Raw genomic sequence first — 46,003 nt, 5'->3', positions numbered from 1 at the left:
GGCTAGCCGGGACGACCCGCTGGCTGCTCGGCCGGCCCGAGGTCGAGGGGCTCGGGCCGAGCTACTTCGGGGCGAGCACCGGTGCGGCGGCCGCGCTGACGGCGGCCGCGGAGCTCGGTGCGGGCCTGCGGGCGGTCGTGTCCCGCGGAGGCCGCCCGGACCTCGCCGACGCCGTGCTCCCCGAGGTGCGCGCACCGACGCTGCTCGTCGTCGGCGGCGACGACGTGACCGTGCTCGAGCTGAACCGGCGGGCGTTCGAGCGGCTGTCCTGCCCGCGGCGGCTCGTCGTCGTGCGCGGCGCGACACACCTCTTCGAGGAGCCAGGCGCGCTCGAGCGCGTCGCCGAGCTCGCCGGCGACTGGATCACGCGCTGCCTCGGGGGGCGCCTGCCGCAGCCGCCGGGGGCGGCCGCAGAGGTGGTCGCGGTCGAGCCGGCCGCGAGGGGATGAGGGTCGTGCCCGGGCACGAGGGGAGCCGGTGCACCCGCGGACGGGGTCGAGCGCGATGAGCACACGGCGGCGTCGGCTCACACGGCAAACCGAGACGAGCCTGATGCTGTTCGCGGGCCGCTCGAACCCGGCGCTCGCGACCGCGATCGCGCGGCATCTCGGCATCGGCCTCGGCGACGTCACCCTCGAGACGTTCGGGAACGGCGAGCGGTACTGCCGCTACGACGAGTCCGTCCGCGGCACCGACGTCTTCCTCGTCCAGTCCGGCTCGCCCCCGGTCAACGACCACGTCCTCGAGCTGCTCGTGATGGTCAACGCCGCCCGGCTCGCCTCGGCGCACCGGGTGACGGCGGTGATGCCGCTGTTCCCGTACGCCCGACAGGACAAGAAGTCCGCACCGCGCGAGCCGATCAGCGGGCGCCTGCTCGCCGACGTGCTCCAGGCCGCCGGCGCCGACCGCGTGCTCACGATGGACCTGCACGCCGGGCAGATCGTCGGCTTCTTCGGGATCCCCGTCGACCACGTCACGGCGCTGCCGCTGTTCGCGCAGTACTTCGAGCGCCAGGGGCTCCGTGGCGAGGAGGTCGTGGTCGTGTCTCCCGACCTCGGCCGCGTCAAGGCCGCCCGGCGCTTCGCCCGCATGATCGACGCCGACTTCGCGATCGTGACGAAGGTCAGGCCGGAGCACGAGCGCGCCCTCGCCGCCGAGGTGATCGGCGACGTGCGCGGCAAGCGCGTCGTGATCGGCGACGACATGATCGTCTCGGGCGGGACACTCGTGGCGGCGGCGTCCGCGACGCTCGCCGCCGGCGCCCGGGACGTGCGGGCCTTCGCGACGCACGCGCTGCTGACGCCCGAGGCCGTCGGCGTCCTCGACCGGTCGGACCTCGCGGAGGTCGTCGTCACCGACACGGTCGCGCTCGACGGGCTCCCGGCGCCGGAGCGGCTCGCCGTCGTCGGGGTCGCCGGGCTGCTCGGCGACACGATCCGGGCGGTGTTCGAGAACGCCTCCGTGTCGGCGATCTTCGCCGGCGAGAACGAGCTCTTCTAGGGCCCCGGATCGACGACGCAAGAGGCGTGCCGACCGCCCCCGTCTCTCCCCGCTCACGTCCGGCAACGACTGCGGGCGGCCCGATGGGCAGGCTGCGGGGCGTTCCGCGACGAGAGCCCCTGGTCGCCGGGCACGGTGGCCTGCTCCCCTCCTCCGGTCAGGCCTCTTGGAGGTGCGGCTCGTCGAGCAGGCGGATCACCTCGGCGTCGTCGACCTGGGAGAAGACGTCGTACCAGAAGCCGACGGCCCCGAAGCCGTCGATCGCGTGCGGGCAGACGACCTCGTCGGCCTCCGCCTCGAGGAAGCGGACGCTCGAGGCGGCGCCGACCGGCACGGCCACGACGACGCGCGCCGCTCCCTGCTGCCGTGCCCACCGGACGGCCGCGACCATCGTCGCCCCGGTGGCGAGGCCGTCGTCGACGAGGACCGCGGCCCTGCCCTCCAGCCCGAGACGGTCGTGCCGCTCGTGGAGGCGCGCGTCGAGCGCCTCCGCCTTCGCGCGCGCCTCGTGCACGATGCGGCGCAGCGTCTCCTCGTCGAGCCCGTCGTGCGCGCGGATGTAGACGCCGTCCGCCCCCGGCGTGACGGCGCCGATGCCGTACTCGGGCTGCCACGGATGACCGACCTTGCGGACGGCGAGCGCGTCGAGCGGCAGCGACAGCCGCCGCGCGACCTCGGCGGCGACGGGCACGCCGCCCCGGGCAAGCCCCACGACCACAGCGTCGCCGAGGTCTCGCTCTGCGAGCGCCTCGCCCAGCCGTCTCCCGGCCGCCGCGCGATCGGCGAAGAGCGCGCCCATGAGGCGATGCTGACGGGCGGCCGGGCGGACGGCATCCGGCGGAACACGGATCGTGGCGAACCGAACTACTGAGCGGGCGTCGCGACCGGCCGGGAGACGTAGTTCTCCGGGCGCGAATCCGTGTTCACGACGATGACACCGCAGACGGGGACGGCGACGGTTGAGGGGCACCGGTGATGCGATGACCACGACCTCGACGTCGAGCCCGTTGCTCGTCGACCTCTACGAGTTGACGATGGCGGAGTGCTACCTCGCGGAGGGCCTGGCCGACCGCACGGCGACGTTCCAGCTCACCTGCCGTCGGCTCCCGCCCGGGTGGGGATACCTCGTCGCCGCCGGCCTCGAGGGAGCGCTCGACTTCCTGGAGGGGCTGCGGTTCGGGCCCGACGACATCGCGTACCTCGAGTCGACCGGACGGTTCACGGCCCCGTTGCTCGAGCACCTGGCGGCGCTCCGCTTCACGGGGGACGTCCGCGCCGTCCCGGAGGGGACGATCGTCTTCCCGGACGAGCCGCTCGTCGAGGTGACCGGGCCGGTGATCGAGGCCCAGCTCGCGGAGACCGCCGTCCTCAACCACCTCCACTTCCAGACGATCATCGCGAGCAAGACCGCACGGTGCGTCGAGGCCGCAGACGGCCGCACGCTGGTCGACTTCAGCCTCCGCCGGACGCACGGCCTCGAGGCAGGCCTCCTCGTCGCACGCGCGAGCTGGCTCGCCGGCTTCGCCGCGACGAGCAACGTGCTCGCCGGCCGGCGCTACGGGATCCCGATCGCGGGGACGATGGCGCACTCCTACGTCGAGTGCTTCGACACCGAGATCGACGCGTTCGAGGCCTACGTCCGGAGCTACCCGGACGGCGGCACGCTCCTCGTCGACACCTACGACACGCTCGAGGGGACGAGGCGTGCCGCGCTCGTCGCCCGGCGCCTCGAGGAGCGCGGCGGACGGCTCGCCGCGATCCGGCTCGACTCGGGCGACCTGCTCGAGCTCAGCCTGCGGTCTCGCGCGCTCCTCGACGAGGCCGGGCTCGGCGCGGTGCAGATCTTCGCGAGCGGCGGCCTGGACGAGCACGAGATCGTCCGCCTCGTGGAGCGCGGTGCCCCGATCGACGCGTTCGGCGTCGGGTCGCGCCTCGGGGTGGCCGCCGACGCACCGTACCTCGACATGGCGTACAAGCTGAGCGCGTTCGACGGCCGCCCGACGCTCAAGCTCTCGACGGGGAAGCTCACGCTCCCCGGCACGAAGCAGGTCTGGAGGCGCAGCCACGAGGGCGTCTCGGTGCGCGACGTCCTCGCGCTCGAGGACGAGCCGCCCGTGCCGGGAGCCGAGCCGCTCCTCCACACCGTCATGCGGGACGGCGCGACCGTGACGCGGGCGACGCTGGCCGACGGCCGGGAGCGGGCGATCCGCAGCCGGTCGGCGCTGCCGCCGGAGCTGCGGGCTCTCGACGCCGCGGGCATCGCGCCCTCGCTCAGCACGGGCGTCGCCGAGCTCCGGGACCAGGCGATCGCGACGGCGACGACGCTCAACGCCCCCGCCCGGGCGATCTGAGGCGATCTCGGGCCGCCCTCCCCGACCGGCTTCGGCCAACGGGCCCGAGCCGGTGCGATCCGCACATCACCCGACGTGATCGGCGGTCATCCACCGATGCCGGCCGGCTCACCCGGCGGGACGATGGGGTCGATGACCACGACGTCTGCTCCGCGGCGGCTCCCGGCACCGGCGGCAGCGGGGCTCCACCCGGGCCCCGCCGCACGGGCGGGCCCGGGGGTGCCGCCGGTGGGCCAGATCGCGATCGTGGGCGGCCGCCGCAACAAGACGAACGGCTACCTGCTCGAGCACTGGGGCCGCCTCGGGCTCCCCGTCGTGCTCGCGCCGACCGCCGCCGAGCTGGAGTCGCTCGGGCCGGACGACGTCGCGCTCGGGCGCATCGACGTGCTGCCCACCGTCGACGGGACCGAGCCCGGCCTCCTCGGGCTGCTGCTCCTCGAGCGCCGCGGCGTTCGCGTCCTGAACGGCGCCTTCGCGCTCCTCACCGCCCACGACAAGCTCCTCACCGCCCGACGGCTCGTCGCGGCCGGGATCCCGCACCCTCGCACGGGCGTCGTGCGCCACCCGGACGATCCCCTGCCGGTCCGGCCCCCGCTCGTCGTCAAGCCTCGCTTCGGCAGCTGGGGCGTCGACGTCGCGCGCTGCACCACCGAGCGGGCGGCCCGCACGTGCCTGCGGCGGTTCGCACGGCGCGGGTGGTTCGTACGCCACGGCGCGCTCGTCCAGGAGCTCCTGCCGCCGCAGCCGCGCGACCTCCGCGTGCTCGTGGCCGCGGGCCGCGTGATCGGCGCGATGCACCGCGTCGCCGCCCCCGGTGAATGGCGGACGAACGTCGCCCTCGGAGGCACGGCGGAGCTCGCCTCGCCGGACACCGAGACGACCGCGCTCGCCCTCTCCGCGGCCGCCGCCCTCGGGTGCGACCTCGTCGCCGTCGACCTGATGCCGGTCGCGGGCAGAGGGCACGTAGTGCTCGAGCTGAACGGCGCCGCCGACTTCGACGCCGAGTACACGCCTGCCGACCGCGACGTGTTCCGCGACGCGGCGGTCGCACTCCGCCTCTACGAGCCCGCGGCTGCGCACCAGCCGCCGCGGTGAGCCCGGACGGCGCAGGTCAGAGCGTCGCGCGGCGCCGCTCGTGACGGCTCAGGCCGGCGGCATCTGATCGACGGGCCAGGGCTTCCCGCCGAGTCCCCAGTTGCGTGGATCGTGCCCCTCGACGATCACCCAGGTGTGGTCCCGGAGTCCCTCGTGCGTCGCGGCGCAGAGGGCGTCGGTGAGGCCGGCGATCAGCTTCTCGCTCGTCTCCGGATCGACGCGGAAGTCGAAGAGCTCGACACGGATCAGCGGCACGGCTCGCTCCTTTCCTCGCAGGCGGTCGGGCCGACCGTATCGCGCGGCCTCAGCCCGTGCCGCGGCGAGCGCGGTAGCGCCTGACCTTCGCCCGGTTGCCGCAGACGCCCATCGCGCACCACTGGCGGGAGCCGTTGCGCGACCGGTCGACGAACGCCCAGCGGCAGTCGTCGGCCCGGCAGGCCTTGAGGCGGCCCCAGGAGCCGTCCGCCATCGCCGAGGAGGCATCGGCGAGAATCCGCCCGAGCGCGGCGTCGACCCCCTCGGCGGACGGGTGGAGCTCGGCCCCGCCGGGCCCGAACCCGAGGTGGACGCGGGAGCGCCGCGCCTGCCGGTCGAGTGCGGCGGCCGCCGACGGCGGGAGCTCGGCGCCGTTGTTGGCGAGCAGGTGGGCGCGGAGCGCCTCGCGCATCGTGGCGGCACGCCCGACGTCGGCAGAGGTCGCCGCGCCGACGGGGCCCACGTGCTTCGCGAACCAGTCTGCGAGTGACTCCGGGGTCGCGAGCTCGTCGCTCCCGTGCTCGACGTCGAGCGTGTTGACGAAGGCACGGATGCGCTCGAGGCTCGTCTCGGTCATGGTCGTAGTGTAACCGATGTTTTGGGTTGACAAGTTACAGTAACTGGTGTAACCTCTGAAGTGGTTACAAAGGAGGACGCGATGCAACTCCACCCACTGATCGCCACCGAGCTCGTCCGGGATCACACTCGCGAGCTCGCCGCGTCGTACGCCCGCGCGAACGACCCGCGGCGTCGCTCCGCCCGCCCCGCCGTGTGGCGCCGCAGCCACTTGGCGCCGCCAACGCTCCCGCGCGTCGCGACGCCGACCTCCGCCGGGGCCTGCTGACGTGCTCCCCGAGAGCGACCAGCTCGCCCCGGGCCTCCACCGCTGGGTGACGTTCTACCCGGCCTGGGGCCACGACGTCGCCTCGGTGCTGATCGAGCACGACGACCGGATCGTGCTCGTCGACCCGCTCGTCCCCGCCGACCGGAAGCCGGCGGCAGCCTTCCGGCGGTCGCTCGACGCCGCGGCCGCGGGCGCGACGGCGGTCGACGTCGTGGTCACGCTCCACTACCACCGCCGGAGCGCGCCGGACCTCGCCGCACGCTACGGCGGGCGGCTGTGGGCGCCCGCCGGGAGCGTCACACGGCTCCGCGTCTCCGTCGACGTCCCGTACGGCCCCGGGGACGCGCTCCCCGGCGCGCTCGTCGCCCACCCCTCGGGCCGGGACGACGAGCTCGTCCTCTGGCACCCGCCGACGGGTGCGCTGATCAGCGGCGACGTCCTCCTCGGCGGCGTCCGCAAGCCCTACCGGGTGTGCCCCCCGAGCTGGCTGCCGGACGGCGTGACGCGCGCCGGGGTCGCGCGGTCCCTCGCACCGCTGCTCGCGCTGCCGGTCGAGCTCCTCGTGCCGCTCCACGGCCCTCCCGTGACGGCCGACGCGCACGCCGTGCTCACCGCCGCCCTCACCGAGGCCCGGCGGCCCTGACCCGTGCCGGATGCCCGCCCGGGCCGGGCGGTGCGGCCGGCCTCGTGCGACGGGCGCCGGTCAGTCCTCGAAGAGCGTGGCGCGGGCGGCGTCACCGTGCTGCGGCAGCCGGTCCGCGAGGCGTGCGTACTCCGGGACCTCGTCCCGCGGGATCGTCGAGGCGTCCCGGTGGTCGAGCTCGACGAGGTTCCCGGCCGGATCACGGAGGTAGAGCTGGATGCCCCCGTCGGGCAGCTCGTACATCGCGTTGCCGAACGTCTCGTGGTCGAGCACGCCGAGCTCCGTCGCGCGGCGGTAGACCGCCATGAAGTCGTCGATCTCGAACGCGAAGTGGGCGTGCGAGGGGGCGTCGCCCGGACGCTCGAACAGGTGCACCTGCCGCTCGCCCGCGCGCAGCCACTGCACGGGGAAGCCGAAGTTCGGCGTCGGCACGGGCTCGAGCCCGAGCAGGTCCACGTAGAAGCGGACCGACTCCTCGAGATCGTGCGCGATCACGCTCACGTGGTTCAGCGTCACCGCACGGCCGGTCACGTGACGATCCTCCGTCAGCGGGCGTCGGCCTGCAACTCGCCTCGGGCATCGGCGCCGGCGCGGTCGCGCCAGAGCCGTGACGGCCACCACGTCCGCTCGCCGAGATCGAAGGTGAGCGCCGGGACGAGGATCGACCGGACGACGAGCGTGTCGATGAGCACGCCCACGGCGACCGTGATGCCGAGCTGTGTGAGGGCGACGAGGGGCAGCACGGCGAGCACCGAGAACGTCCCCGCGAGCACCACTCCCGCGGAGGTGATCACGCCGCCCGTGACGGCGAGGCCCTTGAGCATGGCGTCGCGCGTCGGCTGCGTCTGCGCCTCTTCGCGGACGCGCGCCATCAGGAAGATGCTGTAGTCGACGCCGAGGGCGACGAGGAAGATGAACGCGTACAGGGCGTAGCTCGGGTCCTCTCCCGGGAAGTCGGTGAACAGCTCGAAGCCGACGAGGCTCACCCCCATCGCCGCGAAGAACGAGAGCACGACGGCGAGCATGAGGACGACGGGCGCCACCACCGCACGCAGCAGGACGACGAGGATCACCGACACGACGAGGAGGACGAGCGGCACGATGATGCGCGTGTCGCGCTCGTTCGCGGCGCGGACGTCGGTCTCCTCGGCGGTCGGCCCGCCGACGAGCACCCGGTCGCCCGCGGCCGCGCGCAGGTCGTCGCGGAGCCCCGGGATCGCGTCGAAGCCCTCCTTCGAGAACGGGTCGGCAATGAGCGTGACCGCGAACCGCGTCCCGGGCTCGCCGGTCTCCGGCTCCCCGACCGCCGCGACCGCCGGCGACTCGCCGGCCGCCAGGAGCGCGGCGTCGACGTCGCCGCCCGGGAGGACGAGCACGGTCGTCGGGGCGCTCGCGCCCGCGGGGAACGACTGCTGGAGGATCTCCTGCCCCTGGACCGCCTCGACCGAGCCCCGGAAGCCGTTCGAGCTCGTGAGCTCGTCGTCCAGGGTGAGCGTGCCGACGGAGACGACGGCGAGCGCGATCGCCGTGCCCACCCAGACGCGGCGGCGGCGCGGCTCGATCCACTCGCCGAGACGGCGCCAGGCGCCGCGTGACGCCCGGTCCTCCGATCCGTACCGCGGCACGAAAGGCCAGAACGCGCGGCGGCCGCCGATCAGGAGCAGCGCCGGGAGCACCGTCAGCATCGCGGCCGCGGCGACGGCGATGCCCATCGCGCCGACGGGCCCGAGGCCGGCCGTCGTGTTCAGCTCGGCGACGGTCAGGCAGAGGAGCGCCGCGACGACGGTGCCCGCCGAGGCGAGGATCGCGGGTGCGGCCTGCCGGACGGCGATCCGCATCGCCTCGTGCTTGTCCTCGACGAGGCGCAGCTCCTCGCGGTAGCGGGCGGTGAGCAGCAGGGCGTAGTCGGTCCCGGCGCCGAACACGAGCACGAGGAGGATCCCTCCGACCTGGCCGTTGATCACGACCCCGGCCGAGGCGAGCAGGTACCCGAGCCCGCGCACGACGCTCTCGGCGAAGAGCACCGCGAGCAGGGGCAGGATCCAGAAGATCGGGCTGCGGTAGATGATCACGAGCAGCACGAAGACGAGGGCCGCGGCGGCGAGGAGGAGCGTCGAGTTGACGCCTTCGAACACCTTCGCCGCGTCGGCCGAGAAGCCGGCCGGCCCGGTGACCTCCCCCTCGAGGCCCGCAGGCAGGGCGCCGTCGATCACGCCGCGGATCTCCTCGACGCCGTCCACGAGAATGTCGATGTCGTCGTTCGCGTCGATCGGGACGTTCACGAGCAGGGCCTTGCCGTCCTCCGACGGGACCGCCGGAGCAGGATCGCCGACGCCGGCGGCACCGGCGGCGGCGATCTCGACGCGGATGCGCTCGACGGCGGCCCGGTCCTCGGCCGTCAGCCCGCCGTCGTTCCGGAAGACGACCGTCGCCACGGTCGGATCGCCGTCGGCGAAGCCCGCGTCGGCCTCGAGCACGCGCACCGACTCGGCGTCTCCCGGCAGGAAGCTCGCGGGGTCGTTCTCCTGCGCGCTCTCGAACTTGCTCGCGAACGGCCCGAGGACGCCGAGGAGGAGGATCCAGGCGATCAGCACGAGCCACTTCGAGCGGCGACCCGCGACGACACGTGCGAAGCGGCTCACGCGGGCGCCCCGTCCACGGTACGGCAAAACATGGACATTAGATTGACAATACCAGTGAGGGCCGCCCCGCGGCTCAGGTGAGGGCGCTCGCGATCTCCTCCGCGTACGCGCGCGTCCCGAGCGGCTCCCCGGTGACCCGGGCGACGAGCGCGTCCCACCGCACAGACTCGCCGGGGGCGAAGAGCCGGGCCGCCAGCAGCGCACCGGCCTCGGGCCGGTCGACGAGCCCGCCCACCTCGCGGCGGAGCGTCGCCGTGAGCTGCGTCGCGATCAGGTCGCCGTAGAGGTAGGTGTGGTAGTAGACGGGGGCGCAGGCGACGTGGACCTTCGCCGCCCAGTCCGGGGCCCGGCGTCCGTCCGGCGGCGTCACGCGCTGGTGGCGTCGGACGAGCTCCCACCAGACGCCGTCGAGGTCCTGGTCGGGGTCGGCGTACAGGTGGCGCTCGAACGTCGTCATCACGAGCACCCACCGTGCGAAGACGACCGCCGCGGCGGCACGGGTCGCCCGCAGGCCAGGAGCAAGGCCCTGCGCGTCGGCCGCGCTCAGGCCGGCGACCCGCTCGAGCCACTCCGGATCCGCGTACATCCGCCCTCCGAGGATCGCCATCCCCTCCGTCGCCGTGAGGTGCGCGTCGCGGAGCAGCCACGGCAGCGCCGCGTCGTGGCCCGACGAGAACACCGCGTGGCCGAGCTCGTGGAGCATCGTCGCCATCCAGGCCGCGTTGGGCACGACGTTGGACAGGACGCGCACGTCCCCCTCGCGGTCGACGTCGAGGCAGAACGCGTGCTGGCTCTTGCGCTCGCGCGGATAGAGGTCGCTGCGCTCGAGCACCGGCCGGGTCTCGAGCCCGAGGCCGTCGTACGTCCGCTGCGCGAGCGCGACGACGTCGCGGCCCTCGAAGACGTGGTCGAGGTCGACCCCACCGTCGGGCGGGACACGCTGGAAGAAGGGGTCGCCGTAGTGCCAGGGGCGGAGCTCGGACTCGGCGCAGCCGAAGCGCTCGGCGAGCGAGCGGTCGAGCGCCGCCTTCCAGCGCGCGAACGGCTCGGCGGTGATCCGGTCGACCTCGGCGAGCGTCGCGAGGAGGCGACCCTCGTCCATCTCCGACGCCTCGACGGAGAGCGCGAACCAGTCGCGTCGCCCGAGCAACCGCGCCACGTCGTTCCGGAGCCGCGCCAACTCCCGGACGTCGTCGGCCACCGCGGCGCCCACCGTCTTCGAGGCCTCCCAGGCCTCGCGTCGCTCGGCGGGATCGTCGCTCCGGAGCAGGATCCGCTTGATCTCGTTGTCGGACACGGCCACGCCCCCGACGACCCCACGGTGCTCGACGAAGCGCGTCTCGACCGATGCCTCGAGCTCGACGATGCGTCGGCGCAGCGAGGCGGGGACCTGGTGCGGCAGGAGCGCCCCGTGGAGGAGGTCGAACCGGCGCCGGGCCAGCGGGTCGCGCCCGTTCGCGCGGGCTGCTGCGACGGCGGCGAACGCCTCTGCGTCGGCGAGCGCGTCGGTGAGCGCCAGCGTGGTCTCGACGCGTCGCGCCTCCGTCGCCTCGGTCGCCTCGATGCTCGCCTCCCAGCCGGCGAGGTTGGCGGCCAGCGACCGCGGACGCAGTCGCTCCTCGAGCTCGGCCACGACGTCGCGCGTCACGCCCGGAGCCTAGACGAGGGACCGGGAGGGGAGCACGTGCCAGGGGTCACCGCGCATCCGGGGGCGCCGGGCATCATGAGAGCGTGACCGCGTTCGACGTCGCTCCCTCCTCGTTCCCGCAGGCGGAGGAGCGCGCGCGCCTCGAGCGGCGCGTCCGGGTCCTCGCCTGGACGGGGAACCTGTGGCACGTCGCGGAGTTCGCGATCGCGATCGCCGCGGGGATCGCCGCCGGCTCGATCGCGCTGATCGGGTTCGGCCTCGACTCGGGCGTCGAGGTGATCGCCGGCGTCGTCATCCTCTGGCGCTTCTCCGGCACCCGCCTCCACTCGGTGCGGTCGGAGCGCAGGGCGCAGGAGCTGATCGCCGTCAGCTTCTACCTGCTCGCCGCGTACGTGGCGGTCGAGGCGCTCCGCACGCTCGTCATGGGTGTGGAGCCGGAGGTGAGCTGGGTCGGGATCGGGCTCGCCGCCTTCACCGCGCCGACGATGCCGATCCTCGCGGCGGCGAAGGGCCGTGCCGGACGTCGGCTGCACTCCGCCGCGACCGTCCAGGAGAGCCGGCAGACGATGCTCTGCGCCTACCTCTCGGTCGCGCTGCTCGTCGGCCTCGGCGCGAACGCCCTCTTCGGCTGGTGGTGGGCCGACCCGCTCGCAGCGCTCGTGATCGCGGCGATCGCCGTGCGCGAGGGCAGGCTCAGCTGGCGCGGCGAGGGCTGCTGCGCCGGCGGCCACGGTCATCCCTAGCGTCGCCCCGGGCGGCCCGGTGCGGATCCCGGCGGCGACACCCGGTCGGGGTCGACCGGCCACGCGCACGTGCCCCTAGGCCGCGCTCGCTTCCCCGTAGCGGATCGTGCGCGTCCCCTCGTCGAACGCGCCGAACGACTGCCGCCAGGCGAGGTCCGGCCAGCGGTACTCGGCGCGGCCTTCGCGGACGTGGAAGGCCGCCGTGTACAGCGTCCCGATGCCGCGCTCGTAGCCGCGCGAGTAGAGCGGAGCCTCGAGGAAGGCCGACACGAACTGCTCGACGCTCGTCGACCCGTGTGCGAGCAGGTCGGCGAGGCGTCGCTCCCGCTCGATCGTGCGCGTGGCCCGGGCGTGCTCCGCCCACTCGACCCGATGCTGGTGGTTCGTCGCGACGACGGCGGGCGAGAGCACGGCACCGCGATCCGGTGACAGGTACGCGGTGCAGACGTCGCCGCTCCGGTCGACGATCGTCAGCGTGTGGGCCAGGTGGAACGGGAGCCGGCGAAGCACGTTCCGTGCCGCGTCGGTGGTCTCGCAGGTCTCGAGCAGGTAGCGGACGACGAGCGGGACGCCGAAACCGGTGCCGACCACCTTCCGGCCGCCGAACGCGAGGGAGACCGCCAGCCCGGCCTCGTTGATCCCGTCGAGGAGGCCCCAGACGCAGTCGCTCGTCCCGATCACGCTGTGGGCGCCCCAGCGCGAGTGCACGATCGCCCCCTCGAGCCGTTCGGGGGCGTAGTCGTAGTTCCGGGCGAGCACGGGGTCCCCGCGCCGCAGGACTGCCTGCGAGCAGCCCGAGAGGTACGAGGGCGGTGTCCACATCGCGAGGAACCGCGACTCGAGGTCGCCGCCCCCGACGAGCTCGCACACCGCCTCGTACACGGGGACGAGCTCGGGCATGTGCTCGCGCAGGGCGCCCGCCGCCTCGGCGTACGACGTCCTCGCCGCCTCGCCCTCGCTCAGGAACCAGTCGTGGTACCGGGGCCAGTGCCGGTCGAAGTGCTCCGCGAGGCGCGGCCCGGGCTCGATCTGCTCGAACGCCTCGAAGGTGATCTCCGCCCGCACCGCTGCATTCTTGCGGACGACGCGGCGCCCCCGGCGGCGACGGCGGGGCTCGAAGCCGGCGAGACGGGTGATCGGGACGCAGTCGCGGTGGACGGCGTGCGACAACGCGCCGAGAGGCAGGGACGGAGGGAGCGCCGTCATCGCCGGATGTCGGCGCGACCGAGGGCGCGGCCTCGCGGTGCGTGACGCCTGCACGACGTCCTGACCTCGCCCCGATCGACCGGTCAGAGCAGCTTGAACGAGAAGGGATCCGGCTCGCGCGCGGGCTCCGGCTCGTGCGGCGGCAGCGGCACCGTCTCGAACTGGCGCTTGATCCCCGCGATCCACGTCCGCGCGCGGTCCGTGAGCTCGTGCTCGTCGGTCTGCAGGCGGCCGCGGGTGACGAGGATGCCGAGGTCGGCTCCGGGGTACCGGTACCCGCCCTGCTGCGCGATGCGGAGGTAGAACGCCTCGTCCTCGTCGGCGACGGTGTGCCAGTCCGTGGCGCGCCGGACGAAGCGGATCCCGCCGTGGGACCGGGGGTCGAGCCGCCAGATGCCCGAGCGTGGCGCGGCCGTGATCACCTCGGTCTTGCGCGCCGTGTCCTTGAGGATGAACTGGCTCCACTCGTCGAGCGCGCCGGGTTGCGCCCAGCCCTCGTTCAGCGCGTCGACGTCGATCTCGTACTCGACGCCCATGAACTCGAGCAGGTGGAAGAGGAAGAGGGGCATGTCGCCGTAGGCGACCGCCGTCACGTTCGTCATCGAGCTGGCGCCGGTGACGCGAGGGTTGAGCTCGCCGAGCCACATCTCGCCCGAGTCCATGTCGGCGAGGAAGTCGAGCTCGAAGTAGCCGCGGTAGCCCTCCCGTCGCAGGCGCTCGCCCATCTGCGTCGTGTAGCGGCGGGCGAGCGCGCGGTGGCGCTCCGAGAGCGCGGTCGGGAAGACGTCGTTCCCGCACCAGCCGCCACCGTAGGGCGTCAGCTCGGGGAAGCCGGTGAGCTCGGTCATCAACGGGCCGACGAGCGTGCCGTGCCTGGTGATCACGCCCTCGATCGCCGCCTCACGACAGGTGATCCGACGCATCACCTTGAGCTCCTCGTCGACGAGCTGCTCGGCGTGCTCGGCCCAGTCGCTCTCGCTCGAGAGGAAGAACGTCGTCTGCCCCGAGTCGCCGTACGGCGTCTGCACGACGAGCTCCTCGCCGAGCCCGGCGCCGTCGGCGAGCCCGCGGAGCTCCGCGTAGCTCGACGCCCGGCCGAGCGTGTTCGGCACGCTCGGCACGCCCGCCTCGTCCCCGAGGCGCGTCGTCTCGATCTTCGAGTCGAGGCGGTGACGAAGCGCGGCGGACGGGAACGCCACCTCCAGCCCGGCGTCGGCGGCGAGCCGCTCGGTCTCCTCGTCGAACATCAGGAACAGCGCCTTGCCGCCGTGCGGCTTGACGCGGTCGACGACCTCCTTGTGGCCGAGCAGGTAGTTGCAGATCTCCTCGATCGAGGAGAACTCCGGCGGCGCGAGATGCTTGGGCACGAACACGCGGGGGTGGTGCCCGTCGAACGAGTCGTAGTAGTTGACGAACCCGAAGCCGCGCACCCAGCGGTCCATCCCGAGCAGGTTGAAGGCGGTCGCGGAGACGAACCAGACCGGCGTGTCGTTCGTCCGGAAGAACCGCCGGATCGCCGAGACACCGCGCAGGACGCCGTCGTCGCGTGGCCGCCCGGTTCGCGGGTCGACCTCGACGACCGTCCAGCCCTCGGGCGCCTCGGGGAGCTCGGCGGGCGGCTCCTGCGACGCCGCCGGGGCGGTGGGCGGGATCGGCTCGCCGGGCTCTCCTGCCGGCTCGGCCGGGGGCGCCGACGTCTCGGGGGGCGGGCTCGGCGGCCCGCCCGGCGCGACCCCGGGCGCCGCTTCGACCCGCGTGCGGCGACGGAGCCACGCGAGGACGGCGGCGAGCGCCGCGAGCACCGCGAGCAGGCGAACCTTCACGCGGCCACTCCGCACCAGTCGCACACGAGAGCCGCGAGCACCTGTGCGGTCTCGACGACCGAGGGGATGTGCACCCGCTCGTCGACCCCGTGGATCCGCTCCGCATGCGGGCCGAAGCACACGGCGGGCACCCCGGAGGCGACGAAGACGCGGGCATCGGTCGTCGCGGTCGTCGCCGTGCGCTCCGGGGGGACGCCGGTGACCCGCTCGTGCGCCGCGGCGAGCGCCTCCACGATCGGGGCGTCGGCCGGCACCGCCACGCCCTGGCCGGCGAAGCCGTCGTAGCGGACGCGCGGCGGGTGCGCGACGAGGTACGGGTGGTCGTGGGCGGCGCGATCGACGGCCGCCTCGACCCGCGCCTTCAGCTCCTCGACGCTCTGTCCGGGGTAGAGCGCCAGGCGGCACGACAGCGAGCACTCCGCGGCGACGGTCGACGGCCAGTCGCCGCCCGTGATCACGCCGAGGTTGAGGTTGATCGGATGCTCGAACAGGTCGTACGGGGGCGGCGGGTCGGCGTTCAGCTCCACCTCCAGCTCGCGCAGGCGGGCGACGACCGGGAACACCGCCTCGATCGCGTTGACGCCGACCCCGGCGTCGCCGACGTGCGCCGGGATCCCGGCGATGTCGATGTGGAACCAGAGCACGCCGACCTGGGACACGGTGACGGCGCGGGGGAACGGCTCGGGGATCACGACCGCATCGGCGCGATGCCCGGCGAGGAGGCACTGGAGCGCGCCGTTGCCGCCGCACTCCTCCTCGACGACCGACTGCACGAGGAGGTCGCCGAGCGGCGTGAGCCCGAGCCGGCGCAGTGCGCGAACGACGCCGACGATCGCGACGAGGCCCGCCTTCATGTCGCCCGCACCGCAGCCGAGGAGCCACTCGCCGTCGCGGCGCGCCGCGAACGGCGCACCGCTCCACAGGCTCTCCGCCGCCGGCGGCACGACGTCGACGTGCCCGTTCAGGAGCAGCGACCGGCCCGTGCCGGCGCCCTCCCACGTGGCGACGACGTTCGACTTGCCGCCGACGTCCCAGGTGAACGGCGCGGCGAGCGGGTGCGCGCGCAGGGCGTCGGCGTCCATCGGGATGCGACGCGGCTCGAGGCCCGCGTCGCGGAGCGCCTCCTCGACGATCGCCTGGCCGGGCTCCTCGTTGCCGAGCGTCGTCGGGGCCTCGACGAGCCGGACGAGCAGGTCGTCCATCACTTCGGCTTCGGCAGCGAGGGCGCGCGCCAGCTCGTCGTCGGCGACCCGGGTCGGAGCGGTGGCCGGCCGTGCCATGCGGCGAGCGTACCAGCGTCGCAGCGGAGGACGGCACCGCCGCGCGACCGCTGATTCTTCCCTGCATCGACACCACATTTCGTCCCGCGGACGGTCTCCGCAGAGCGACGATCCGGGTGCGTGCGATCGCGACTCCGACCGCTCCTCGCCGAGCTCCAGGCGCACACGACGTGGAGCGACGGGAGACCGCGCGCCGAGCCCGGCCGCCGGCGCTCCGGGCGCCCCACGCACGTCGCACGCGTCGAGGCACCGCCCGCCCTCGCGGCCGAGCGCGACCGGTAGTCTCCGCCCGTGGCCGCGACGGCGACGACGACGCTCCCGTACGACTGGTACGCGGACCCGTCCGTCCTGCGCCTCGAGCAGGAGCGGATCTTCGCGCGGTCGTGGCAGTACGTCGCGCGCGTCGGTCAGGTCGCGGAGCCCGGCGCGTTCGCCGCCGCGCGCGCCGGTCACGTCCCGATCGTCCTCGTCCGCGGTCGCGACGGCGTGCTCCGCGGGTTCGTCAACGTCTGCCGCCACCGGGGCTTCGTGCTGTGCGAGGGCGACGGTCGCCGTGAGACGCTGCAGTGCCCGTACCACGCGTGGACGTACGAGCTCGACGGGTCGCTCCGCTCGGCGCCGAGGAGCGACCACGAGCCGGGCTTCTCGCGCGAGGGTCTCGGGCTCGTCCCCGTGTCGGTCGACACGTGGGGGCCGTTCGTGTTCGCGAACCCGGATCCCGACGCGGCGCCGCTCGCGGAGACGCTCGGCGAGCTCCCCGAGCTCCTGCGCGACGGCGGCGTCGACGTCGACGGGCTGCAGTTCGGCCTCCGGGCCGAGATCGACCCGTACGACGCGAACTGGAAGGTCGTCGTCGAGAACTTCCTCGAGTGCTACCACTGCTCGATCGCCCACCCGACGCTGTCCAGGGCGATCGACGTCGGCCGCGACTCCTACCGGCTCGAGACCCACCCGACGTTCTCGAGCCAGATCGCGGAGCCGCGCGACGGCGGCGGCGGCGTGTACGACGCCTCCGGTGCGCTCGACCGCGGGCAGTTCCACTTCCTCTTCCCGGGCACCGTGGTCAACGTGATGCCCGGCCGGCCTAACCTCTCGATCGGCCCGATCGTCCCGGACGGGGCGGAGCGGACGCTCCGCTTCCTCGACTACTTCTTCGCGCCCGACGTCGAGCAGGCGTGGATCGACGACTACCTCGCGCTCGACGACCTCGTCGGGGCGGAGGACCGGGTGCTCGTGGAGCGGGTGCAGGCCGGCGTGCGGACGGGCGCGATCCCGCACGGGCAGCTGCTTCCCGAGTCGGAACGGCTGATCGCGCACTTCCAGGGGCTCGTGGTCTCCGCGCTCGGCGCCGAAGAGGAGTAGGGCGATGGCGACGCGGACGGAACCGAAGCGCTCGCGGCTGATCAACCGCGAGCTCTCGTGGCTGGACACGAGCGAGCACCTGCTCGAGCTGGCCGCGGACGAGACGATCCCCTTGCTCGAGCGCGTGAAGTTCTGCGCGATCTTCTCGTCGATCCTCGACGAGTTCTTCATGGTGCGGGTGGCCGGGCTGATCGAGCAGGAGCAGTCCGGGCTCGCGGTGCGGTCGGCCGACGGCCTCACCCCGACCCAGGCCCTGGCGGAGATCCGCGAGCGCGTCGCCGCCCTCACGCACCAGCAGTCGCGGCTCTGGAAGAAGGTCCTGCGCCCCGAGCTCGCGGCGGCAGGGATCGTCGTCGTCGGCATCGACGGCTGCTCCGAGGACGAGCTCAGACAGCTCGGGCGCTACTGGGAGCGCGACATCTACCCGGTGCTGACGCCGCTCGCCGTGGGCCCCGGGCAGCCGTTTCCGTACATCTCGGGTCTCTCGCTCTCGCTCGCCGTGATCGCGACGCATCCCGACCGTGGCGAGCGCTTCGCGCGGATCAAGGTCCCGGAGGGCCTCGACCGCTTCCTGCCCGTCGAAGGGAAGCTCGTGCCGCTCGAGGCCGTGATCGGCCACTTCCTGCCCGCGCTCTTCCCGGGGATGGAGATCGTCGAGCGCGCCGTCTTCCGCGTCACGCGGGACGCCGACTTCGCGGTCTCCGACGAGGCGGACGACCTGCTCGAGGCGATCGAGTCCGAGCTGCGCCGGCGCCGCTTCGGCGACGTCGTGCGTCTCGAGGTCTCGGCCTCGGCGTCGAGCCGGCTGATCGACCGTCTCGTCACCGGGCTCGGCATCGAGCGCACCCAGGTCGTCGAGGTCGAGGGCCCGCTCGACCTGTCCGAGACGATGCAGCTCGTGGGCATCGACCGCCCCGACCTGAAGGACGACCCCTGGGTCCCGGTGGCGCCGCCGCGCCTCGCGGACGTGCGGAACGCGGCGCGGCTGTTCGAGGAGATCCGCAAGGGCGACGTCCTCACCCAGCAGCCGTACGAGTCGTTCCGGGCGACGTTCGAGGCGTTCGCCCGGGCCGCCGCGGCCGATCCCGACGTGATCGCGGTGAAGACGACCGTGTACCGGACGAGCGACGACTCCGCGCTCGTGTCCGCCCTCGTCGACTGCGCCGAGCAGGGCAAGCAGTCGGTCTGCCTCGTGGAGCTCAAGGCCCGGTTCGACGAGGTGCGCAACATCGAGTGGTCACGCACGATGGAGCAGGCTGGCGTCCACGTCGTGCACGGCTTCCACGACCTGAAGATCCACGCCAAGATGACGCTCGTCGTGCGCCGCGAGCGCGACGGCCTGCGGCGCTACGTCCACATCGGCACCGGGAACTACAACGCCGCGACCGCCCGCGTCTACGAGGACGTCGGGATCTTCACCGCGGACGAGGAGATCGCGGCCGACGTCGCCGAGCTCTTCAACTACCTGACCGGCTTCGCCGAGCCGCAGCGGTTCCGCAAGCTCGTCGTCGCCCCGGTGTCGATGCGCGCGCGGGTGATCGAGGAGATCCGGCGCGTGACCGCGGCCGCCGAGGGGGGCGCACACGCGCGGATCCGCATCAAGCTCAACCAGCTCGTCGACCCGACGATCATCGACGAGCTGTACGCCGCCTCGCAGGCCGGTGCGACGATCGACATCGCCGCCCGGGCGATCTGCATGCTCCGGCCCGGTGTCGAGGGCATGTCGTCGCGGATCCGCGTGCGGTCGATCTTCGGCCGCTTCCTCGAGCACAGCCGCATCTACTCGTTCGAAGCGGGTGACGACGTGCGGATGCTGATCGGCAGCGCCGACCTCATGCCGCGCAACCTCGACCGCCGCATCGAGGTGCTCCTGCCGGTGGAGAGCAGCCGCACCCGACACGAGCTGAACGCGATCCTCGACAGCGTCTTCGCCGACAACACGTTCGCCTGGGAGCTCGCGCCGGACGGCACCTGGAACCGACTCACGCCCGGGAAGGGGCAGAAGACCCACGTGCACCAGGCGGTGATGCAGCGCCGGGCACGAACACGCGCGAAGCGCGCCCGCGACGCGCGGAACCGTCCCTGAGCCCGGACGACCGCGTCGTCACCACCGGATCGGGCCCGCGCGCCCTGCCGGCGCCGCCGGGGAGAGGTCAGGGCCGGACGAGCGGCTTGTAGCGGATCCGGTGCGGCTCGAGCGCCTCGGGACCGCGCGTCTCGGTGACCCAGGCCGCGTACTCCTCCCAGCTGCCCTCGAACCACGTCACCTGCGAGTCACCCTCGAACACGAGCATGTGCGTCGCCACCCGGTCGAGGAACCACCGGTCGTGCGAGATCACGACGGCGCAGCCGGCGAAGTCGAGGAGCGCCTCCTCGAGCGCGCGCAGCGTGTCGACGTCGAGGTCGTTGGTCGGCTCGTCGAGCAGCAGCAGGTTCCCGCCGGAGCGGAGGAGCTTGGCGAGGTGGACGCGGTTGCGCTCCCCCCCGGAGAGGGCCTTCACGGGCTTCTGCTGGTCGCCGCCCCGGAAGTTGAACCACGACACGTACTGCCTCGAGTTCACCTCGCGCCGGCCGAGGGTGATCGTGTCGTGCCCGCCGGAGATCTCCTTCCACACCGTGTTCTCGGGCGCGAGGTCGGCGCGGGCCTGGTCGACGTACGCGAGCTCGACGGTGTCGCCGATGCGGAGCGCGCCGCCGTCCGGCTCCTCCTCGCCCGCGATCATGCGAAACAGCGTCGTCTTCCCGGCGCCGTTCGGGCCGACGACGCCCACGATCCCCCCCGGCGGCAGCGAGAACGTGAGGTCGTCGATCAGCAGTCGGTCGCCGAACCCCTTGCGCAGGCTCTCCGCCTGCACGACGACGTCCCCGAGCCGGGGGCCGGCGGGGATGTGGATCTCGACCGTGTCGAGGCGGACGCTCTGCTCCTCGGCGAGGAGCCGCTCGTACGCGGCGAGCCGCGCCTTCGACTTCGCGTGCCGCGCCTTCGGGCTCATGCGCACCCACTCGAGCTCGCGCTGCAGCGTGCGCCGGCGGGCGGCCGACTGCTTCTCCTCGCCGGAGAGCCGCGCCTCCTTCTGCTCGAGCCACGACGAGTAGTTGCCCTGGAACGGGATGCCGCGCCCGCGGTCGAGCTCGAGGATCCAGCCGGCGACGTTGTCGAGGAAGTACCGGTCGTGCGTGATCGCGATCACCGTGCCGCGATAGTCGGCGAGGAAGCGCTCGAGCCAGGCGACCGACTCGGCGTCGAGGTGGTTCGTGGGCTCGTCCAGCAGCAGCAGGTCTGGTGAGGAGAGGAGCAGCCGGCAGAGCGCCACGCGACGCCGTTCGCCGCCCGAGAGCGTGGTCACGTCGCGGTCGCCGTCGGGCACGCGGAGCGCGTCCATCGCGCGGTCGAGCGTCTGGTCGAGGCTCCACACGTCGTGGCGGTCGATCTGCTCCTGCACGCTCGCCTGCTCGGCGAGCAGGGCATCGAAATCCGCCTCGGGCTCCGCGAAGGCGGCCGAGATCGCGTTGAAGCGGTCGAGCAGGTCGCGCAGCGGCCGCACACCGTCCTCGACGTTGCCGCGGACGTCCTTCGTGGGGTCGAGCTCGGGCTCCTGCGGCAGGAGCCCGACGGTCGCGCCGGGGGCGAGCTGCGCGATCCCCGACGACGGCTCCTCGAGGCCCGCCATGATCCGGAGCAGCGTCGACTTGCCGGCGCCGTTCGGGCCGAGCACCCCGATCTTCGCCCCGTGCAGGAACGAGAGCGAGATGCCCGCCAGCACCTGGCGCTCCGGGCCGTAGAACTTGTCGGCCCGGTGCATCGTGTAGATGACGTCTGCGCTCACGACCGATGAGGCTACCGACTGCCCGGCCCCCGGCCGGGCGCCGGGTCGGCATGTGTCAGGGGTCAGCCCCCTTCCGGACTCTCGCCGAGCGCCACCCGGACGTCGTGCACGAGTGCGTCGACGGTGAGATCCGCACCGGCGTTCAGCGTCGCCAGCCACTCGCCGTCGGGCCCGTAGATCCGGACCGGGGCCGAGTGGATGTCGTCGTCGCCCGACACGGCGACCGAGAGGACGCCGAAGTCGCGCCACACGCGCGTCAGCTCGTCCTCGTCACCGACGAGGTAGCTGATCCGCCCCTGTGCGCGATGGCGGCGAAGGAAGCCGGCGACCTCGGCCGGCGTGTCCTCCGCCGGGTCGACCGTGATGCCGACGACGGTGACCCGCTGCCGCTCGTCGGGTGCGAGCCGGTCGACCGCGCGGGCGGTGATCTCGCCGATCACGGGGCACGCGTCACGGCACTGCGCGTCGAGGAACGTGACCACCGCGACGCGGCCGCGCAGATCGCCGTCGCTCACCGGGCGGCCCTGCTCGTCGACGAGCGAGAACGACGGGAGCGCGATCCCGGGGGGTGCCTCGCTCCCGGTGTACGGGCCGCCGTCGAGCGGCGCGCCCCCGACGTCGCCCCCCGAGCCCCCGGTGAGCACGACGACGAGGACTGCGCCCGTGGCGAGGGCGAGGGCGCCGGCGGCGATCGCGAGCAGGAGCCGCATGGGGCGAGGGTAGATCCTGCGTGCTCACACGCGCCGCAGCACCTCGAGGTCACGCTCGTACGTGAGGAGGGCCGCCGCCTCGTCGAGGGTCACCCAGCGCGCGTCGTCGATCTCGCCCGGCGGGAGGGCGAGCTCGCCGTCGACGACCCGCATGCGCCACCAGCGCACGCGCTTCGGTCGGTCGCCCGGGCCCGTGTACCAGGTCGCCGGGAGCTCGTCCTCGAGGGCGCACGCGAGCCCCGTCTCCTCCGCGACCTCGCGGAGCGCGCACTGCTCGTCGCTCTCGTCGGGCTTGCGCTTGCCCTTCGGGAACGTCCAGTCCTCGTACCGCCTCCGATGCACGACGAGCACCTCGAGACCGTCCCTCCCGCCGCGCACGGGAACGCCGCCCGCGGCGAGCACCGGCTCGGTCACGCGACCGCGGCCCGGGCCCGCTGTTCGAAGCGCCGCCACACACTGCGCCAGGCGGCCCGGGCAGCCGCCCGCCGGGCGCGCTCGCGCTCGACGATCCGACCCGCCGCGACACCCCACTCCGGGTGCTCGACGGCGAGAGCGCGGACACGCGCCTCGGCGACCGTGCTGTCCTGGTGGTCGCCGAGGACGTCCTGGACGTCCTTGGCGGCCGACACCGCTCGCCGGCCGCGCTTGCCGAGCTCGTGCCCTGCGAGCTCCAGCGCGTAGCGGACGCGCTTCGCACGGATGCGGAGCGCGTGGAGCTCGTCGTCGGACGGCTCCTTCGGCAGCGTCGCCGCGGCACGCCGCGCGCGACGCAGCTCCTTGGCGGCGAGCGCGCGCAGCGTGGCATCGGCCTCGCCGGGGGGCACGCCGTCGACCGCGATCCCCTCCAGCCGGTCGAGCAGGGCGAAGTAGCGGTCGCTCGACAGCGCCTCGAGGACGGCGGCGCGTGCCGCGGCGCGCTCGCGCTCGAGGTCGTCGAGCAGGTGGAGCCCCGTTTCGGCGTCCTGGTCGAGTGCGGCTGCGTCTCCCTGCAGCCGCTCGACGAGCACGTCGAGGTCGCGTGCGGGCCCGAGTGCGGAGCCCAGCCAGGCGAGCTCGCCCCGGAGCTCCTCGACCCAGGCCCGGTCGACGATCGGGCGCGCCGCACGCAGGAAGGCGCGGAGCCTGCGCGTCGCGACCCGCAGCTGGTGGAGGTCCTCGATGTCCTCCCCGAGCCGGGTCCCCGGATCGTGGACGAGCATCCTGCGCGCCTGCTCGCGGATCGCGATCGCGAGCGCCTCGCGCGGCGTCGCGTCCGCGGGGACGACGTACGGCTCGACGGGCCCTGCGAGCTCGAGCGCGCGATAGAGCTTCGGCACCTGGCCGGCATCCGTGGCACCGGCGCGGCGCAGCTGCTTCTCGAGCCGGCGGAGCGTCTCCTCGTCTCCTTCGAGCAGCTCGACCTCGAGCTCGCGGAACCGGCGCGTCACGTGGACGCCGTCGAGCACGGCGACGCTGTCCTCGACGATCTCGGCTCCGTTCACACGCACCGTCTCGCGGCGCGTCCGCATCCGCGCGACCGGTACGGGAACCTGGCCGCGGAGGTGCGCAACGAGCAGGTCGAGCATCTCGACCGGTGGGTGGGCAGGCGGGCCGGGCAGCTCCAGCTCGATGCGGGAGGCGCCATGGGGGAGCTTCAGCTGCCAGAGCCCCGCACCCCCCTCGATCCGATGGCGGAGCGTGACGCCGCTCCGGGCGAGGCGCAGGTCGGGCGCGTCGTAGTAGGTCGAGACGAAGAGCCGCTCGGGCAGCGGCGCGCCAAGCTCGGGCAGGACGAACCCCTCGTCCGCACCCAGCTTGATCTCGCGCTCGACGGTCTTGCGCATCCATGCTCAGCGTACTCGTGCATCCGCTGCGGGAGGTGTGTCCGGTCGGGCGCCGACCGACTCGAGGCTCGGCCTCGTTGACGGCGCTCGCCCCGGTTGCGAGAGTGGCGACCCGGGAGAGGCGACCATGACCGAGACCTCCGATCCCACGCGTGCGCCGGTCGACGTGCTCTTCGTCTGCGTGCACAACGCCGGCCGTAGTCAGATGGCAGCCGGGCTCGTCGCCCTCCGCTCCGCGGGGCGCGCTCGCGCCCGGTCCGCCGGCTCCGCGCCCGCGGAGGTGGTGAACCCGCTCGCCGTGGCGGTGATGGCCGAGCTCGGCGTCGACCTGGCCGGAGCGACGCCGACGCTGCTGACCGACGATGCGGTGAGCGTCGCGGACGTCGTGGTGACGATGGGCTGCGGTGACGCCTGCCCGGTGATCCCGGGGAAGCGCTACGAGGACTGGCCGGTCGCCGACCCGGCCGAGGCCTCGTCGCTCGACGAGGTACGGACGATCCGCGACGAGATCGACACCCGCGTGCGACGGCTCCTCACCGAGCTCCGGGTCGCGGTCCAGTAGCTCCGTTTCGCGGAGCGTCCCCCATTCCGATCGGTCGTGCCGCCTGTGGCCGGTTCCTCCGGCGCGTGCTCGATCGATCGACTAGGGTGGCGCCGCCGTGAGGATTTCGCTCACACCGCGGACGAGCGAGTTCTTCGTGCTCTTCGCGCAGGCCGGCGAGAACGCCCTCGAGACCGCACGCCTCGTCGAACGGCGGTTTCGGGAGCACCCGAACTCCGGCGTCACGCAGGAGCAGGTGAAAGCGGCGGAGACGAAGGGCGACACGCTGACGCGGCAGACGATCCAGCTCCTCAACACCCAGTACGTCACCCCGTTCGACCGCGACGACATCTACCTGCTCGCAACCGAGATCGACGACGTCGTCGACTACCTCGAGGAGGCGTCGGACCTGCTCGGGCTCTACGGGGTCGAGATGCCGACGCGGCACGCCGTCGAGCAGTGCGCGATCATCGTCGAGGCAGTCGGGCACCTCGCCACGGCGTGCGAGAACCTGAAGGGCATGCGCGGCGTGTCACAGGCCCTCGTCGACATGAAGTCGCTGGAGGACCAGGGTGACCGGCTCCTGCGCGATGCCCTCGCCTCGCTGTTCCACGACTCCAAGATCGACCCGTTGATCGTGATCCGCTGGAAGGACATCTACGAGGCGCTCGAGCGGGCTCTCGACGCCTGCGAGACAGCGGCGAACGTGATCGCCAACATCGTCGTCAAGAACGCCTGACGATGGACGCGACTCTCGTCGCCGTCGTCGCCGTCGCGCTCTTCTTCGACTTCACGAACGGCTTCCACGACACGGCGAACGCCGTCGCCACGACGATCTCGACGAAGGCCCTGTCGCCGCGCGTCGCCGTGCTGATCGCCGCGGTCCTCAACTTCGCGGGAGCGTTCGTGTCGATCAAGGTCGCGGCGACGATCGCGAAGGGCATCGTCGACCCGTCCGCGATCACGCTCGAGATCGTGCTCGCCGGCCTCGTCGGCGCGATCACGTGGAACCTGATCACGTGGTTCCTCGGGTTGCCGTCGAGCTCGAGCCATGCCCTGATCGGCGGCGTCCTCGGCTCGGCCATCGCCGCTGCAGGCTGGGACGTCGTCCAGTGGCAGGGGATCAAGGACAAGGTCCTGATCCCGTCGCTCCTCGCACCGGTGTTCGGCTTCGTGACGGCGTTCCTGCTCATCCTCGCGATCGTCTGGACGGTGGCACGGCGCCGACCCGATCGCGTCAACCGCTTCTTCCGCCGCGGGCAGATCATCTCCGGCAGCTTCGTCGCGTTCACGCACGGGACGAACGACGCGCAGAAGACCATGGGCATCATCGCGCTCGCGCTGGTGGCGAGCGGGGAGCTCGACGCCGACTTCAGCCGTCCACCGACGTGGGTGATCGTGTCGGCGGCGCTCGCGATGGCGCTCGGGACCTATGCGGGCGGCTGGCGCATCATTCGCACGATGGGGACGCGGATCGCGAAGATCGACCCGCCGCAGGGGTTCGCGGCGCAGACCGGCTGCGCAGCCGTCCTGTGGACGACGGCGCACTACGGCTTCCCCGTCTCGACGACGCACACGATCTCCGGCGCGGTGATGGGGGCCGGATCGATCCGTGGGCTCTCGGCGGTGCGCTGGGGGGTGGCCGGAAACATCCTCGTGGCGTGGGTGATGACGATCCCCATGGCCGCGTCGGTCGGCGGGCTGATGGAGGTGCTCACGCGGCTGCCCGGCGGGACGGCGATCGTGTTCGGCCTGGCGGTCGCGATCGCCGCGACCGCGTTCGCCGCGCGTCGCTGGGAGACGAGGCGCCTCGCCCCGCCGCGGGCGGTCGAGCCCGCACCGGCGACGGCGTGAGCCGCGGCACAGGGTCGAGCCAGGACCCCGCAGAGGCCCTGACTCGACCGGCAACACACTCCCACGAGCGCCTCGCCGCCTCGACCCCGAGCTCGAGGTGATCCGTGCCTTCTCGGCCGAAGGCTCGGCCTCACATCGCGGGCGGGATCTCAGTGACTCGCGTCTGAGTACTCGTGGAACTCGCCGGTGACGAGGAACTCGGTCTTCTCGCCGATGTCGACGGCGTTGTCGCCGATCCGCTCGATGCAGCGGGAGACGACGATCATCCGCATCCCCCACTCCACGGCCTCGGGCGACAGCGTCATCCCGAGCACGGTGTCGACGACCTGACGGTTCGTCCGGTCGATGAGCTCGTCGAGGTCAGGGAGGCTGCGGGCTGCCTCGACGTCGCGCGCGGCGAACGAGTCGAGCGCGATCCGGACCATCTCGGCGGCGCGGTCGCCCATCTCGCGCAGGCCTTCGGCGAGGTCGCTCCGCGGAGTCAAGGAGGCGGAGAGCTTCGTCAGCTTGGCGATCGTCACCGACTGGTCGCCGATCCGCTCGAGGTGGATCGCGTCGTGGAGGATCGCGAGCACGAGCCGGAGGTCCGTCGCCACCGGCGTGTCGAGCGCGAGCGTCTGCTCGACGAGCTTCTCGATGCGGTGGTAGCGGGCGTCGATCTCGTCGTCGAAGGCGATCACCTCGTTGCAGAGCTCGACGTCCTGCTTCTGGAGGGCGTCGATGGCGCCACGGACGGCGCGCAGGGCGACCTCGCCGAGCTCCTGGATGCCGGCTTCGAGCACGTCGAGTCGGTGCTGGAACTCGACCCTCATCCGAACCGCCCCGTCACGTAGTCCTCGGTCCGCTTGTCGGCGGGCGAGGTGAAGATCTTCGTCGTCTGATCGTACTCGACGAGGACTCCGTGTCGGCCCTTCCCGTCCTCGTGGAGATCGACGCTGAAGAACGCCGTCATGTCCGCGACGCGTGCCGCCTGCTGCATGTTGTGCGTGACGACGACGATCGTGTACTCGCGCTTCAGGTCGTGCATCAGGTCCTCGATCCGCGCCGTCGCGATCGGGTCGAGCGCCGAGGCAGGCTCGTCCATCAGCAGAACGTCCGGCTCCGTCGCCAGGGCACGGGCGATGCAGAGACGCTGTTGCTGCCCACCGGAGAGACCGAGAGCGCTCTCCTTGAGGCGGTCCTTGACCTCGTCCCAGAGCGCCGCCTGCCGCAGGCAGCGCTCGATGCGCTCGTCCAGCCCCTTCTTCATGCCGAGCGCGCGGGGCCCGAAGGCGACGTTGTCGAAGATCGACTTGGGGAACGGGTTCGGCTTCTGGAACACCATCCCGATCCGGCGCCGCACCTCGACCGGGTCGACCGACCGCTCGTACAGGTCCTTGCCGTGGTAGAGGACGGCGCCCTCGACCTTCGCCCCGACGATCAGGTCGTTCATGCGGTTGAAGCAGCGGATGAACGTCGACTTGCCACAGCCGGACGGCCCGATGAAGGCGGTCACCGTGTTCTCGTAGACGTCGAGCCCGACGCCGGCGAGCGCGACGGCGCCGCTGTAGGAGACGGAGAGATCGCTGACCGCGAACACCTTCTCGCGACGCTCGATCTCCTCCCGGGTTACGCCGAGCGACACCTCGGCGAGGCGCGAGCTGTCGATCGACGGTGCGTGCTCGGTCGTGCGAGCGTGGGTCTCCGGGGGTGGGTGTCGTTCTTCGTCCATGTGCTCCTGATCGATCTGCGTCATCGACATCATCACCAGTTCTGTCGGAAGCGGTTGCGGAGGAGGATCGCGAGCGCGTTCATGCTGAGCACGATCACGAGCAGCACGATGATCGCGGCCGCGGCGAGCGTCTGGAACGCGGGGTCCGGGAGCTTGACCCACGTGTAGATCTGCACGGGAAGGGCCGTGAAGGCACCGAAGATCGTCGGGTCGAACGCGACGTACTGCAGCGCGCCGATCAGCAGCAGCGGCGCGGTCTCGCCGACGGCACGCGAGAGCGCGAGGATCGAGCCGGTCGCGATGCCGGGCACCGACGCGGGGAGCACCTGGCGCGAGACCACCCGCCACTTCGTCGCACCGAGCGCATAGCCGCCCTGCCTGATCGAGTCGGGGACGGCGCGGATCGCCTCGCGTGAGGCGATGATCACCGTCGGCAGCACGACGAGCGTGAGGATGATCGCGCCGGCGAGGAGGACGCGCCCGATGCCGAAGGGGCCTCGCACGACGAAGGCGAGGCCGAGGATCCCGTAGACGATCGCCGGCACCGCTGCGAGGTTCTGGATGTTGAGCTCGAGCAGGCGGTTGTACCAGCGCTCCTTGCGCGCGTACTCCTCGAGGTAGAGCGCGGTCGCGACGCCGATCGGCACGGTCATCGCGAGCAGCAGGACCGCGAGGTAGATCGTCGCGAGGATCGCAGGCCTGGCCCCCGCCTCCTCGGGAAGCGACGACGGCGGGTTGCTGAACAGCTTCCCGTTGAGCGCCGGCCAGCCGGTGACCAGCGTCTCGATCAGGAGCCACGCCAGCGTCCCGAAGGACACGGCGAGGCACAGCACCATGAAGGCCGAGAAGATGCGCGCCTGCCAGCGGCGGGACATCAGTCGTAGACCTCGCGGTACTTGCGGACGAGGCGGATCGAGATCACGTTCATGACCAGCGTCATCACGAACAGGGTGAGGCCGACCGCGAAGATCGTCTTGTACTCGATCGAGCCCGTCGGCACGTCACCGTTGCCGGTGGCGCCGATGAAGGCGGTGAGCGTCTCCACCGTCGCCCGCGGGTCGAGCGTCAGCTGCGGCAGCTGGCCGACGGCGATGAGCACGATCATCGTCTCCCCGACCGCCCGCGAGATCGCGAGCACGAACGAGGCGATGATCCCGGAGATCGCAGCCGGCACGACCACCTTGAGCGACACCTGCAGACGGTCGGCACCCAGGCCGTACGCGCCGTCACGGAGCGCCTGCGGGACGGAGGCCATCGCGTCCTCCGACAGCGACGCGACGGTCGGGATCAGCATCACGCCGACGACGAGGCCGCCGGAGAGCGGGTTGAAGATGTCGACCTCGATCCCGATGTCACGCAGGAGCGGCGTCACCGCGGTCAGCGCGAAGTACCCGTAGACGACCGTCGGGATGCCGGCGAGGATCTCCAGCACCGGCTTCAACGTGCCCCGCGTGCGCGGGCTCGCGTACTCGCTGAGGTAGATCGCCGTCCCGAGGCCGGCCGGGATCGCGACGATCAGCGCCCAGAAGGTCACCGAGAACGTCCCCACGATCAGCGGCACGACGCCGAAGCTGGCCGGCTCGAAGAGGGGTGCCCAGTTCGTTCCCGTGAAGAACTCCCACGGGCTGACCTCCGCGAAGAACTCGAGGGCGGGCAGGAGCAGCGAGACGACGATGCCGACCGTGGTCAGGAGCGAGACGAGCGCCGCGAGGCCGAGGACTCCCTTGATCAGGAACTCGCCGAACCTACGACCCGACTGGCTGAGATCGATCTCGGCCGGCTCTCGGGCCGACAGCGTGGCATCGCGCGTCGCCACGGTGCGCTGCTACCCGGTCGCCTCGTCGAGCTTCGCCAGGTTCTCGTCGATCTGCGCCTGGTTCAGCGGCACGAACTGGGCCCGCTCCGCGATTACGGTCTCGTTCTCGAGCATGTAGCGGAGGAAGTCCTCGACCTCCTGTCGCCCGAGCGACTCCGTGCTCGCGTAGACGAAGAGCGGCCGCGCGAGCGGCGTGTACTCGCCCCCCTGCGCCGTCTCGACGCTGGGCGCGACACAGCCGCTGCCACCGTCGATCTCGAGGGCGTTGAGCGTCCCCTGGTTCTCCTCGAAGTACGAGAACCCGAAGTAGCCGAGACCGCCCGGCGTCCCGGCGACGCCCTGCACGACCACGTTGTCGTCCTCGCTCGCGGAGAAGTCGGTGCGGCTCGCCCCCTCCGCGCCGTTGATCTCTTCCGTGAAGTAGTCGAACGTCCCCGAGTCGGTGCCGGGCCCGAACAGCTTGAGCGGCTCGTCCGGGAACCCGTCGCGCACCTGGCTCCAGTTGCTCACCTTCGAGCCCGGCTCCCAGATCGCCTTCAGCTCGCCGGTCGTCAGGCAGGTCGCCCAGTCGTTGCCCGTGTTGGTGACCACCGTCAGGGCGTCGTTCGCGACCTGGAGCTCGATGTACTCGACGCCGTTCTCGGCGCAGAGCTCGGCCTCCTCGTCCTTGATCGGACGGGACGCGTCGGAGAGATCGGTCTCGCCGCGGCAGAAGCGCTCGAACCCGCCGCCGGTCCCCGAGATGCCGACGGTGACGTTCACGCCCTCGGTATCCCGTTGGAAGGTCTCCGCCGCAGCCGTGACGTACGGCCCGACCGTGCTCGAGCCGTCGACGCTGACGGTGCTCGACCCACCGCCTCCACCGCCGCATCCGGCGGCGAGGAGCGCGAGCACCCCGAAGAGACCGACGATCGACACGTGAACTCTGGACATGTGCTCTCCCTCCGTGCGGCTCCGGGTCGGAGCGCGAACGACTCCTGCAGCAGTCTCGACGCGGGCGCCGCCAGTGTGGGATGCAGGGTGGTGAACATCTCGTGAAGAACTGGTTGTCGCCGGCAGGGGCGGGCTCGCGCTCAGGCCGGGAACGTGCACCGGATCTCGAGCCCCGCACCGAGCCCTCCACGCGCGTCGACGGAGCCCCCGGCCTGGGTGACGATGTGCTTGACGATCGCGAGCCCGAGACCGGTTCCCCGCGAGGCCCGCGAGCGGTCCGACCGGTAGAAGCGCTCGAACAGCCGCGGCAGCTCCGCCTCGGGCACGCCGATCCCGTCGTCCGTGCCCCGCAGGACGATGCCGCCGGGAGCGCGCTCGACCGCCAGCGTGAACGCCGCTCCTGGGCCTGCGTAGCGGATCGCGTTCTCGGCGAGGTTCTGTCCGATCACGCGCAGCAGGCGCGGCCTGATCTCGAGCTCGATCGCGGGGTCGCCGTCGATCGCGATCGCGACCCCCGCGCGGCTCGCCCTGTCGGCGAGCTCGGCGGCGACGGTCTCGAGCTCCGGCAGGACGGGAACGGCGCCGAGGGAGACGACCCGGGCCCCGGACTCGAGCTCGCTCAGGAACATCACCTCGTCGATCAGCTCGCGGATCTGCTCGACCTCAAGCCGCGCCTGCCCGGTGAGCGCCTGGACGTCTTCGCCCGGCAGCGCCGCCGTCTCCAAGAGGGACAGGAGCCGGGCGAGAGGCGTCCGCAACTCGTGCGAGACGGCCGCCGTGAACCCGGTACGGAGCTCCTCGTAGGCGGTCATGTCCCCGGCCTGGCTCAGGTAGACGAGGCGCTCGCGCCGCCCACCGACCTCGATCGGGACGATCAGCGGGACGACGCCGGCCTCGCCGGAGAGCAGGCCGGCAGGAATCCGCTCTCCCTCCTCGAGATCGTCGATCGACTGGCGAGCCCGGCGGCTCGCGAGCACCACGCGGTCGTCCGCGTCCAGGACGACGACGGCCTCCCTGCTCTCCTCGACGAGCAACCGCCCTCGCTGGGAGTCGGCCTCCACGGGCCCGTTGTACCATCGCGCGCCGCACGGCCCGGCGATGCGTCGTCGTGCGCGGCGATCCGGACGGTCACGACCTGTCCACCGGCCGAGACCGCCTGCCGGCTCCGACCCCGTGACGGATCGTCACAATCTCGGGCGATGGCGAGCGTGCTGATCATCGAGGACGACGAGGTGATCGCCCAGGGAATGGCCCGGCACCTGCAATCGGCGGGGTTCGACGCGGTCGGCGTCGCGAATGGCGAGACCGGCCTCGCCCGCCTGCGCTTCGAGCGTCCCGACGTCTGCGTGCTCGACCTGATGCTCCCCGGTGTCGACGGGTGGAAGGTGATCGAGCAGGCCCGCGGCGAGGGGATCGGGACGCCGATCGTCGTCGTCTCGGCGCGCGGGACCGAGCACGACCGCGTCCACGCGCTCGAGATCGGCGCCGACGACTATCTCGTGAAGCCGTTCTCGATGAAGGAGCTGGTCGCGCGCGTCGGCGCGGCCGCCCGTCGCGGGACGAGGACGCAGGACCCGAGGCGCGGCGAGGAGATCGTGATCGAGGAGCTCCGCCTCGACCCGAGGAACGTCCAGGCCTACGTCGACGGGGTGTCGGCGGATCTCACCCCGACCGAGTTCCGGCTGCTGTACGCGCTCGCGCTGGAGACGGGCCGCGTGCTCACGCGGGACGAGCTGCTGCAGCGCGTCTGGGGACGACGGGCGTCGCACCGCGACCGCACCGTCGACGTCTTCGTGCGCAAGTTGCGCGAGAAGGTCGACGCACGCGCCACGAGGCACACGTTCCTGCAGACGCGCTACGGCGTCGGGTACAAGCTCGAGCCCGAGCCGAAGTAACGCGTGGGGGAACCCGTGGTTCCCCCACGAGCCCCCTCCTTGCCGCAGCGACCGGGCGGGCGGTTTCCCGCCTCCCGCCGGGCGAAGCCCGGCTCCGGCCGTCCGGCGCGACGACGCACGGAGCACGCGCCGGCGCACGACTGCGGCCGACCACCGTGGAACGCCGTCTGCGCGGTAGCCTGATCCGATGCCGGAGAGCGCGGAGGAGATCTACGCGCGGGCGCTGGCGGCGGCAGGCGCCGACGGTCGCCTGCCGATGCCTCCGGTCGAGGACTGGGAGACGTTCCCCTTCGACGGCGACATCCGCGCGCGGCCGCTGCTGCCGCCGGTCGACGTGGAGGCACCACGGTCCGGCGAGAGCGAGGCCGACTGCTGGCGGTGTGCCCACGGCCTCGAGGAGGCGATCTGGTCCGACGAGCGCTGGCTCGTGACCTCGCTCGGCCGCCCCTCCGGCCTGCCCGTCGTCGTCATCCTGTTCCCGCGTGCGCACCACGACCTCGACGACCTGCCCGGGGTGCTCGCCCGGGAGCTCGGGCCGATGCTCCTGCGCGTCGAGGCCGCCGTGCGCTCCGTGGGCGAGGTGGGGCGCGTGCACGTGTGCCGCTGGGGCGACGGCAGCGCGCACCTCCACTGGTGGTTCATGGCGCGCCCGGCGCGGCTCCCGCAGCTCGTCGGCAGCTTCGCCGCGATCTGGGACGACATCCTGCCGCCGACACCCGAGCCGATCTGGCGCGAGAACCTGGCGGTGGTCGGCCGGGCGCTCGCCCGGGACGGCGGCACGGCGCACCTCTGAGCGCGGGGACGCCGACTCGTCCCGTGGTCCGACGAGGCGCCCGGCAGGTGGCGCGTCGCACGGGGCCGAAGGTGCCGCAGGCGGCGGGCGACGAGCCGAACCCGCCCTCGCCCTCCGGGCCCGTTTCGGCGAACCGCCGAGTGACCCGGCCCGGGTGACAGTGGCCCCTCTGCTCCGGCCCGGACGAACCGACGAGTGATCCGGTCCGGGTGATTCTCCGTATAGTTTCGGTCCATAGGCGATCCCGGGAAGGGCCCGGGATTCCTCGAATAGGAGGGGGAGGAATGAAGAAGGTCATCCTCGGCATCACCGCCGCCGCGCTGCTCGCCGTCCCGGCGACCGCTTCGGCCGGCAACGCGTACGGCAAGGAAATCCAGACGTGTTTGGGAGCTACCTACGGTCAGGCGAAGAACGCCGCCTGGGAATCAGGTCATGCATCCAAGCCGGCACTCGGGGCGAAGCTGACCGCAATTGCCCACGGGTGTGTTTCGTAGATAGCTCGACCGGTTCGTCTGCGAGGGGCGCCAGAAGGCGCCCCTCGCTGCTTCACAGAGCGCGCCGCCCGCGACGGATGATGCGTCCGCGGGCTCACCACACGAGCGCCGGAATCGCCCGCTGATGTCCGCGAGGCATTCGTCCGCGCCGCCGTCCGACCGGGTACGAGGCCGGCTGCTCGACGAGGCGGCGGTAGGGTGCCCGCGTGGCCGCCGCGCCGGAGCCGACGCCCCCGAAGCGCAGCCGCTGGTGGAAGCGGCTCGGCTTCACGGGCGTCGGGCTCGCGGTCGTCGTCGCGACGTTCTTCTTCATCCTCCCCCGGATCGCGGACTACCGCGACGTCTGGGACGTCATCACCGACCTCTCGTGGGCGTGGATCGCGGCGCTCGCCGCCGCCACCCTCCTCAACCTCTCGACGTTCGCACCGCCGTGGATGGCGGCGCTCCCGGGCCTCGGCTACCGCCAGGCGTTCGTGATGACGCAGGCGTCGACGGCGCTCTCGCTCGTCGTCCCGGGCGGCGCGGCCGTGGGGATGGCGGGCTCGTACGGGATGCTCCGCTCGTGGGGGATCCAGGCGGCGAGCGTCGCGCGGGCGGTGACGCTGACCGGCGTCTGGAACCAGCTCGCGACCTTCCTCTTTCCCGTCGCCGGCGTCGCGCTGCTCGCGGGCCGCACCGACACGGCGCCGCTGCTCGGGCTGATGGCGCTCGTCGGCGCGGGCGTGTTCGGGATCCTCGTCGCCGGGCTCGTGCTCGTGCTCTGGAGCGACCGGCTCGCACGCGACCTCGGCGACGTCGCCGCGCGGGTCGTCACCTGGGTGAAGGCGAGGATCCGCCGCGGGCCCGTGACCTGGGGCGGCGCGTCCTTCGTCCGCTTCCGCCACGACACCGCCGGGCTGCTGCGCCGCCGCTGGCACTGGCTGACCATCGCCACCCTGGCCGGGCACCTGACGGTGTTCGTCGTCCTCGTCGTGTGCCTGCGCGCGCTCGGCATCGACGCCGACCGCGTCTCGCTCGCGGAGGCGTTCGCCGCCTGGTCGCTCGTCCGCGTCCTCGGCGCGCTGCCGCTCACGCCGGGCGGCATCGGCATCGTCGAGCTCGGGCTCACCGGCCTCCTCGTCGGCTTCGGCGGCCGCAGCGCGTCGGTGGTCGCGGCCGTGCTCCTCTACCGGTTCCTGACGATCGTGCCCACGCTGGCGCTCGGCCTGCTCGGCGTCGCGACGTGGCGCTGGCACCGCCCGCGCTCGACAGCCGTCCCTTGAACGAGGGTCTCGCCCGAGGAGAGGGAGGCCGATGTCGGTGACGGCGACATCGGTAGGAGCGAATGACGACGCACGACGGACACGACTTCGAGCTGCCGCGGCTCCCCGAGCCGGAGCGGATGGCGGTCGACGACGGCTGGCCCGAAGCGCCCGAGCCGAGTGCGCCGGCGGAGGTCGACGCCCCTGCCGAGCCGACGCCGGAGTGGACGAGCATTCCCGAGACCCGGCGCGTCGTCCTCCGCGTCCACGGGGCCGAGGAGATCGAGCTCGGGCAGGCCGAGGGGCGTGAGCCGGCGGTGCGGCTCGCGCGGGAGATGATCGGCGCGATCGAGGAGGCACAGGCCCGCGGCGAGTGGCCGCTCGTCGAGGACCGCTTCATCCGGCCGGGCGCGATCGTCTCGATCGACGTCCAGCGCGCTGCCTGACGATCACTCCGACGGGGGACGAAGGGTCCGCTCCCGACGGGCGATACTCCCGTCACACCGGGGTATTGCGGCGCCCCTCGTCAGATCGGAGGACGCCGTGACCGTGGTCGACCAGCATCATCCGCGAGACCGGAACGTCGACTGGAGCCCCTCGGAGCTGCGCCGCGTCGTCGTGCGCCTCCGCGACGGCGACGTCGTACAGGTCGGCACCGCACCGAACCGCGACAGCGCGCTCGTGCTCGCACGCAGCGTGATCTCGGAGATCGACGAGCCGGGGGGCGAGTGGCCGCGGGTCGGCGACCGCCTCGTCCGCCCCGACGCCGTCGTCTCGGTCGACGTGCTCGAGGCCGCCTGAGCGCGTCGAGCGCGGTCAGGGAGGGCGGCGGAGCGCCGCGAGCAGCCGGTCGGTGTCGGGCTCGGCGCCCCCGGCGTCGTCGATCACGCGCTCGAGCGCGTCCTCGATCGCGGCCCCCGGAACGTGCACCGCCGCGAGGCGGCGAACGTCGAGCGCGGCGAGCGGGTGCGCCCGCCAGGAGAGCCTGCGCCACAGCTCGGCGCGGGCCTCCTCGTCCGGAAACGGGACCCGGACGTGCGGGAGATCGGCGACCCCGGCGGGCAGCTCCGGCGCCCGCGACTCGAGGACCGTCGGCGGCCGCCGCCCACCCGCCAGCTCGAGGACGCGATCGGCGGCTCCGCCGGCGCCCTCCTCCCAGAGCCACTCGGCGTCGTGGAAGAGCACGACCGCGTGCGGGCGCTCGGCGACGGCGAAGAGGCCGGGGAGCGCCGCCGGGGTCGACGCGCCGTGGAGCTCGACGAGCATCCTGCAGTCGACGCGCCAGGTGTCGAGCCGCAACTCCTCCGCGAGCGTGCGCACCGCGATCGTCTTCCCAACGCCCGCCTCGCCGCTGACGACCGCCGTGAGCCCGCCGGCGGGCGCAAGCGCCGCGAGCGACCGGAGCGCGGCGAGCGTGCCGGGCGGCAGGACGAGGTCGAGCCACGTGAGCTCGCGGACGCGCAGGAACGAGAGCGGGTCCGTCTCGGCCGCGGGCATGGTCAGACCGGAGCGTGCTCGACGATCCAGACCGGCCCGTCGCCCGCCTCCATGCGCACCGCGGCCGCGTCACCGGGGTCGTCGAGACGGGCCCGGAGCACCTTCACGCGGTCGCCGCCGATCGTCGTCAGCGGCCCGTCGACGGCCGTCCGGAACATCCATCGCCACGCGCGGACCTGCCGGTCGATCTCGGCTGCGGGCCGCGCCCAGTCGAGCTGGGCGTAGTCGTCCTCGAACCCGGGCGCCCACGAGGCACCCTCCTCCGACTGCGGGTCTCCCCGGTCACCTGCGAGCACGCGCCCGAGCGCCTCCGCCAGGAGCTCTGCGCTCAGATCGCGGAGCACCGGGATCAGGCCCTCGTGCGACGTGTCGGCGGGCATCGGACGCGAGCCCTGGGCGAGCACGGGCCCGGTGTCGTAGTCGGCGTCCATCAGGTGGTAGGTGAGGCCAACGACGTCGTCGCCCTCCCGGATCGCCCACGCGAGCGGGTAGGGGCCGCGATGGCGCGGCAGCAGGGACGGATGCCCGTTGACGATCCCGAGCGGCGGGATCGCGAGCACCGCAGGCGGGAGCTTCCACGGGTACCCGGTGCAGAGGCCGAGATCGGGCGCGCACGCGCGCGTGAGCTCCTCGACGCGGTCGAGCTCGTGCGCGTAGAGCACGTCGAGATCGGGCGGGGCACCCGTGAGGAGCTCCGTCGCCCGTGCGGTGCGGTCGTCGTCTCCCTCTCTGGGACGCGGCGTGATCACGGCGACGGGCTCGAGACCCAGGCCGCGGGCGACGGCCGAGAGCCCCGTCACGGCGGGAAGGATCGTGGAGTAGAGGACGACGCGCACGGCCGGATCCTACGCCTCGGCCGCGCGACACCCGCGACGCGGCGACCCGTCCTGCGGAGCCCTACCCGATCTCCCAGGTGTCGCCGCCGGTGAGCAGCGCGTGGAGGTCTCCCTCGCCCCTCTCCCCGACCGCCGCCTGCAGCTGCGCCTGGATCCCGTCCTCGTACACGCCGCGGCGAACCGCCCGGAACACCCCGAGCGGAACCGCACCGATCGTCTCCCACGTGAGCCGCGCGAGCGCGAAGGCGAGGCCGGGGTCATCCCGGGCCGGGTCGTGGACGAGCAGGCCGCCCTCGTCCGCCGGGACGACCTCGAGCGTCCCGTCCGGCGTCATGCGGATCCCCTGGTCTCCCCAGCGGACCTCGTCCCCCTCGGTCAGGTACAGGCGGTTCTCCTTGTGCTCGCGCACGCCGTCCCACGCACCGTCGTTGTAGATGTTGCAGTTCTGCAGGATCTCGACGAATGCCGAGCCCCGGTGTGCCGCCGCGGCGCGCAACACGTCGACGAGGCCCTTCTTGTCGGTGTCGATCGCGCGGGCGACGAAGGACGCCTCCGCCGCGATCGCGATCGAGAGCGGATTGAAGGGGTGGTCGAGCGACCCGAGCGGCGTCGACTTCGTCACCTTGCCGCGCTCGGAGGTGGGCGAGTACTGGCCCTTCGTGAGCCCGTAGATGCGGTTGTTGAAGAGCAGGATCTTGACGTTCACGTTCCTGCGCAGCGCGTGGATCAGGTGGTTGCCCCCGATCGAGAGCGCATCGCCGTCTCCCGAGACGACCCAGACGGAGAGGTCCGGTCGCGCCACCGCGAGGCCCGTGGCGATCGCGGGCGCGCGGCCGTGGATCGAGTGCATGCCGTACGTCTGCATGTAGTACGGGAAGCGCGCCGCGCACCCGATCCCCGAGATGAAGACGAGGTTCTCGCGCGGGATCCCGAGCTCGGGCATGAAGCCCTGGAGGACGGCGAGGATCGCGTAGTCGCCGCAGCCCGGGCACCAACGCACCTCCTGGTCGCTCTTGAAGTCCTTGGCGGTGAGCTGCACGAGGCCTCCGTCGCCCGCGCCGCCGTTGCCGCTGCCGCGCTCGCTCACAGCATCGCTCCGATCGCATCGGTGAGCTCGGCGGACTGGAACGGCGCGCCGCTGACCTTCGTGTACGAGACGGCGTCGACGAGGTACTCGGCACGCAGCAGCAGCGCGAGCTGGCCGAGGTTCATCTCGGGGACGAGCACCTTCTCGTACCGCCGCAGCACGTCTCCCGTGTTCGTGGGGAACGGGTTCAGGTGCGTGAGATGGGCCCGCGCCACCTTCTTGCCCTCCGACCGCAGACGCCGGACGGCCGCCGCGATCGGGCCGTACGTCGAGCCCCACCCGATCACGAGCACCTTCGCGTCGCCGTCGGGGTCGTCGAGGTCGAGGGCGGGGATGTCGGCGGCGATGCCCGCGACCTTGCGCGCGCGGAGCCTGACCATGAGGTCGTGGTTGTCGGGGTCGTACGAGACGTTTCCCGTCCGGTCCTCCTTCTCGAGCCCACCGATCCGGTGCTCGAGGCCCGGCGTCCCCGGGACCGCCCAGGCGCGGGCGAGCGTCTCGGGGTCGCGCTCGTACGGGAGGAAGCGGTCGCCGTCGTTGAGCTCGGTCGCGAACGTGGGCGTGATGTCCGGGAGGCTCTCGATCTCCGGGATCAGCCATGGCTCGGAGCCGTTGGCGAGGTAGGCGTTCGAGAGGAGGTACACGGGCGTTCGGTACGTGAGGGCGATGCGCGCCGCCTCGATCGCGGCGAAGAAGCACTGGGAGGGCGTCGCGGCAGCGACCACGGGCACCGGGCTCTCCGAGTTGCGGCCGAACAGCACCATCAGCAGGTCCGCCTGCTCCGGCTTCGTCGGCATCCCGGTGGACGGGCCGGCGCGCTGGACGTCGACGACCACGAGCGGGAGCTCGAGCGCGACGGCGAGGCCCACCGTCTCCGCCTTCAGCACCACGCCCGGGCCGGCGGACGCGGTCACCCCGAGGGCGCCCCCGAAGGACGCACCGAGCGCCGCCCCTGCCGCCGCGATCTCGTCCTCGGCCTGGAACGTGACGACGCCGAACTCCTTCATGCCGGCGAGCTCCTCGAGGATCGACGACGCCGGCGTGATCGGATACGCACCGAGGAAGAGCTGCAGCCCGGAGAGCCGCGACGCGGCGACGAGCCCGTAGGAGAGCGCGGTGTTGCCGTTGATCTGCCGGTAGCGCCCGGGCGTCAGCTTCGCCGGGGCGACCTCGTACGAGACGGCGAAGTCCTCGGACGTCTCGCCGTAGTTCCAGCCCGCCCGGAGCGCGCGGGTGTTCGCCTCGGCGATCTCCGGCCGGCGGCCGAACTTCGCCTCGATGAAGTCCAGCGTGGGCTCGATCGGGCGGTGGAAGAGCCACGACATGAGCCCGAGCGCGAAGAAGTTCTTCGAGCGCTCCGCCTCCCGCGGCGTGATCCCCTCGATCTCCCGGAGCGCCTCGACCGTCATCGAGGCCAGCGCGACTTGATGCACGTGGTAGTCGCTGAGCGACCCGTCCTGGAGCGGGTTCGACGAATAGGCGGCCTTCTGCAGGTTGCGCTCGTTGAACGCGTCCGTGTTGAGGATGATCGTGCCGCCCTTCGGCAGGTCCTTGAGGTTCGACTTCAGCGCGGCCGGGTTCATCGCCACGAGCACGTCGGGCCGGTCGCCCGGGGTGAGGATGTCGTGGTCGGCGAAGTGCACCTGGAAGCCGGAGACACCCGGGAGCGAGCCGGCCGGGGCGCGGATCTCGGCCGGGAAGTCGGGGAGCGTCGCGAGGTCGTTCCCGATCAGCGCCGTCTCGGTGGTGAAGCGATCGCCGGTGAGCTGCATCCCGTCACCGGAGTCACCCGCGAACCGGATGATCACCCGATCGCGGTGCTCGACTCGCTTTCCCATCGACCCTAGCCTAGCGATTCCGGCTCTGACATGTCACCGATTCCGCCGCGGGTCGATGCGTCGCACGCGACGCCTGGCGGACGCGACAGGCATTGCCTGCCTCCCCGGGGCGCCCGTCGGCGTCCCGGGGAGGCACGGCCTACGCCTTCGTGATCTCGATCGTGCGCGCCTTCACCTGCTCGAGCTTCGGGACGTGCATCTCCAGCACGCCCTTGTCGAACACCGCCTTCACGTGCTCGAGGTCGGTCTCGGTCGGCATCGTGAAGCTGCGCTCGAAGCGCTTCTCCAGCCGCTCGTGGAGGTGGAAGGTCTTCTCCTTCCTCTCCGTCTCGACCTTCCGCTCACCCTTCACGGTGAGCATGTGGTCGGTGACCTGGATCTCGAGCTCCCTCTCGTCGAACCCCGGGACGTCGAGCGAGATCACGACCTCGCTCGGGGTCTCGTACAGGTCGGCGGCGGGAAGCGGTTCCGGCGCGACTCCGACGTCCTCGAGCAGGCGGCGCATCCGCCGCTCGATCACGTCGAGATCCTGGAAGGGCGACCACTTCACGATCGTGGCCATGGCCCTCTCCTTTCCGTCGGGCCCAGGATCGCACGGACGGGGACGGGCCGCATCCGGCACACCGCCGATTCCGATCAGCGGATCCTCTGAGCCGTCGGGACGCCTAGGCCCTCCGGACGACCTGGATCCCCCAGGCGGCACCGCTCGTGAACAGCTCGTCGGCGTCGACGTCGTCCGCCCAGCCGAGGAAGTGCCGCTCCGGCTCGTCGGCCGTGGATCCGTACACGGCGAGCCTCGTCTCGACGGACTGCTCGCGCGGGAGGCCGGCGAGCAGCTCCTCGCGCCTGCGCTCGGCCTCCTCGGCGGCCGGCCCCTCGGCGTACCCCTTCGCCACTATCGGCGCGGCCGTGGGTCGAGCGCGAGCCCCGGCTTCGCGACCGTGTACACGAGCGCGTAGGCGATCACGAGGAACACGGTCAGCACGACGCTCACGGCGAGGAAGCGGCCCGCGCCGAGCGGGTCGTCGAGCCGCTCGGCGAACGGGGCGAGCACCCGCCCGGGATCGACGAGCGCGTCCCAGCTGTTGACGCCGACGAAGCGCCCGAGGTAGACGCCCACGCTCGCCAGCCCGAGCGCGAGCACGCTCGTCGCCCAGCCGGTGACCGGCCCCCGGGCAGCCGTGACGACGGTCTGCACGAGGAACAGCGAGCCGAGCCCGAGCACGAGCCCCGTTCCGGCGAATGCGACGACGGTCGCGGCGTCGTACCACAGCGGAGCCGCTCCGGGCTCTCGGAGGTGGACGACGTCGGTGAGGATGTAGGGCGCGTTGGGCAGGAAGAGCAGCCAGAGGACGCCCCAGACGGCGAGGTACGCGAGCCGGCGCCCACGGCGGTAGCCGTCGTACAGCACGAGGGCGAACACGAACGGGAGCCAGGCGAGGAACAGGTTCCACACGAGGAACCGGTACTCGGGCGTGCCCGTTCGCTCGACGCGGACGGCGACCAGCACGAGGCAGAGCGCGCTCGCCAGCCCGAGGAGCCCGAGCGTGAGCAGCCGACGTGTGCTCGCAGAGGCCACGAGCCCATGGTACGCATCGCCGTGACCGTCAGGCGCGCGCCCCGGCGTCGGCCAGCAACGCACCGAGGTCGAGGGGAGCGTTCACCATCGCCAGCGATCCGTCGGCGGCCAGCGGCCACTCCTCGCGCGGCCGGTCACGGTAGAGCTCGACGCCGTTCCCGTCGGGGTCGCGCAGGTAGATCGCCTCGCTGACACCGTGGTCCGACGCCCCGTCGACGGTGAGGCCCGCCTCGAGCACGCGGCGCAGCGCGTCCCCGAGTGCTGCGCGGTCGGGATAGAGGATCGCGACGTGGTAGAGGCCGGTCGATGCCCGGGGAGGCGGCGACGCACCGGCCGACTCCCACACGTTGAGCCCGATGTGATGGTGGTAGTCGCCCGCGGCGAGGAACGCCGCGCCGTTCCACACCTGCTGCACCTCGAAGCCGAGCACGTCCCGCCAGAACCGCAGCGAGCGCTCGAGATCCGCCACCTTCAGGTGGACGTGCCCGATCCGCACCCGGGGGTCGATGGCCATCCGCACGACAGTACCGCGTCACCGGCCCTCCACCCTCGGCGGGCCGCCCCCGGGGCCGGCGCGACGTGCGAGACTCACGGTGTGATCTGGACGCTGATCGTCGTCGGTGGGGTCGTCGTGCTGGCGCTGGCGGGCGTCTGGCTCTTCAACCGACTCGTCCGCCTCCGGAACGAGGTCGACACGGGCTGGGCGAACATCGACGTGCAGCTGAAGCGGCGGAACGACCTGATCCCGAACCTCGTCGAGACGGTGAAGGGCTACGCGGCTCACGAGCGCGGCGTGTTCCAAGCGGTCACCGAGGCGCGGGCCGCCGTCGCCCGAGCCCCGTCACCGGCGGCGGCGGGCGAGGCCGATGCGGCGCTCGGTCAGGCCCTGGGCCGACTGCTCGCGGTCGCCGAGGCGTATCCCGAGCTGCAGGCGTCGCAGAACTTCTCCGAGCTCCAGGCCGAGCTGACCGACACCGAGGACAAGATCGCGGCCGCCCGCCGCTACTACAACGCGACGGTGCTCGCCTACAACACCGCCGTGCAGACGTTCCCGTCGCTGCTCGTCGCCCGGACGTTCCGCTTCCGCGAGCGCGAGTTCTTCGCCGCCGCGTCCGGTGAGCGCGACGTCGTCCCCGTCGCCTTCGGGTAGCGGCCGCCGCCGTGACGCTGCAGCAGCAGATCCGCGCGAACCGGTTCCGCACCGCCTACGTCGTCGTCGCCTTCGTCCTGCTCGTCGTCGTCGTCGCCGCCGCGTCGGCGACCTTCCTCGGGCGCACGGCCGGTGTGTTCCTGCTCGCCGCCGGGCTCGCCTACGCGGTCTTCGCCTGGTGGAACGCCGGCGGCATGATCGGCGCCCTCACGCACGCCCGGCCGATCGAGAAGCGCGACGACCCGGAGTTGTACCGCCTGCTCGAGAACGTCTCGATCGCCGCCGGCCTGCCCGCGACGCCGCCGCTCTACCTGATCGACGATCCCGCTCCGAACGCCTTCGCGGCGGGCGCGCGGCCGTCGTCCGCCTACGTGGGCGTGACGAGCGGGCTCCGACGGCTGATGCCGCCCCGCGAGCTCGAGGCGGTGCTCGCCCACGAGGTGTCGCACATCCGCAACCGTGACGTGAGGTTGATGACGCTCGCCGCCGTGCTCGTGGGGGTCGTCGCGTTGGTCAGCGACATGGCCTTCCGGATGGCGTTCTGGGGAGGTCGGAGCGGCAACCGGAACCCGGTGCAGATCCTCTCCGCCGTCGTCGCGCTGCTCCTCGCGCCGCTCGCCGCGCTGCTCCTCCAGCTCGCGCTGAGCCGTCGTCGCGAGTTCCTGGCGGACGCGAGCGCCGGGGCGATCCTCAACGACCCCGAGGCGATGGCGCTCGCCCTGCGGCTGCTGCAGATCGACACGAGCGAAGTCGCCTACGCAGACCGGGCCACGGCGCACCTCTTCATCGAGAGCCCGGCGCGTGCCGTGCACGGCCCGGGCGGCTTCCTCGCCGGCCTCTTCCAGACACACCCGCCGCTCGACACACGCATTCGCGCGCTCGAGCAGGCCGGCGGCTTCACCCTGCCGCCGCTTCGTCCGGTTCCGGCCGTGTGAGCGCCGCGCCTGCGAGCGCGAAGGCGACGACGGCGACCCAGTGCACGCCGATGACGTCGGTCTGCACGCCGATCGCCGCCACGGCAGCGATCGACGACGCGAGCCACGGCGACCGCCGCCACAGCGCCGCCACGAGGGCGACGAGCCACCCCACGAAGAGCAGCGCGCCCGCGAGGCCGGTGTCGACGCCGAGCTCCGTGTAGGTCGACTCCCCGGCCTTGATCTCGGCGCCCGTGCGCTTCGCGGAGACGCCGGCGTTCCCGAGGCCGTAGCCCCACGGATGGCGGAGCACCGTCTCCACGCCGTCGCGGAGGTTTCGGAGATGGCTCTCCGTCGAGGCCTCACCGGCGGAGAGCGCGTCGCCGGTGCCGCCCTCGACCGCGGCGTTGGCCCGCAGGCACGCGAGCTCCTCGGCCGTGTACGCGGTCGACGGGCCGACCGAGGGATAGACGGCGAGGAACAGCACCGATGCGGCGACCGACCCCGCGCCGAGGGCCGCCGGTGCCCACCGTCGCTGGGCGCCCGCGAGCACGACGAGCCCGATCGCGAGCGCCACGTACGCTGCGCGCGTGTGCGTCCAGAGGAGACCGGCATAGGCGAGCGTCCCGACGCCGACGGTCACGGGCGACGGTCGCCGGCGCGCCGCGAGGAAGAGGAGCACGACGACGAGCAGGTAGGCGGTCGCCAGCGGGCTCAGGAACGTCGAGACCTCTCGTCGGAGCGGGTTCGCCTCGTCGCCCGTGTTGAAGATCCAGTTCTCGGGAAGACCCGAGAGGCACTCGTAGGCCAACCCGAGCTGCTCCCTGTACCAGCCGGGGACGCCGGAATCGCGCCACCACTGGAGCGGGACGGCGTACGCATCGACGATCCCCCACGCCGCGACCGCGCCCGCGAGGGCGACGAGGAGCACGCCGACCCGCCGCCACTGCGGAGCCGAGAGTGCGAGCAGCCGGCCGAGCATGTAGGCCCCGACCGGGAGCAGGTGGTGACGCAGCGCGTACAGCTCGCCCCGCGCGGTCGCCTCGCCCCCGAGCCACGACTGCGGCAGCAGCCAGTACAGGACCACGAGTGCCGCGTAGCCGAGCGCGAGCCGGTCGGCCCAGTGGTCGAGCGGGATGCGGCGGGCACCCCAGAGGCCGACGACGAGGGCCGCGAGGAGCAGGGCGTCCTTCCAGGCGGCGACGACGTCGAGCCCGGTGTCGCGAAGGCCGGCGTCCCAGAGGAACGCCATCACGAGGTTGTGCACCGCGAGCCCCGCGGCGAGCACGAGCAGCGCCAGCCACGGCAGCCGCCGCGTCACGCGATCGCCACCAGCGTCATCCCGAGGCCGACGATGCGCACGGGCACCGGAAAGAGGCCCCGCAGGTCACGGGCGGAGAGGAGGTGGTTCTCCTTCGCCCACGACGCCCCTGCGAGGTCGTAGGCGCGATGCGCGTAGCGCTCCGGGAGCCAGTGGACGAGCGGGAGTCGCGTGTGGAGCTCGATCGGGAAGCGGCGGTTCGGAGTCGTGAGGAACACGTGCCGGCCGACGCGGAGCGCCTCGCGCACGAAGAGCGCCTGCCGGTCGCGCCCGCCCACGTGCTCGATCACCGCGTTCGAGAAGACGATGTCGAAGGCGTCGTCCGCGAACGGAAGCGCGCACGCATCGCCCTGGACGTAGGGGATCTCCGGGTACGCGGCTCGAAAGCCCGCCCCCTCGTGGAGGCCGAGTGCGGTGATCCGCTCGGGCCACGGGTACAGCTCCTCGAACGCGTTGTGCGTGGCACAGCCGGTCTCGCCGCCGTGCCGACCGAAGCCGACCTCGTCGACGCCGACGTCCAGCACCGTCGTCGCGCCCGTCGGTCGGAGCGTCTCCAGGAGCAGACGGATCTTGCGCCTGCGCGAGCGGAGAGAGACGGCGTCGACGAGCCGCACGAGGCGACGGTACCCGTCGCGGCGGCTCGCGTCTCCGCGCGGCCGACGCTCGGGGCCCCGGCCGCAGCGCGCCGCGCGACCGGGACGCGCCGACCGACCGCGCTGCCGAGTAGGCTCGCGGTCGTGCTCGAGGACGT

At 72.6% G+C, this 46,003-nt stretch carries 49 protein-coding genes; 20 read left to right on the top strand and 29 right to left on the bottom strand.

Annotation, left to right across the window (positions count from 1 at the left end; genetic code table 11):
* Positions 1–449: dienelactone hydrolase family protein (locus AC162C_RS02245; protein ID WP_484096121.1), on the top strand; the 449-nt coding region annotated here is incomplete at its 5' end.
* 55 nt (positions 450–504) lie between these two features.
* Positions 505–1,500: a ribose-phosphate diphosphokinase gene (locus tag AC162C_RS02240; RefSeq protein ID WP_484096120.1), complete on the top strand. Its 996-nt coding sequence runs from the start codon at positions 505–507 to the stop codon at positions 1,498–1,500.
* A 157-nt stretch (positions 1,501–1,657) separates the two neighbouring features.
* Here AC162C_RS02240 and AC162C_RS02235 read toward each other — a convergent pair whose 3' ends face one another.
* Positions 1,658–2,299 (bottom strand): phosphoribosyltransferase, encoded by a 642-nt coding sequence (locus AC162C_RS02235; protein WP_484096119.1) that lies wholly within the window; start codon positions 2,297–2,299, stop codon positions 1,658–1,660.
* A gap of 181 nt (positions 2,300–2,480) precedes the next feature.
* Between AC162C_RS02235 and AC162C_RS02230 the strand changes: the two genes are divergently transcribed.
* Together AC162C_RS02230 and AC162C_RS02225 are read left to right on the top strand one after the other, a co-directional pair.
* Positions 2,481–3,851: a nicotinate phosphoribosyltransferase gene (locus AC162C_RS02230; protein WP_484096118.1), complete on the top strand. Its 1,371-nt coding sequence runs from the start codon at positions 2,481–2,483 to the stop codon at positions 3,849–3,851.
* A gap of 132 nt (positions 3,852–3,983) precedes the next feature.
* Entirely contained in the window at positions 3,984–4,946 is a 963-nt protein-coding gene (locus AC162C_RS02225) for an ATP-grasp domain-containing protein (protein ID WP_484096117.1), read from the top strand.
* 48 nt (positions 4,947–4,994) lie between these two features.
* Here the strand turns inward: AC162C_RS02225 and AC162C_RS02220 are convergent, their stop codons facing one another.
* Together AC162C_RS02220 and AC162C_RS02215 are read right to left on the bottom strand one after the other, a co-directional pair.
* A complete protein-coding gene (locus tag AC162C_RS02220) occupies positions 4,995–5,201 on the bottom strand; it encodes a tautomerase family protein (RefSeq protein ID WP_462973729.1) in 207 nt (68 codons plus the stop codon).
* A 49-nt stretch (positions 5,202–5,250) separates the two neighbouring features.
* Complete coding sequence (locus AC162C_RS02215) at positions 5,251–5,778, bottom strand: CGNR zinc finger domain-containing protein (RefSeq protein ID WP_484096116.1); 528 nt, start codon at positions 5,776–5,778, stop codon at positions 5,251–5,253.
* 268 nt (positions 5,779–6,046) lie between these two features.
* Here AC162C_RS02215 and AC162C_RS02210 point away from each other — a divergent pair, with 268 nt between their 5' ends.
* A complete protein-coding gene (locus tag AC162C_RS02210) occupies positions 6,047–6,688 on the top strand; it encodes an MBL fold metallo-hydrolase (protein ID WP_484096115.1) in 642 nt (213 codons plus the stop codon).
* A 60-nt stretch (positions 6,689–6,748) separates the two neighbouring features.
* Here AC162C_RS02210 and AC162C_RS02205 read toward each other — a convergent pair whose 3' ends face one another.
* From AC162C_RS02205 to AC162C_RS02195, 3 genes are all read right to left on the bottom strand, one after another.
* Positions 6,749–7,219, bottom strand: coding sequence for a VOC family protein (locus AC162C_RS02205; RefSeq protein WP_462973733.1), 471 nt, complete (start codon positions 7,217–7,219; stop codon positions 6,749–6,751).
* 14 nt (positions 7,220–7,233) lie between these two features.
* Entirely contained in the window at positions 7,234–9,330 is a 2,097-nt protein-coding gene (locus AC162C_RS02200; protein ID WP_484096114.1) for an MMPL family transporter, read from the bottom strand.
* A gap of 73 nt (positions 9,331–9,403) precedes the next feature.
* On the bottom strand, positions 9,404–10,978 hold the full coding sequence (locus tag AC162C_RS02195) for a M2 family metallopeptidase (protein ID WP_484096113.1): 1,575 nt from the start codon (positions 10,976–10,978) through the stop codon (positions 9,404–9,406).
* Positions 10,979–11,061: 83 nt separating this feature from the next.
* Here AC162C_RS02195 and AC162C_RS02190 point away from each other — a divergent pair, with 83 nt between their 5' ends.
* Positions 11,062–11,721, top strand: coding sequence for a cation efflux transmembrane domain-containing protein (locus AC162C_RS02190; protein WP_462974615.1), 660 nt, complete (start codon positions 11,062–11,064; stop codon positions 11,719–11,721).
* A gap of 75 nt (positions 11,722–11,796) precedes the next feature.
* Here the strand turns inward: AC162C_RS02190 and AC162C_RS02185 are convergent, their stop codons facing one another.
* The 3 genes from AC162C_RS02185 to AC162C_RS02175 form a co-directional block, all read right to left on the bottom strand.
* Positions 11,797–12,927 carry a C45 family autoproteolytic acyltransferase/hydrolase gene (locus AC162C_RS02185; RefSeq protein WP_484096112.1) on the bottom strand — a complete coding sequence of 377 codons (1,131 nt, stop codon included), beginning with the start codon at positions 12,925–12,927 and terminating at the stop codon, positions 11,797–11,799.
* An 83-nt stretch (positions 12,928–13,010) separates the two neighbouring features.
* Positions 13,011–14,750 (bottom strand): biotin carboxylase, encoded by a 1,740-nt coding sequence (locus AC162C_RS02180; RefSeq protein ID WP_484096111.1) that lies wholly within the window; start codon positions 14,748–14,750, stop codon positions 13,011–13,013.
* On the bottom strand, positions 14,747–16,030 hold the full coding sequence (locus AC162C_RS02175) for an ArgE/DapE family deacylase (RefSeq protein WP_484096110.1): 1,284 nt from the start codon (positions 16,028–16,030) through the stop codon (positions 14,747–14,749). Before AC162C_RS02175 ends, AC162C_RS02180 begins: the two co-directional genes overlap by 4 nt.
* Positions 16,031–16,150: 120 nt before the next feature.
* Between AC162C_RS02175 and AC162C_RS02170 the strand changes: the two genes are divergently transcribed.
* The 3 genes from AC162C_RS02170 to ppk1 are packed head-to-tail and all read left to right on the top strand — an operon-like array spanning position 16,151 to position 19,478.
* Positions 16,151–16,312, top strand: coding sequence for a hypothetical protein (locus AC162C_RS02170; protein WP_484096109.1), 162 nt, complete (start codon positions 16,151–16,153; stop codon positions 16,310–16,312).
* Between the two features lie 9 nt (positions 16,313–16,321).
* Positions 16,322–17,392 carry an aromatic ring-hydroxylating oxygenase subunit alpha gene (locus AC162C_RS02165; RefSeq protein ID WP_484096108.1) on the top strand — a complete coding sequence of 357 codons (1,071 nt, stop codon included), beginning with the start codon at positions 16,322–16,324 and terminating at the stop codon, positions 17,390–17,392.
* Positions 17,393–17,396: 4 nt separating this feature from the next.
* The gene (gene ppk1, locus AC162C_RS02160) at positions 17,397–19,478 is read left to right on the top strand and encodes a polyphosphate kinase 1 (RefSeq protein ID WP_484096107.1); all 2,082 of its coding nucleotides are present in this window, start codon (positions 17,397–17,399) and stop codon (positions 19,476–19,478) included.
* Positions 19,479–19,545: 67 nt separating this feature from the next.
* On the opposite strand, the gene ettA is transcribed toward ppk1, so the two are convergent.
* From ettA to AC162C_RS02140, 4 genes are all read right to left on the bottom strand, one after another.
* Positions 19,546–21,219 carry an energy-dependent translational throttle protein EttA gene (ettA, locus tag AC162C_RS02155; protein WP_484096106.1) on the bottom strand — a complete coding sequence of 558 codons (1,674 nt, stop codon included), beginning with the start codon at positions 21,217–21,219 and terminating at the stop codon, positions 19,546–19,548.
* Between the two features lie 62 nt (positions 21,220–21,281).
* The gene (locus tag AC162C_RS02150; protein WP_484096105.1) at positions 21,282–21,929 is read right to left on the bottom strand and encodes an SCO family protein; all 648 of its coding nucleotides are present in this window, start codon (positions 21,927–21,929) and stop codon (positions 21,282–21,284) included.
* 24 nt (positions 21,930–21,953) lie between these two features.
* Positions 21,954–22,343, bottom strand: a complete 390-nt coding sequence (locus AC162C_RS02145) for an NUDIX hydrolase (RefSeq protein WP_484096104.1) — start codon at positions 22,341–22,343, stop codon at positions 21,954–21,956.
* A complete protein-coding gene (locus AC162C_RS02140) occupies positions 22,340–23,752 on the bottom strand; it encodes a CYTH and CHAD domain-containing protein (protein WP_462974605.1) in 1,413 nt (470 codons plus the stop codon). Before AC162C_RS02140 ends, AC162C_RS02145 begins: the two co-directional genes overlap by 4 nt.
* Positions 23,753–23,879: 127 nt before the next feature.
* Between AC162C_RS02140 and AC162C_RS02135 the strand changes: the two genes are divergently transcribed.
* The 3 genes from AC162C_RS02135 (at position 23,880) to AC162C_RS02125 (ending at position 26,147) form a co-directional block, all read left to right on the top strand.
* Entirely contained in the window at positions 23,880–24,314 is a 435-nt protein-coding gene (locus AC162C_RS02135; RefSeq protein ID WP_462974604.1) for an arsenate reductase ArsC, read from the top strand.
* Positions 24,315–24,411: 97 nt separating this feature from the next.
* Positions 24,412–25,032: a DUF47 domain-containing protein gene (locus AC162C_RS02130; protein ID WP_484096103.1), complete on the top strand. Its 621-nt coding sequence runs from the start codon at positions 24,412–24,414 to the stop codon at positions 25,030–25,032.
* Between the two features lie 2 nt (positions 25,033–25,034).
* Positions 25,035–26,147 carry an inorganic phosphate transporter gene (locus AC162C_RS02125; protein WP_462974602.1) on the top strand — a complete coding sequence of 371 codons (1,113 nt, stop codon included), beginning with the start codon at positions 25,035–25,037 and terminating at the stop codon, positions 26,145–26,147.
* Positions 26,148–26,296: 149 nt separating this feature from the next.
* On the opposite strand, the gene phoU is transcribed toward AC162C_RS02125, so the two are convergent.
* The 6 genes from phoU to AC162C_RS02095 form a co-directional block, all read right to left on the bottom strand.
* Complete coding sequence (phoU, locus tag AC162C_RS02120; protein WP_484096102.1) at positions 26,297–26,959, bottom strand: phosphate signaling complex protein PhoU; 663 nt, start codon at positions 26,957–26,959, stop codon at positions 26,297–26,299.
* Positions 26,956–27,858 (bottom strand): phosphate ABC transporter ATP-binding protein PstB, encoded by a 903-nt coding sequence (pstB, locus tag AC162C_RS02115; protein WP_462974616.1) that lies wholly within the window; start codon positions 27,856–27,858, stop codon positions 26,956–26,958. The genes phoU and pstB overlap by 4 nt, the downstream gene beginning before the upstream one ends.
* A gap of 32 nt (positions 27,859–27,890) precedes the next feature.
* Positions 27,891–28,733: a phosphate ABC transporter permease PstA gene (gene pstA / locus AC162C_RS02110; RefSeq protein WP_462974599.1), complete on the bottom strand. Its 843-nt coding sequence runs from the start codon at positions 28,731–28,733 to the stop codon at positions 27,891–27,893.
* Positions 28,733–29,674 (bottom strand): phosphate ABC transporter permease subunit PstC, encoded by a 942-nt coding sequence (pstC, locus tag AC162C_RS02105; protein ID WP_484096101.1) that lies wholly within the window; start codon positions 29,672–29,674, stop codon positions 28,733–28,735. The genes pstA and pstC overlap by 1 nt, the downstream gene beginning before the upstream one ends.
* 9 nt (positions 29,675–29,683) lie before the next feature.
* On the bottom strand, positions 29,684–30,607 hold the full coding sequence (locus tag AC162C_RS02100) for a PstS family phosphate ABC transporter substrate-binding protein (protein WP_484096100.1): 924 nt from the start codon (positions 30,605–30,607) through the stop codon (positions 29,684–29,686).
* 140 nt (positions 30,608–30,747) lie between these two features.
* Entirely contained in the window at positions 30,748–31,668 is a 921-nt protein-coding gene (locus tag AC162C_RS02095) for a sensor histidine kinase (RefSeq protein ID WP_484096099.1), read from the bottom strand.
* A 138-nt stretch (positions 31,669–31,806) separates the two neighbouring features.
* Here AC162C_RS02095 and AC162C_RS02090 point away from each other — a divergent pair, with 138 nt between their 5' ends.
* The 6 genes from AC162C_RS02090 (at position 31,807) to AC162C_RS02065 (ending at position 35,831) form a co-directional block, all read left to right on the top strand.
* Positions 31,807–32,502: a response regulator transcription factor gene (locus AC162C_RS02090; protein WP_484096098.1), complete on the top strand. Its 696-nt coding sequence runs from the start codon at positions 31,807–31,809 to the stop codon at positions 32,500–32,502.
* 187 nt (positions 32,503–32,689) lie between these two features.
* The gene (locus AC162C_RS02085; RefSeq protein ID WP_484096097.1) at positions 32,690–33,295 is read left to right on the top strand and encodes a hypothetical protein; all 606 of its coding nucleotides are present in this window, start codon (positions 32,690–32,692) and stop codon (positions 33,293–33,295) included.
* 284 nt (positions 33,296–33,579) lie between these two features.
* Complete coding sequence (locus AC162C_RS02080) at positions 33,580–33,789, top strand: hypothetical protein (RefSeq protein ID WP_484096096.1); 210 nt, start codon at positions 33,580–33,582, stop codon at positions 33,787–33,789.
* Between the two features lie 206 nt (positions 33,790–33,995).
* The gene (locus AC162C_RS02075; RefSeq protein ID WP_484096095.1) at positions 33,996–35,051 is read left to right on the top strand and encodes a lysylphosphatidylglycerol synthase transmembrane domain-containing protein; all 1,056 of its coding nucleotides are present in this window, start codon (positions 33,996–33,998) and stop codon (positions 35,049–35,051) included.
* A gap of 62 nt (positions 35,052–35,113) precedes the next feature.
* Positions 35,114–35,476, top strand: coding sequence for a hypothetical protein (locus AC162C_RS02070; RefSeq protein ID WP_484096094.1), 363 nt, complete (start codon positions 35,114–35,116; stop codon positions 35,474–35,476).
* 97 nt (positions 35,477–35,573) lie between these two features.
* Positions 35,574–35,831, top strand: coding sequence for a hypothetical protein (locus AC162C_RS02065; RefSeq protein ID WP_462975502.1), 258 nt, complete (start codon positions 35,574–35,576; stop codon positions 35,829–35,831).
* A 15-nt stretch (positions 35,832–35,846) separates the two neighbouring features.
* Here the strand turns inward: AC162C_RS02065 and AC162C_RS02060 are convergent, their stop codons facing one another.
* From AC162C_RS02060 to AC162C_RS02025, 8 genes are all read right to left on the bottom strand, one after another.
* Entirely contained in the window at positions 35,847–36,527 is a 681-nt protein-coding gene (locus tag AC162C_RS02060) for an AAA family ATPase (protein ID WP_484096093.1), read from the bottom strand.
* 2 nt (positions 36,528–36,529) lie between these two features.
* Positions 36,530–37,363, bottom strand: coding sequence for a methionyl-tRNA formyltransferase (locus AC162C_RS02055; protein ID WP_484096092.1), 834 nt, complete (start codon positions 37,361–37,363; stop codon positions 36,530–36,532).
* A 61-nt stretch (positions 37,364–37,424) separates the two neighbouring features.
* Positions 37,425–38,450: a 2-oxoacid:ferredoxin oxidoreductase subunit beta gene (locus AC162C_RS02050; protein WP_484096091.1), complete on the bottom strand. Its 1,026-nt coding sequence runs from the start codon at positions 38,448–38,450 to the stop codon at positions 37,425–37,427.
* Positions 38,447–40,288 (bottom strand): 2-oxoacid:acceptor oxidoreductase subunit alpha, encoded by a 1,842-nt coding sequence (locus tag AC162C_RS02045; protein ID WP_462973800.1) that lies wholly within the window; start codon positions 40,286–40,288, stop codon positions 38,447–38,449. The genes AC162C_RS02050 and AC162C_RS02045 overlap by 4 nt, the downstream gene beginning before the upstream one ends.
* Positions 40,289–40,427: 139 nt before the next feature.
* A complete protein-coding gene (locus AC162C_RS02040) occupies positions 40,428–40,850 on the bottom strand; it encodes an Hsp20/alpha crystallin family protein (protein WP_484096090.1) in 423 nt (140 codons plus the stop codon).
* A 103-nt stretch (positions 40,851–40,953) separates the two neighbouring features.
* Positions 40,954–41,184, bottom strand: coding sequence for a hypothetical protein (locus tag AC162C_RS02035; RefSeq protein WP_462973798.1), 231 nt, complete (start codon positions 41,182–41,184; stop codon positions 40,954–40,956).
* Positions 41,184–41,867, bottom strand: a complete 684-nt coding sequence (locus AC162C_RS02030) for a DUF1361 domain-containing protein (protein ID WP_484096089.1) — start codon at positions 41,865–41,867, stop codon at positions 41,184–41,186. The genes AC162C_RS02035 and AC162C_RS02030 overlap by 1 nt, the downstream gene beginning before the upstream one ends.
* 28 nt (positions 41,868–41,895) lie before the next feature.
* Positions 41,896–42,381 carry a VOC family protein gene (locus tag AC162C_RS02025; RefSeq protein ID WP_462973796.1) on the bottom strand — a complete coding sequence of 162 codons (486 nt, stop codon included), beginning with the start codon at positions 42,379–42,381 and terminating at the stop codon, positions 41,896–41,898.
* Positions 42,382–42,462: 81 nt separating this feature from the next.
* On the opposite strand from AC162C_RS02025, the gene AC162C_RS02020 reads away from it, so the two are divergent.
* Entirely contained in the window at positions 42,463–43,017 is a 555-nt protein-coding gene (locus tag AC162C_RS02020) for a LemA family protein (RefSeq protein WP_462973795.1), read from the top strand.
* Between the two features lie 11 nt (positions 43,018–43,028).
* On the top strand, positions 43,029–43,952 hold the full coding sequence (locus AC162C_RS02015; RefSeq protein ID WP_484096088.1) for a M48 family metalloprotease: 924 nt from the start codon (positions 43,029–43,031) through the stop codon (positions 43,950–43,952).
* Here AC162C_RS02015 and AC162C_RS02010 read toward each other — a convergent pair.
* Together AC162C_RS02010 and AC162C_RS02005 are read right to left on the bottom strand one after the other, a co-directional pair.
* Positions 43,915–45,252, bottom strand: coding sequence for an O-antigen ligase family protein (locus AC162C_RS02010; RefSeq protein WP_484096087.1), 1,338 nt, complete (start codon positions 45,250–45,252; stop codon positions 43,915–43,917). The genes AC162C_RS02015 and AC162C_RS02010 overlap by 38 nt on opposite strands.
* Entirely contained in the window at positions 45,249–45,866 is a 618-nt protein-coding gene (locus tag AC162C_RS02005) for a class I SAM-dependent methyltransferase (RefSeq protein WP_462973792.1), read from the bottom strand. Before AC162C_RS02005 ends, AC162C_RS02010 begins: the two co-directional genes overlap by 4 nt.
* Between the last annotated feature and the right edge of the window lie 137 nt (positions 45,867–46,003).

The sequence above is a fragment of the Gaiella sp. genome (assembly GCF_057140465.1).
Note: the sequence above shows the minus strand (reverse complement) of the source record. Positions and strands in the feature narration are given on the sequence as shown.

What these genes read in the sequence shown, in the direction of transcription:
- AC162C_RS02235 (WP_484096119.1), bottom strand. Translation starts at nt 2,299, where the DNA reads ATGGGCGCGCTCTTCGCCGATCGCGCGGCGGCCGGGAGACGGCTGGGC.
- AC162C_RS02085 (WP_484096097.1), top strand. Translation starts at nt 32,690, where the DNA reads ATGCCGGAGAGCGCGGAGGAGATCTACGCGCGGGCGCTGGCGGCGGCA.
- AC162C_RS02215 (WP_484096116.1), bottom strand. Translation starts at nt 5,778, where the DNA reads ATGACCGAGACGAGCCTCGAGCGCATCCGTGCCTTCGTCAACACGCTC.
- AC162C_RS02225 (WP_484096117.1), top strand. Translation starts at nt 3,984, where the DNA reads ATGACCACGACGTCTGCTCCGCGGCGGCTCCCGGCACCGGCGGCAGCG.
- ppk1 (WP_484096107.1), top strand. Translation starts at nt 17,397, where the DNA reads ATGGCGACGCGGACGGAACCGAAGCGCTCGCGGCTGATCAACCGCGAG.
- AC162C_RS02135 (WP_462974604.1), top strand. Translation starts at nt 23,880, where the DNA reads ATGACCGAGACCTCCGATCCCACGCGTGCGCCGGTCGACGTGCTCTTC.
- phoU (WP_484096102.1), bottom strand. Translation starts at nt 26,959, where the DNA reads ATGAGGGTCGAGTTCCAGCACCGACTCGACGTGCTCGAAGCCGGCATC.
- AC162C_RS02125 (WP_462974602.1), top strand. Translation starts at nt 25,035, where the DNA reads ATGGACGCGACTCTCGTCGCCGTCGTCGCCGTCGCGCTCTTCTTCGAC.
- AC162C_RS02090 (WP_484096098.1), top strand. Translation starts at nt 31,807, where the DNA reads ATGGCGAGCGTGCTGATCATCGAGGACGACGAGGTGATCGCCCAGGGA.
- AC162C_RS02140 (WP_462974605.1), bottom strand. Translation starts at nt 23,752, where the DNA reads ATGCGCAAGACCGTCGAGCGCGAGATCAAGCTGGGTGCGGACGAGGGG.
- AC162C_RS02175 (WP_484096110.1), bottom strand. Translation starts at nt 16,030, where the DNA reads ATGGCACGGCCGGCCACCGCTCCGACCCGGGTCGCCGACGACGAGCTG.
- pstB (WP_462974616.1), bottom strand. Translation starts at nt 27,858, where the DNA reads ATGGACGAAGAACGACACCCACCCCCGGAGACCCACGCTCGCACGACC.
- AC162C_RS02040 (WP_484096090.1), bottom strand. Translation starts at nt 40,850, where the DNA reads ATGGCCACGATCGTGAAGTGGTCGCCCTTCCAGGATCTCGACGTGATC.
- AC162C_RS02185 (WP_484096112.1), bottom strand. Translation starts at nt 12,927, where the DNA reads ATGACGGCGCTCCCTCCGTCCCTGCCTCTCGGCGCGTTGTCGCACGCC.
- AC162C_RS02025 (WP_462973796.1), bottom strand. Translation starts at nt 42,381, where the DNA reads ATGGCCATCGACCCCCGGGTGCGGATCGGGCACGTCCACCTGAAGGTG.
- AC162C_RS02100 (WP_484096100.1), bottom strand. Translation starts at nt 30,607, where the DNA reads ATGTCCAGAGTTCACGTGTCGATCGTCGGTCTCTTCGGGGTGCTCGCG.
- AC162C_RS02060 (WP_484096093.1), bottom strand. Translation starts at nt 36,527, where the DNA reads ATGCCCGCGGCCGAGACGGACCCGCTCTCGTTCCTGCGCGTCCGCGAG.
- AC162C_RS02230 (WP_484096118.1), top strand. Translation starts at nt 2,481, where the DNA reads ATGACCACGACCTCGACGTCGAGCCCGTTGCTCGTCGACCTCTACGAG.
- AC162C_RS02045 (WP_462973800.1), bottom strand. Translation starts at nt 40,288, where the DNA reads ATGGGAAAGCGAGTCGAGCACCGCGATCGGGTGATCATCCGGTTCGCG.
- pstA (WP_462974599.1), bottom strand. Translation starts at nt 28,733, where the DNA reads ATGTCCCGCCGCTGGCAGGCGCGCATCTTCTCGGCCTTCATGGTGCTG.
- AC162C_RS02080 (WP_484096096.1), top strand. Translation starts at nt 33,580, where the DNA reads ATGAAGAAGGTCATCCTCGGCATCACCGCCGCCGCGCTGCTCGCCGTC.
- AC162C_RS02150 (WP_484096105.1), bottom strand. Translation starts at nt 21,929, where the DNA reads ATGCGGCTCCTGCTCGCGATCGCCGCCGGCGCCCTCGCCCTCGCCACG.
- AC162C_RS02240 (WP_484096120.1), top strand. Translation starts at nt 505, where the DNA reads ATGAGCACACGGCGGCGTCGGCTCACACGGCAAACCGAGACGAGCCTG.
- AC162C_RS02070 (WP_484096094.1), top strand. Translation starts at nt 35,114, where the DNA reads ATGACGACGCACGACGGACACGACTTCGAGCTGCCGCGGCTCCCCGAG.